The 56802-nt window shown below is 68.5% G+C and carries 46 protein-coding genes, 2 tRNA genes and 3 rRNA genes (2 of these 51 running past the window's edge); 30 read left to right on the top strand and 21 right to left on the bottom strand.

The features are described 5' to 3' along the window. From ATSB10_RS15250 to ilvA, 13 genes are all read left to right on the top strand, one after another. Positions 1-612 carry the 3' portion of a homoserine kinase gene (locus tag ATSB10_RS15250; protein ID WP_063673596.1) on the top strand. It extends 378 nt beyond the left edge of the window, so 612 of the gene's 990 nt are visible here — the last part of the coding sequence; its start codon lies beyond the left edge, outside the window; the stop codon is at positions 610-612. Continuing rightward, positions 609-1919, top strand: coding sequence for a threonine synthase (gene thrC, locus ATSB10_RS15245; RefSeq protein WP_205631062.1), 1311 nt, complete (start codon positions 609-611; stop codon positions 1917-1919). Before ATSB10_RS15250 ends, thrC begins: the two co-directional genes overlap by 4 nt. 252 nt (positions 1920-2171) lie before the next feature. Then, positions 2172-2312, top strand: coding sequence for a hypothetical protein (locus ATSB10_RS19450; protein WP_157469295.1), 141 nt, complete (start codon positions 2172-2174; stop codon positions 2310-2312). A 110-nt stretch (positions 2313-2422) separates the two neighbouring features. Continuing rightward, positions 2423-4003: a 2-isopropylmalate synthase gene (locus ATSB10_RS15240; RefSeq protein ID WP_063673595.1), complete on the top strand. Its 1581-nt coding sequence runs from the start codon at positions 2423-2425 to the stop codon at positions 4001-4003. Positions 4004-4043: 40 nt separating this feature from the next. Then, positions 4044-4985: a branched-chain amino acid transaminase gene (locus tag ATSB10_RS15235; RefSeq protein WP_063673594.1), complete on the top strand. Its 942-nt coding sequence runs from the start codon at positions 4044-4046 to the stop codon at positions 4983-4985. Next, complete coding sequence (gene leuC, locus ATSB10_RS15230) at positions 4982-6397, top strand: 3-isopropylmalate dehydratase large subunit (protein WP_063673593.1); 1416 nt, start codon at positions 4982-4984, stop codon at positions 6395-6397. Before ATSB10_RS15235 ends, leuC begins: the two co-directional genes overlap by 4 nt. Further along, positions 6394-6981 (top strand): 3-isopropylmalate dehydratase small subunit, encoded by a 588-nt coding sequence (gene leuD / locus ATSB10_RS15225; protein ID WP_063673592.1) that lies wholly within the window; start codon positions 6394-6396, stop codon positions 6979-6981. Before leuC ends, leuD begins: the two co-directional genes overlap by 4 nt. Next, on the top strand, positions 6978-8075 hold the full coding sequence (gene leuB, locus ATSB10_RS15220) for a 3-isopropylmalate dehydrogenase (RefSeq protein ID WP_063673591.1): 1098 nt from the start codon (positions 6978-6980) through the stop codon (positions 8073-8075). The genes leuD and leuB overlap by 4 nt, the downstream gene beginning before the upstream one ends. 135 nt (positions 8076-8210) lie before the next feature. Then, complete coding sequence (gene ilvD / locus ATSB10_RS15215) at positions 8211-9926, top strand: dihydroxy-acid dehydratase (RefSeq protein WP_063673590.1); 1716 nt, start codon at positions 8211-8213, stop codon at positions 9924-9926. Next, positions 9923-10939, top strand: a complete 1017-nt coding sequence (gene ilvC, locus ATSB10_RS15210) for a ketol-acid reductoisomerase (RefSeq protein WP_063673589.1) — start codon at positions 9923-9925, stop codon at positions 10937-10939. Before ilvD ends, ilvC begins: the two co-directional genes overlap by 4 nt. A 148-nt stretch (positions 10940-11087) precedes the next feature. Then, complete coding sequence (ilvB, locus tag ATSB10_RS15205; RefSeq protein WP_236886560.1) at positions 11088-12893, top strand: biosynthetic-type acetolactate synthase large subunit; 1806 nt, start codon at positions 11088-11090, stop codon at positions 12891-12893. 35 nt (positions 12894-12928) lie between these two features. Further along, positions 12929-13201 (top strand): acetolactate synthase small subunit, encoded by a 273-nt coding sequence (gene ilvN, locus ATSB10_RS15200; RefSeq protein WP_063673587.1) that lies wholly within the window; start codon positions 12929-12931, stop codon positions 13199-13201. Positions 13202-13206: 5 nt separating this feature from the next. Then, positions 13207-14778: a threonine ammonia-lyase, biosynthetic gene (gene ilvA / locus ATSB10_RS15195; RefSeq protein ID WP_157469293.1), complete on the top strand. Its 1572-nt coding sequence runs from the start codon at positions 13207-13209 to the stop codon at positions 14776-14778. A gap of 13 nt (positions 14779-14791) precedes the next feature. Here ilvA and ATSB10_RS15190 read toward each other — a convergent pair whose 3' ends face one another. Next, entirely contained in the window at positions 14792-15865 is a 1074-nt protein-coding gene (locus tag ATSB10_RS15190; RefSeq protein ID WP_083966247.1) for a GGDEF domain-containing protein, read from the bottom strand. Between the two features lie 290 nt (positions 15866-16155). Here ATSB10_RS15190 and ubiA point away from each other — a divergent pair, with 290 nt between their 5' ends. Next, complete coding sequence (ubiA, locus tag ATSB10_RS15185; RefSeq protein WP_063673585.1) at positions 16156-17049, top strand: 4-hydroxybenzoate octaprenyltransferase; 894 nt, start codon at positions 16156-16158, stop codon at positions 17047-17049. Here ubiA and ATSB10_RS15180 read toward each other — a convergent pair. The 3 genes from ATSB10_RS15180 to ATSB10_RS15170 form a co-directional block, all read right to left on the bottom strand. After that, positions 17041-18747 (bottom strand): methyl-accepting chemotaxis protein, encoded by a 1707-nt coding sequence (locus ATSB10_RS15180; protein ID WP_063673584.1) that lies wholly within the window; start codon positions 18745-18747, stop codon positions 17041-17043. The two genes, ubiA and ATSB10_RS15180, sit on opposite strands and share 9 nt — an antisense overlap. A gap of 86 nt (positions 18748-18833) precedes the next feature. Beyond that, positions 18834-19574 carry a ComF family protein gene (locus ATSB10_RS15175; RefSeq protein ID WP_063673583.1) on the bottom strand — a complete coding sequence of 247 codons (741 nt, stop codon included), beginning with the start codon at positions 19572-19574 and terminating at the stop codon, positions 18834-18836. 15 nt (positions 19575-19589) lie between these two features. Continuing rightward, entirely contained in the window at positions 19590-19796 is a 207-nt protein-coding gene (locus tag ATSB10_RS15170; protein ID WP_063673582.1) for a hypothetical protein, read from the bottom strand. A gap of 138 nt (positions 19797-19934) precedes the next feature. Between ATSB10_RS15170 and bioB the strand changes: the two genes are divergently transcribed. Both bioB and bioF read left to right on the top strand, forming a co-directional pair. After that, on the top strand, positions 19935-20972 hold the full coding sequence (gene bioB / locus ATSB10_RS15165) for a biotin synthase BioB (protein WP_063673581.1): 1038 nt from the start codon (positions 19935-19937) through the stop codon (positions 20970-20972). 10 nt (positions 20973-20982) lie between these two features. Then, on the top strand, positions 20983-22173 hold the full coding sequence (gene bioF / locus ATSB10_RS15160) for an 8-amino-7-oxononanoate synthase (protein ID WP_063673580.1): 1191 nt from the start codon (positions 20983-20985) through the stop codon (positions 22171-22173). On the opposite strand, the gene ATSB10_RS15155 is transcribed toward bioF, so the two are convergent. Beyond that, positions 22174-22668, bottom strand: coding sequence for a hypothetical protein (locus tag ATSB10_RS15155; protein ID WP_063673579.1), 495 nt, complete (start codon positions 22666-22668; stop codon positions 22174-22176). It abuts the gene before it with no gap. 111 nt (positions 22669-22779) lie between these two features. Here ATSB10_RS15155 and ATSB10_RS15150 point away from each other — a divergent pair, with 111 nt between their 5' ends. From ATSB10_RS15150 to bioC, 3 genes are read left to right on the top strand one after another with little or no spacing between them, the layout of a single operon-like run. Then, positions 22780-23532: a sulfurtransferase gene (locus ATSB10_RS15150; RefSeq protein WP_063673578.1), complete on the top strand. Its 753-nt coding sequence runs from the start codon at positions 22780-22782 to the stop codon at positions 23530-23532. Then, the gene (bioH, locus tag ATSB10_RS15145) at positions 23529-24299 is read left to right on the top strand and encodes a pimeloyl-ACP methyl ester esterase BioH (protein ID WP_063673577.1); all 771 of its coding nucleotides are present in this window, start codon (positions 23529-23531) and stop codon (positions 24297-24299) included. Before ATSB10_RS15150 ends, bioH begins: the two co-directional genes overlap by 4 nt. After that, positions 24296-25180 (top strand): malonyl-ACP O-methyltransferase BioC, encoded by an 885-nt coding sequence (gene bioC, locus ATSB10_RS15140; RefSeq protein ID WP_063673576.1) that lies wholly within the window; start codon positions 24296-24298, stop codon positions 25178-25180. The genes bioH and bioC overlap by 4 nt, the downstream gene beginning before the upstream one ends. A 15-nt stretch (positions 25181-25195) precedes the next feature. Here bioC and ATSB10_RS15135 read toward each other — a convergent pair whose 3' ends face one another. Together ATSB10_RS15135 and ATSB10_RS15130 are read right to left on the bottom strand one after the other, a co-directional pair. Then, entirely contained in the window at positions 25196-25558 is a 363-nt protein-coding gene (locus ATSB10_RS15135; RefSeq protein ID WP_063673575.1) for a DUF3617 domain-containing protein, read from the bottom strand. A 257-nt stretch (positions 25559-25815) separates the two neighbouring features. Further along, positions 25816-26697, bottom strand: a complete 882-nt coding sequence (locus tag ATSB10_RS15130; protein WP_157469291.1) for an EamA family transporter — start codon at positions 26695-26697, stop codon at positions 25816-25818. A 233-nt stretch (positions 26698-26930) separates the two neighbouring features. On the opposite strand from ATSB10_RS15130, the gene ATSB10_RS15125 reads away from it, so the two are divergent. Next, positions 26931-27698: an SDR family NAD(P)-dependent oxidoreductase gene (locus ATSB10_RS15125; protein ID WP_063673573.1), complete on the top strand. Its 768-nt coding sequence runs from the start codon at positions 26931-26933 to the stop codon at positions 27696-27698. Further along, the gene (gene treF, locus ATSB10_RS15120; protein ID WP_063673572.1) at positions 27695-29299 is read left to right on the top strand and encodes an alpha,alpha-trehalase TreF; all 1605 of its coding nucleotides are present in this window, start codon (positions 27695-27697) and stop codon (positions 29297-29299) included. The genes ATSB10_RS15125 and treF overlap by 4 nt, the downstream gene beginning before the upstream one ends. Here treF and ATSB10_RS15115 read toward each other — a convergent pair. After that, positions 29296-29859, bottom strand: coding sequence for a DNA-3-methyladenine glycosylase I (locus ATSB10_RS15115; protein ID WP_063673571.1), 564 nt, complete (start codon positions 29857-29859; stop codon positions 29296-29298). The two genes, treF and ATSB10_RS15115, sit on opposite strands and share 4 nt — an antisense overlap. 104 nt (positions 29860-29963) lie before the next feature. Here ATSB10_RS15115 and ATSB10_RS15110 point away from each other — a divergent pair, with 104 nt between their 5' ends. Then, on the top strand, positions 29964-31058 hold the full coding sequence (locus ATSB10_RS15110; RefSeq protein WP_063673570.1) for a sterol desaturase family protein: 1095 nt from the start codon (positions 29964-29966) through the stop codon (positions 31056-31058). Between the two features lie 6 nt (positions 31059-31064). On the opposite strand, the gene ATSB10_RS15105 is transcribed toward ATSB10_RS15110, so the two are convergent. After that, positions 31065-32018 (bottom strand): pyridoxal-phosphate dependent enzyme, encoded by a 954-nt coding sequence (locus tag ATSB10_RS15105; RefSeq protein ID WP_063673569.1) that lies wholly within the window; start codon positions 32016-32018, stop codon positions 31065-31067. Beyond that, the gene (locus tag ATSB10_RS15100) at positions 32015-33043 is read right to left on the bottom strand and encodes an aldose 1-epimerase (protein ID WP_063673568.1); all 1029 of its coding nucleotides are present in this window, start codon (positions 33041-33043) and stop codon (positions 32015-32017) included. The genes ATSB10_RS15105 and ATSB10_RS15100 overlap by 4 nt, the downstream gene beginning before the upstream one ends. A gap of 35 nt (positions 33044-33078) precedes the next feature. On the opposite strand from ATSB10_RS15100, the gene pepN reads away from it, so the two are divergent. Continuing rightward, positions 33079-35715 carry an aminopeptidase N gene (pepN, locus tag ATSB10_RS15095; protein WP_063673567.1) on the top strand — a complete coding sequence of 879 codons (2637 nt, stop codon included), beginning with the start codon at positions 33079-33081 and terminating at the stop codon, positions 35713-35715. Positions 35716-35805: 90 nt separating this feature from the next. Here pepN and ATSB10_RS15090 read toward each other — a convergent pair whose 3' ends face one another. Continuing rightward, on the bottom strand, positions 35806-35991 hold the full coding sequence (locus ATSB10_RS15090; RefSeq protein WP_017460697.1) for a hypothetical protein: 186 nt from the start codon (positions 35989-35991) through the stop codon (positions 35806-35808). Between the two features lie 587 nt (positions 35992-36578). Between ATSB10_RS15090 and mnmG the strand changes: the two genes are divergently transcribed. The 4 genes from mnmG to ATSB10_RS15070 all read left to right on the top strand — a co-directional run bounded on the left by mnmG (position 36579) and on the right by ATSB10_RS15070 (position 44271). After that, positions 36579-38453, top strand: coding sequence for a tRNA uridine-5-carboxymethylaminomethyl(34) synthesis enzyme MnmG (gene mnmG / locus ATSB10_RS15085; protein ID WP_063673566.1), 1875 nt, complete (start codon positions 36579-36581; stop codon positions 38451-38453). A gap of 66 nt (positions 38454-38519) precedes the next feature. Further along, positions 38520-39293, top strand: a complete 774-nt coding sequence (locus ATSB10_RS15080; RefSeq protein ID WP_063673565.1) for an RDD family protein — start codon at positions 38520-38522, stop codon at positions 39291-39293. Positions 39294-39434: 141 nt separating this feature from the next. After that, complete coding sequence (locus tag ATSB10_RS15075; protein ID WP_063673564.1) at positions 39435-41765, top strand: Tex family protein; 2331 nt, start codon at positions 39435-39437, stop codon at positions 41763-41765. 655 nt (positions 41766-42420) lie between these two features. Beyond that, positions 42421-44271, top strand: a complete 1851-nt coding sequence (locus tag ATSB10_RS15070) for an autotransporter domain-containing protein (protein WP_063673563.1) — start codon at positions 42421-42423, stop codon at positions 44269-44271. Positions 44272-44383: 112 nt separating this feature from the next. Here ATSB10_RS15070 and ATSB10_RS15065 read toward each other — a convergent pair whose 3' ends face one another. After that, positions 44384-45271, bottom strand: a complete 888-nt coding sequence (locus tag ATSB10_RS15065; RefSeq protein ID WP_063673562.1) for a YbaY family lipoprotein — start codon at positions 45269-45271, stop codon at positions 44384-44386. A 329-nt stretch (positions 45272-45600) separates the two neighbouring features. Here ATSB10_RS15065 and ATSB10_RS15060 point away from each other — a divergent pair, with 329 nt between their 5' ends. Next, the gene (locus ATSB10_RS15060) at positions 45601-46224 is read left to right on the top strand and encodes a helix-turn-helix domain-containing protein (RefSeq protein ID WP_083966245.1); all 624 of its coding nucleotides are present in this window, start codon (positions 45601-45603) and stop codon (positions 46222-46224) included. Between the two features lie 63 nt (positions 46225-46287). Here the strand turns inward: ATSB10_RS15060 and glyS are convergent, their stop codons facing one another. Continuing rightward, positions 46288-48432, bottom strand: a complete 2145-nt coding sequence (gene glyS / locus ATSB10_RS15055; protein WP_063673561.1) for a glycine--tRNA ligase subunit beta — start codon at positions 48430-48432, stop codon at positions 46288-46290. Next, on the bottom strand, positions 48429-49337 hold the full coding sequence (gene glyQ, locus ATSB10_RS15050; protein WP_063673560.1) for a glycine--tRNA ligase subunit alpha: 909 nt from the start codon (positions 49335-49337) through the stop codon (positions 48429-48431). The genes glyS and glyQ overlap by 4 nt, the downstream gene beginning before the upstream one ends. A gap of 97 nt (positions 49338-49434) precedes the next feature. Between glyQ and tfpB the strand changes: the two genes are divergently transcribed. After that, complete coding sequence (gene tfpB / locus ATSB10_RS15045; RefSeq protein ID WP_063673559.1) at positions 49435-51261, top strand: type IV pilus assembly ATPase TfpB; 1827 nt, start codon at positions 49435-49437, stop codon at positions 51259-51261. Then, positions 51258-51980 carry a glutamine amidotransferase gene (locus ATSB10_RS15040; RefSeq protein WP_063673558.1) on the top strand — a complete coding sequence of 241 codons (723 nt, stop codon included), beginning with the start codon at positions 51258-51260 and terminating at the stop codon, positions 51978-51980. Before tfpB ends, ATSB10_RS15040 begins: the two co-directional genes overlap by 4 nt. A 10-nt stretch (positions 51981-51990) precedes the next feature. Here the strand turns inward: ATSB10_RS15040 and ATSB10_RS15035 are convergent, their stop codons facing one another. From ATSB10_RS15035 to ATSB10_RS15005, 7 genes are all read right to left on the bottom strand, one after another. Then, a complete protein-coding gene (locus tag ATSB10_RS15035; protein ID WP_063673557.1) occupies positions 51991-52314 on the bottom strand; it encodes a DUF1820 family protein in 324 nt (107 codons plus the stop codon). Positions 52315-52325: 11 nt separating this feature from the next. Next, positions 52326-53009: a rhomboid family intramembrane serine protease gene (locus ATSB10_RS15030; protein WP_063673556.1), complete on the bottom strand. Its 684-nt coding sequence runs from the start codon at positions 53007-53009 to the stop codon at positions 52326-52328. Between the two features lie 146 nt (positions 53010-53155). Then, positions 53156-53268, bottom strand: a 5S ribosomal RNA gene (gene rrf, locus ATSB10_RS15025). A 117-nt stretch (positions 53269-53385) separates the two neighbouring features. After that, positions 53386-56264 (bottom strand): 23S ribosomal RNA (locus ATSB10_RS15020). 226 nt (positions 56265-56490) lie between these two features. Continuing rightward, positions 56491-56566: transfer RNA gene (locus ATSB10_RS15015), tRNA-Ala, on the bottom strand. A 10-nt stretch (positions 56567-56576) separates the two neighbouring features. Next, positions 56577-56653: transfer RNA gene (locus tag ATSB10_RS15010), tRNA-Ile, on the bottom strand. Between the two features lie 100 nt (positions 56654-56753). Further along, positions 56754-56802 (bottom strand): 16S ribosomal RNA (locus ATSB10_RS15005); it runs 1496 nt beyond the window's last position. The 16S, 23S and 5S rRNA genes sit together here with 2 tRNA genes alongside, the layout of an rRNA operon.

The following is a 56802-nucleotide window of genomic DNA, read 5'->3' as shown; positions in this document are numbered from 1 at the left end:
CTGCTGGAGCGGCCGCTGCCGCCCGAGTCGCTGTACGAGTTCGCGCTGGACGGCGAGGCCGTGGCCAGCGGCAGCCGCCACGGCGACAACATCGGTCCGATGCTGCTGGGTGGACTGGTGCTCGCCACCCACGACCGGCTGGTGCGCATCCCGGTGCCGGCCAACTGGCACTGCGCCCTGGTCCATCCGCACTTCGTGCTGGAAACGCGCAAGGCGCGCGCCGCGCTGGCCGGCGACTACCCGCTGGGCAGCTTCGTGCAGCAGAGCGCCAACCTCTCGCTGGTGCTGGCCGGCTGCTACCGCGGCGAGGCGGCGCTGGTGCGCGAAGGCCTGAAGGATGTGCTGGTCGAACCGCGCCGCGCACCGCTGGTGCCGAACTTTGCGCGGGTGAAGCAGGCGGCGATGGACCACCGCGCGATGGGTGCCAGCATTTCCGGCGCAGGTCCCAGCGTGTTCGGCTGGTACGAGCAGCGCGCCGATGCGGAAAAGGCAGCCGCTGCCATGCGCGGCGCCTTTGCCGAGGCGGGGCTGGACAGCGATGCCTTCGTCGCTCCCGTCGATGGCCCCGCCGCCTGCGTGCTCGACTCCCTCGACGCCGGGGTCGATGCATGAGCGAGGCGTTGCGTTATGTCAGCACGCGAGGTGGCTGTCCCGCCGTGGGACTGAGCGCGGCCATCGCCGCCGGACTGGCGCCGGACGGCGGCCTGTACGTACCGCAGACGATGCCCCGGCGGGACATCGCGGACTTCGATCCAGCCGGCACGCTGGCCGACACCGCCGCCACCCTGCTCGCTCCCTTCTTCGCCGGCGATCCGCTGGCCGACGCGCTGCCGGGGATCTGCGCCGAAGCACTGGATTTCCCGGTACCGCACCGCACGCTGCCGGCCGACGGCGCCCACGTGCTGGAGCTGTTCCATGGCCCCACCGCCGCATTCAAGGACATCGGCGCGCGCTTTCTCGCCGCCTGCCTGGTGCGCCTGCCGCGGGCCGACACGCGTCCGCTGACCATCCTCGTCGCCACCTCCGGCGACACCGGGGCGGCGGTCGGTGCCGCCTTCCACGGTCGCCCGGGCGTGCGCGTGGTGATCCTGTATCCGGACGGCAAGGTCTCGCCGCGGCAGGCGCACCAGCTCGGCTGCTTCGGCGACAACGTGACCGCCCTGCGCGTGGCTGGCCGATTCGACGACTGCCAGCGCATGGTCAAGGCGGCGCTCAATGACGCCTTGCTGCAGGCCGCGGTGCCGCTTTCCTCGGCCAACAGCATCAGCCTCGGCCGCCTGCTGCCGCAGATGAGCTACTACGCGCATGCCGCGCTGGGCTGGTGGCGGAAGCGCGAGCAGCCGCTCGACCTGATCGTGCCCACCGGCAACCTGGGCAATGCGCTGGCCGCGCTGTGGGTGCGCGCACTGGGCCTGCCGGTCGGCCGGGTGCGGCTGGCCTGCAACGCCAACGCGACGCTGCCCGAGTTCCTCGCCGGTGCCGACTACCGCCCGCGCGAGGCGGTGGCGACCATCGCCAACGCGATGGACGTGGGTGCGCCAAGCAACGTCGAGCGGCTGCGCTGGACCTTCGACGACGCGACCCTGCGCCGCGGGCTGCCGGCCACCAGCGTCGCCGATGCAGCGATCCGGGACACCATCGCCCGCCACGCCCGCGAGCATGGCGAGGTGTTCTGCCCACATACCGCCACGGCCATGCAGGTGCTCGACACGCTGCGGGCGGCAGACGACCGCGATGACTGGACCGTGGTCGCCACCGCCCATCCGGCCAAGTTCGAGAGCGTGGTGGAGCCGCTGGTGGGCCATCCGGTCGCAGTGCCGCCAGCCCTGGCGGCCATGCTGGCCCGCCCGTCGCGAGCCGATGCCCTGGTCGCCGACGACGGCGCGCTGAAGGCCTGGTTGGAGTCGGCGCCACGCTGATCCGTACCCGTGCGAACGGAACTGTGGCGATGCGTCACAACGCGTCGTTGCGACGCTCCGTGGCAACCGGGGGCCGTATCCATGGTACAGCGGGAAGAGAAACGCAGATCCATGCGGATTGCGCGGAATCCTTGTGCACCAAGGCCTGGATGGCATTCACGATTGGCCATCTGGACGTCCGAATGAAATTTTTCGCTTGGATTCACATGAAACTGTTGACGCGGCCTTTTCCGCTGCCCTAAGGTCGATCGCATGTCGCAGCGCAACAGCCATCACAGCCTCGCCCTGAGCCGTCGTCCCACGACGGTCGGCGACCCGCTGCTGGCCGGCGGCACCCTGCTTCTTATTGGCCTTGTACTCGTACTCCTCATTACCAGCGGAGGTGCGGGCTAGCGGCTGCGTCCCAGGCAAAAGGAAACACACCTGAGACCCCCCAAGACCCCGCACCGACAACGGAGCGGGGTTTTTTTTGTCCTGCGTTCCGCCCCCTCCCGGAGATCCCGATGAACCGCGACAACGACGTAGCCGTAGCCTCCCCCGACGATGCCGACCGCGTACGCATCTTCGACACCACCTTGCGCGACGGCGAGCAGGCGCCCGGCTTCTCGATGGACCGCCGCGCCAAGCTGCGCATGGCGCAGGCGCTGGAGGCGCTGGGCGTGGACATCCTCGAAGCCGGCTTCCCGCAGGCTTCGCCGGACGATTTCGCCGCCGTCGCGGAGATCGCCCGCACGCTGAAGTCCACCACCGTCTGCGGCCTGGCCCGTTGCCAGCCGGGCGACATCGACACCACCGGCCGCGCGCTGGAGAAGGCGCAGCGCTCGCGTATCCACGTGTTCCTGTCCACCAGCCCGCTGCACCGCGAGCACAAGCTGCGCATGAGCCGGAGCCAAGTGCTCGATGCCGCCGTCGCCGCCGTCGAGCGCGCACGCCAGCTCTGCCATGAAGTCGAGTTCTCCGCCGAAGACGCCCTTCGCACCGAGCCCGACTTCCTGGCCGAGGTGTTCAGTGCCGCCGTCGCCGCCGGTGCCACCACGCTCAACGCGCCGGATACCGTGGGCTACACCACGCCGGCGGAGATCGCCGAGCTGTTCGGCTACCTGCGCCAGCATGTGCGCGGCGCGGACCAGGTGGTGTTCTCCAGCCACTGCCACGACGACCTCGGCATGGCCGTGGCCAACTCGATGGCGGCGATCGGCGCCGGCGCACGCCAGGTGGAGTGCACCATCAACGGCATCGGCGAACGTGCCGGCAACGCCGCGCTGGAAGAGATCGTGATGGCGCTGAAGGTGCGCAAGCCCTACTTCGGCGTCGACACGCGCATCGACACCCGCAAGCTCTACCCGACCTCGCGCCTGCTGGCCCAGCTGACCGGCCAGCCGGTGCCGCGCAACAAGGCGATCGTCGGCGAGAACGCCTTCGCGCACGAGTCGGGCATCCACCAGCACGGCATGCTCAAGCACCGCGGCACCTACGAGATCATGCGCCCGCAGGACGTCGGCATCGGCGAGACCCGGCTGGTGCTGGGCAAGCACTCCGGCCGCGCCGCGCTGCGCCAGCGGCTGGAATCGCTGGGCCATACGCCCGACGAAGCGGCGATGGACGCGATCTTCGCCCGCTTCAAGACGCTGGCCGACAAGAAGCGCGAGGTGCACGACGAGGACCTGGAAGCCATCGCGCTGGGCCAGGATCCGGAGGCCACCGGTCCCTGGAACATCGTGCAGCTCAACAGCACCACCCACCTGGGCAGCGCGTCGGCCTCGGTGAAGTTGGCGCATGACGACGGCCACGAGGTCAGCGAGGCGGCGATCGGCGACGGCCCGGTCGATGCCGTGCTGCGCGCGATCGAGCGCGCCACCGGTCACGCCGTGGAACTGACCGACTTCAGCGTGCGCGCGGTGAGCGAGGGCGGCGACGCCCAGGGCCAGGCCCAGCTCACCGCCCGCCATGCCGACCGCGCCTGGCGCGGCCACGGCATCAGCACGGACATCGTCGAGGCCACCGCGCTCGCCGCGCTGGCCATCGTCAACCGCATCGAACGCCAGCAGCCGGTCCGCGAACCGGCCGCCGTCGCCCACCTGTGAACCCGCCCATGCCGCACCCAGCTACCGCACGGAGCCACCGATGAGTACGCCCTTCCTCTGGCACAACGGCCGCATCAAGCCCTGGGCCGACGCCACCGTCCATGTCACCACCCATGCGCTGCACTACGGCTCGTCGGTGTTCGAGGGCGAGCGCGTCTACGCCACGCCACAGGGACCGGCCTATTTCCGCCTGGCCGACCACACCCGCCGCCTGTTCGAGTCGGCGCGCGTGTACGACATCGACATCGGCTTCAGCGAGGAGGAGATCAACGCCGCCTGCCTGGAGGTGATCCGCGCCAACCGCATGCGCGCGGCCTACGTGCGGCCGATCGTGTTCCGCGGCGCGGGCGGTCTCGGCGTGCTGCCGAAGGACGGCTCGCCGGTGGACGTGGCGATCATGGCGATGGAATGGGGCGCCTACCTGGGCGATGCCCGCGAGAAAGGCGCCAACGTCTGCGTGTCCTCCTGGCACCGGCCGGCGCCGAACACCCTGCCGAGCTGGGCCAAGGCCGGCGGCAACTACCTGTCCAGCCAGCTGATCGCCGCCGAGGCGCGTCGCGGTGGCTACGACGAGGGCATCGCGCTGGGCCACAACGGCCTGCTCAGCGAAGGCGCCGGCGAGAACCTGTTCCTGGTCAGGAAAGGGAAGCTGCTCACCCCGCCATCCAGCGCCGGCATCCTCGCCGGCATCACCCGCGATTCGGTGATGACTCTGGCCGAAGACCTGGGCCTGACGGTGGAAGAGCGCGACCTGCCGCGCGAGGCGCTGTACTCGGCCGACGAAGTGTTCATGACCGGCACCGCCGCCGAGATCACCCCGGTGCGCTCGGTCGACCGCAAGCCGGTCGGCGCCGGCGAGCCCGGCCCGATCACCCGCGCGCTGCAGCAGCGCTTCTTCGGCCTGTTCGACGGCAGCACCGAGGATCGCTGGGGCTGGCTGGAAGTGGTGCCCGCATCGACGGCCGAGGAGATCGCCGCATGAGCGCGCGCACCCTGTTCGAGAAACTGTGGGATGCGCATCTGGTGGCGCCGGAATCGGCCGACACCCCGGCGATCCTCTACATCGACCTGCACCTGGTGCACGAGGTGACCTCGCCGCAGGCGTTCGACGAGCTGCGCGGCCGCGGCCTGCCGCTGCGCCGTCCCGACCGCACCCTGGCCACGCTGGACCACTCCACCCCGACCCTGCCACCCGGCGCCGACGGCGAGCGTCCCTACGCCAACGCCGAGGCGAAAGCGCAGGTCGCCAAGCTGGAAGCAAACTGCGCCGAGTTCGGCATCGAGCTGCACGGCTGGGACAGCCGCGACCGCGGCATCGTGCACGTGATCGGCCCGGAACTGGGCGCCACCCAGCCGGGCATGACCATCGTCTGCGGCGACAGCCACACCTCCACCCACGGCGCGTTCGGCGCGCTGGCGTTCGGCATCGGCACCACCGAGGTCGGCCACGTGATGGCCACCCAGTGCCTGCTGCAGCGCAAGCCGAAGACACTGGCGATCCACGTCGACGGCGCCCTGCCCAAGGGCGTGGGCGCGAAGGACCTGATCCTGCACATCATCGGCAAGATCGGCGTGGACGGCGGCACCGGCCACGTCATCGAGTACCGCGGTCCGGCGATCGAGGCGCTCTCGATGGAAGAGCGCATGACCGTCTGCAACATGTCGATCGAGGCGGGCGCGCGCGCCGGCCTGATCGCCCCGGACGAGACCACCTTCGCCTGGCTGAAGGGCCGCCCGCACGCGCCGCAGGGTGCGGCCTGGGACGCCGCCGTCGCCGCCTGGCGCCAACTGCCCAGCGACGCCGGCGCGCGTTACGACCGCGAAGTGCGCATCGACGCCAGCCAGATCCGTCCGACCGTCACCTACGGCACCCACCCGGGCATGGCGATCGCCATGGACACGCCGGTGCCGGCACCGCGCAATGCGGTCGAGCAGCGTGCGCTGGACTACATGCAGGCCCAGCCGGGCCACGCCATGCAGGGTACGCCGGTGGACGTGGTGTTCGTCGGCAGCTGTACCAACTCGCGCTTGTCCGACCTGCGCGAAGCGGCCGAGGTGCTGCGCGGTCGCCGCGTCGCCGACGGCGTGCGCATGCTGGTGGTGCCGGGTTCCGAAGCGGTGCGCCGCGACGCCGAGCGCGAAGGCCTGCATGAGGTGTTCCTCGACGCCGGCGCCGAGTGGCGGGTGCCGGGCTGCTCGATGTGCATCGCCATGAACGGCGACCTGGCACAGCCGGGCCAACTGGTCGTGAGCACTTCCAATCGCAACTTCGAAGGCCGCCAGGGCAAGGGCGCGCGCACGGTGCTGGCCAGCCCGGCCACCGCGGCCGCCTCGGCCGTGGCCGGGCACATCGCCGATCCGCGCGGCTACATGAACCAGGAGCAGGCCGCATGAAGCCCGTCACCCGCATCCACTCGCGCACCGCCGTGCTGGCGGACGAGAACATCGACACCGACCGCATCATCCCGGCGCGCTTCCTCACCACCACCACCCGCGAAGGGCTGGGCAAGCGCTGCTTCAACGACTGGCGCTACCAGGCCGACGGCAGCGACAACCCGGCGTTCCCGCTGAACCGGCCGGAAGCCCGTGGCTGCGCGATCCTGGTCGCCGGGCGCAACTTCGGCTGCGGCTCCTCGCGCGAGCACGCGCCATGGGCATTGCTCGACTACGGCATCCAGGCGGTGCTGTGCAGCGAGATCGCGGACATCTTCCGCAACAACGCGCTGAAGAACGGCCTGCTCGCCATCGTGGTGTCCGAAGCCGAGCACCGCTGGCTGCTCGAGCACCCCGGCGTGGAGCTGGCCATCGACGTGCGCGAGCAGCACATCAGCCTGCCCGACGGCGGCCGCATCCGCTTCCAGCTCGAACCTTTCGCCCGCCACTGCCTGCTGGAGGGGGTCGACCAGCTCGGCTTCCTGCTGCAGCGCGCCGAGGCCATCACCCGCTACGAACTCCAGCACGAGGAACACGCTGCATGAAGGCGCATATCGTCACCCTGCCCGGCGACGGCGTCGGCCCCGAGGTCACCGCCGCTGCCGTGGCCGTGCTGCAGGCCGTGGCCGAGCACTACGACCACCAGTTCACGTTTGAAGAGCACCTGATCGGCGGCTGCGCCATCGACGCCAGCGGCGAGCCACTGCCGGCCGCCTCGCTGGAGGCCTGCAAGAAGGCCGACGCGGTGCTGCTGGGCGCGGTCGGCGGGCCGAAATGGTCCGACCCGAACGCCAAGGTCCGCCCGGAACAGGGCCTGCTGGCGCTGCGCGCGGCACTCGGCGTCTACGCCAACCTGCGCCCGCTGCAGGTGCACCCGGCGCTGGCCAACCTGTCGCCGCTGAAGAACGAGAAGCTCAAGGACGTCGACGTGCTGTTCGTGCGCGAGCTCACCGGCGGCGCCTACTTCGGCGCCAAGACGCGCACCGCCGACGCCGCCACCGACGAGTGCAGGTACACCGAGGCCGAGATCGAACGCGTGGTGCGCCGCGCCTTCGCGCTGGCCCGCGAGCGCCGCCACCACCTGACCTCGGTCGACAAGGCCAATGTGCTGGAGACCTCGCGCCTGTGGCGCAACGTCGTGCAGCGGATCGCGCCGGAGTACCGCGACGTCAAGGTCGAGCACCAGCTGGTCGACTCGATGGCGATGCTGCTGCTGACCCAGCCGGGCCGCTACGACGTGGTGGTCACCGAGAACCTGTTCGGCGACATCCTCACCGACGAGGCCGCCGCGCTGGCCGGTTCGCTCGGCCTGCTGCCGTCCGCTTCGCTGGGTGACGGCAAGCGCGGCCTGTACGAGCCGATCCACGGCTCGGCGCCGGACATCGCCGGCCAGGGCGTGGCCAATCCCACCGGCGCGATGCTCTCCGCCGCGATGCTGCTGCGCCATTCGCTGGGCCTGGAGGAAGAGGCCCAGTGCGTGGAGGCGGCGGTGTCCCACGTGCTGGCCCACGGCCCGCGGACCCGCGACGTCGGTGGCCAGGGCAATACCGCCGCGGTGCGCGACGCCGTGCTGATGGCGGTGGAGGACCACGCCAGCACCCACCACGCCTTCTTCGCCGGCGGCCGCGCATGCGGTTGATCCCGGCTCACGCTTGCTTTCCCCGCGCGTCCGCGACCGGTCCCTGTCACGTGTGCGGCGACACCTCCCCGGCGCCCGCACTCGCCGGCCGGGAGGCGCGGGGAAGCTTTTCTATCCGTTCCACGGGAGCAACAGATGCGCAGTGACGTGATGAAAACCGGCCCCGATCGCGCACCGGCACGCGCGATGATGCGGGCCACGGGCCTGGACGACGAAGCGATCGCCAAGCCGCTGGTGGCGATCGTGCACACCTGGTCGAACGTCAGCCCGTGCAACCTCAACCTGCGCGAACTGGCCGACGCGGCCACCGCCGGCGTGCGCGCCGCGGGCGGCACGCCGATCGAGTTCAACACCATCGCGATCACCGACGGCATGGCGATGGGCACGCCCGGCATGCGCGCCTCGCTGGTCAGCCGCGAGGTGATCACCGACTCGATCGAGCTGGCCGTGGACGGCCATTCGCTCGACGCGATGGTGGTGCTGTGCGGCTGCGACAAGACCATCCCGGCCGCGGCGATGGCGCTGGCGCGGCTGAACATCCCCGGCGTGGCGCTGTACGGCGGCACCATCGCCCACGGCAACCACGACAACCATCCGATCACCATCCAGCAGGTATTCGAGGCGGTCGGCGCGCACGGCGCGGGAAAGATCGACGACGCGGAGCTGACCTCGGTCGAGCGCGATGCCTGCCCCGGTGCCGGCGCCTGTGGCGGCCAGTTCACCGCCAACACCATGGCGATGGTGCTGACCACGCTGGGCCTGTCGCCGATGGGCTTCAACGACATCCCGGCGACCCATCCGGCCAAGCAGCAGGCGGCCTACCGCTGCGGCGAGCTGGTGATGGAATGCCTGAAGGCCAACCGGCGTCCGTCCGACCTGCTCAGCCGTACCGCGTTCCAGAACGCCGCACGCATGGTCGCCGCCACCGCCGGCTCCACCAACGCGGTGCTGCACCTGCTGGCGATCGCCCGCGAGGCCGGCGTGGAGTGGAGCATCGAGGATTTCGAGCCGGCCTCGGTGCACACCCCGGTGATCGCCGACCTGCTGCCCGGCGGCCGCTACACCGCGGTGGAGATGTTCGGTGCCGGCGGCGCCGCTCGCGTGGCGCAGGAGCTGATCGCCGCCGGCATGCTCGCCGACACGCCGACCGTCACCGGCCGCTCGCTGTTCGCCGAGGCCGAGGCCGCCCCGCGCGCCGACGATCAGGATGTGATCCACCCGGTGAGCGCACCGCTGAAGCCGCGCGGCGGCTACTCGATCCTCTACGGCAACCTCGCCCCCGAGGGCTGCATCCTCAAGCTGGCCGGCAAGACCGGCACCCAGTTCGAGGGCCCGGCCCGCGTGTTCGAGAGCGAGGAGGCCGCGTTCGCCGCCGTGCAGTCCGGCGGCATCGCCAAGGGCGACGTCATCGTGATCCGCAACGAGGGTCCGGCCGGCGGCCCCGGCATGCGCGAGATGCTCGGCGTCACCGCCGCGCTGGTCGGTCGCGGCCTGGGCAACGACGTCGCGCTGATCACCGATGGCCGCTTCTCCGGCGCCACCCACGGTTTCATGGTCGGGCACATCGCGCCGGAAGCGGCCCGTGGCGGACCGATCGCGCTGCTCCGGGACGGCGACCGCATCGTCATCGACGGCGAGACACGCGAGCTGCGCACCACCGCCGACCTCGACGCCCGCCGCGCCGGCTGGACACCCGCACCCCCGAAGGTCACCCACGGCGCCCTGGCCAAGTACGCCCGGCTGGTCGGCTCCGCTTCCGACGGCGCGATCACCCGCGCCTATGCCCCATCCACCTCGGCCGTACCGGCGGCCAAAGCTTCCGAAGAACACACCCAAGGAGTCACCGCATGAGCACGAACAACGACAACCTCCTCGCCCAGGGCCGCATCGCCGTGCTCGGCTACGGCAGCCAGGGCCGCGCACATGCGCTGAACCTGCGCGACTCCGGCCTCGACGTGGTGGTCGGGCTGCGTCCGAACGGACCGACCTGGCACAAGGCCAAGGCCGAGGGCTTCACCGTGGTCGAGCCGGGCGAGGCGGTAAAGGGCGCCGACCTGGTCGCGGTGCTGACCCCGGACATGGTGCAGCCGACGCTGTACACCGAGTCGATCGAGCCGAACATCAAGCCCGGTGCCGCCCTGCTGTTCGCGCACGGCTTCAACGTGCACTTCGGCCAGATCACCCCGCGCAAGGACATCGACGTGATCCTGGTCGCGCCGAAGGGCCCCGGCGCGCTGGTGCGCACCGAGTACGAGCGCGGCCGCGGCGTGCCGAGCATCTGGGCGGTCTACCAGGACGTCAGCGGCCAGGCCGAGGCCAAGGCCCACGCCTACGCCGACGGCATCGGCGGCGGCCGCGCCCTGCTGATCAAGACCGACTTCAAGGAAGAGACCGAGACCGACCTGTTCGGCGAGCAGGCCGTGCTCTGCGGCGGCGCCAGCGAACTGGTGAAGGCCGGCTTCGAGACCCTGGTGGAAGCCGGTTACCAGCCGGAGATCGCCTACTACGAGGTGATGCACGAGCTGAAGCTGATCGTCGACCTGTTCTACGAAGGCGGCCTCACCAAGATGCTGCAGTTCATCTCCGAGACCGCCCAGTACGGCGACTACGTCAGCGGCCCGCGCGTCATCGACGCCGGCGTGAAGGCGCGCATGAAGGACGTGCTCACCGACATCCAGAACGGCACCTTCGCCAAGAACTGGACCGAGGAATACAAGGCCGGCCTGCCGAACTACAAGAAGCTCAAGCAGGCCGACCTCGACCATCCGATCGAGAAGGTCGGTGCCGCGCTGCGCGCCCGCATGCCCTGGCTGCAGACCGGCAACGCGCAGCCCGCCGCCGCACCGCTGAAGAAGGCCGGCTGAGGCCGGCGACCGACCGGTCGCGCGTGATCGCGCGTGACCGGACCGAACGCAACGCTCGAGGAACCGTCCCGTGAACCTGCAGACCGTGAAGTCCGATCCCGCGCCGATCCTGCCGCCGCCCGGCGTGCACCCGCTCGCCGGCACCCCGATGACCGGCGCCGAGATCGTGGTGCAGGTACTCGCCGACGAGGGCGCGGACGTGCTGTTCGGCTACTCCGGCGGCGCGATCCTGCCGGTGTACGACGCGGTGTTCCGCTACAACGCCGAGCACCCGCGCGAAGACGGCCGCGATGCAATGCCGCTGATCGTGCCGGCCAACGAGCAGGGCGCGGGCTTCATGGCCGCCGGCTACGCCCGCGCGTCGGGCAAGGTCGGCGTGGCCGTGGTCACCTCCGGCCCCGGCGCCACCAACACGGTGACGCCGGTGCGCGACTCGATGGCCGACTCGATCCCGATGGTGGTGATCTGCGGCCAGGTGCCCACCGCGGCGATCGGCAGCGATGCGTTCCAGGAGGCGCCGATCAGCAGCATCATGAGTGCCTGCGCCAAGCACGTGTTCCTGGTCACCGAGCCGGCGCGGCTGGAATCGACCCTGCGCACCGCCTTCGAGCTGGCCCGCAGCGGCCGCCCCGGCCCGGTGGTGGTGGACATCCCCAAGGACGTGCAGAACGCCGCGCTGACCTTCCAGGGCGAGGGTCAGCTGGCGATCCCCGGCTACCGGGCACGGATGCGCGCGGTGGAACAGGCCCACCTCACCGATGCCGACTGCGCCGCCTTCTTCGCCGCGCTGGGGCAGGCGAAGCGGCCGCTGATCTACGCCGGCGGCGGCATCATCGCCGCGGAAGCTGCCGAGGCATTGCGCGCCTTCGCCGAAGCCTTCGGCCTGCCGGTCACCACCACCCTGATGGGCATCGGCGCGGTCGACACCACCTCGCCGCTGGCCTTGCACATGTTGGGCATGCACGGCACCGCCTACGCCAACTACGCGGTAGAGGACTGCGACTTCGTGCTGGCGCTGGGCGCCCGCTTCGACGACCGTGTCGCGGGCGTGCCGGGCAAGTTCGCTCCCCGCGCGCGCTTCATCGCCCAGATCGACATCGATCCGGCCGAGATCGGCAAGGTGAAGGCGGTGCACTGGCATCACTGCGGTCCGCTGGTGCGCACGCTGGACCGGCTGCGCCGCTACGGCAAGGCGCAGGGGTTCCGGCCGCAGGCCGACGGCCGTTATGCGGCGTGGCACCGGCACGTGGCCGAGCTCAAGCGTGTGCATGCGATGAACTACGACCGCGCCAGCGCGATGATCCAGCCGTATGCGGTGATCGAGGCGATCAACCGCATCACCGACGGCCGCGCGATCATCGCCACCGGCGTCGGCCAGCACCAGATGTGGGCCGCGCAGTACTTCGACTTCCGCGGACCGCGGCAGTGGCTCACCTCCGGCTCGATGGGCACGATGGGCTTCGGCCTGCCGGCGGCGATCGGCGCGCAGTTCGCGCGGCCGGACGCGCTGGTGATCGACATCGACGGCGACGCCAGCATCCGCATGAACTTCGGCGAGCTGGAAACGGTGACCACCTATGGCCTGCCACTGAAGGTGGTGGTGTTCAACAACGCCGGCGACGGCATGGTGCGGCAGTGGCAGAAGCTGTTCTTCGAGAGCCGCTTCGCCTCATCCGACAAGACCCTGCACACCAAGGACTTCGTCAAGGCCGCGCAGGCCGACGGCTTCGCCTGGGCGCAGCGGCTGGACCAGCCGAGCGACATCGAGCACGTGGTCGCCGACTTCCTGGCCTTCGAGGGCCCGGCCTTCCTCGAGGTGATCATCGATCCGGATGCCGGCGTCTACCCGATGGTCGGCCCCGGCATGACCTACGCGCAGATGATCACCGGCGAACACATCGCCTCGCGCACGCCACCGAAGGCCGCCGACGGCTCGCCTGCGGACATGTTCTGACGCTGGCTCCACGCTGGCCCGACCCGATACCAAAGATGAAACACACGCTATCGATCCTGCTGCAGAACGAATCCGGCGCGCTGGTGCGCGTCGCCGGGCTGTTTTCGTCGCGCGGCTACAACATCGACTCGCTCAACGTGGCGCCGACCGCCGACATCGAGGTGTCGCGGCTGACCCTGGTCACCCACGGCGGCGGCGATTCGATCGACCAGATCCTCAAGCAGGCGCGCAAACTGGTGGACGTGATCGAGGCGGTGGAACTGCCCTCGCCGATGGCGGTTGCGTCCGATCCGGCCGCCGGCGCGTGAACGCGATGGGCGACGACGGCCTCGACCTGCTGCGCCGCGTGCTCACCGCGCGCGTGTACGAGGTCGCACGCGAGTCCGAGCTCGATCCGGCCCCGGCCCTGTCGCGGCGGCTCGGCAACCGCGTGCTGCTCAAGCGCGAGGACAACCAGCCGGTGTTCTCGTTCAAGCTGCGCGGCGCCTACAACAAGATGGTCCACCTCGACGCACTGGCGCGCGCGCGGGGCGTGATCGCCGCGTCCGCCGGCAACCATGCCCAGGGCGTCGCGCTGGCTGCGGCGCGGCTGGGCGTGCGCGCCACCATCGTGATGCCGCAGACCGCGCCGCAGGTGAAGGTGGATGCGGTGCGCGCGATCGGTGGCACGACGGTCGAGGTGGTGCTCGCCGGCGACTCCTACAGCGAGGCGCAGGCCGAGGCCGCCCGCCTGCAGGCCGAACATGGCTACACCCTGGTGCACCCGTTCGACGACCCGGACGTGATCGCCGGCCAGGGCACCGTGGGCATGGAGATCCTGCGCCAGCACGCCGGCCCGCTGCACGCGATCTTCGTGCCGGTCGGCGGCGGCGGCCTGCTCTCCGGCGTGGCGGCCTTCGTCAAGGCGGTGCGACCGGAGGTGAAGGTGATCGGCGTGCAGAGCACGGCGGCGAACGCGATGGCCCGGTCGCTGGCCGCCGACGAGCGGGTGCAACTGGACGAGGTCGGCCTGTTCGCCGACGGCACCGCGGTGAAGCAGGTCGGCGTGCTCACCTTCGCGATCTGCCGGCAATTCGTCGACGACATGATCTGCGTGGATACCGATGCGATCTGCGCGGCGATCAAGGACGTGTTCGCCGACACCCGCACCGTGCCCGAACCCTCCGGGGCGCTGGCCATCGCCGGCCTGAAACAGTACGTCGCCGCGCACGGCCTCAAGGACCAGACGCTGGTGGCGGTGTGCTCCGGCGCCAACATGAATTTCGACCGGCTCAGCTTCGTCGCCGAGCGTGCCGAGGTGGGCGAGCGGCGCGAGGCGCTGTTCGCAGTCACCATCCCGGAGGAACGCGGCAGCTTCCGCCGCTTCTGCGAAGTGCTGGGTGGGCACAGCCTGACCGAATTCAACTATCGCATCGGCGACACCCGCGAAGCACATCTGTTCGTCGGGGTGCGCACCGGCGGGCGCGAGGAGAGCGAGGCGCTGGCGCGCGCCTTCCGCGCGCAAGGCTTCGGTGTGCTGGACCTGAGCGACGACGAGCTGGCCAAGCTGCACCTCAGACACATGGTCGGCGGCCGCTCGCCGCTGGCGCAGGACGAGCGGCTGTACCGCTTCGACTTCCCCGAGCGCCCCGGCGCGCTGCTGCGCTTCCTGGCGCAGCTGCATCCGGACTGGAACGTCAGCCTGTTCCACTACCGCAACCAGGGCGCCGACCACGGCCAGATCCTGGTCGGCCTGCAGGTGCCGCCGGCCGAGCGCGCCCTGTTCGCACGCTTCCTCGCCACGCTCGGCTATCCGCACCGCGACGAGAGCGCCAACCCGGCCTACCGCCTGCTGCTGTGCGAGGCACCGGCAGGGACCCGGGCCGAGGCGTTGCGCGCGATCTGAGGCGTGTCGTGGCTCAGAACAGGTCGACGCTGCCGGCGGTCACGTCCCCGTCCAGCGCGCCACGGGCGCGCAGGTCCTCGTAGCTGAAGACCTGGTTGCGGCCGCTGTTCTTGGCGAAGTAGAGCGCCTTGTCGGCGCGGTCCAGCACGGTGGCCGGATAGTCGTGCGGGCCGATCACCGCGAAGCCCACGCTCACGGTCACCTGGCCGACCTGCGGAAACTCATGATCCTGCACCCGCGTGCGGAAACGCTGCAGGGCGGCAGTGGCCGCTTCCCGGTCGATCGCGGACATCAGCACCACGAACTCCTCGCCGCCGAAGCGGAACAGCGCGTCGCCGTGGCGGAAGCTGGCGCGCATCTGCTGGGCGATCATCAGGATCACCTCGTCACCGTAGAGGTGACCCCAGGTGTCGTTGATCCGCTTGAAGTGATCGATGTCGAGGATCGCCAGCCAGGTCTGTCCCGCCTGCTCGCCCTCGCGGGGGCGCGTGCCATGGAGCTGCCGCTGCAGGTGGCGATCGAAGCTGCGGCGGTTGTAAAGGCCGGTGAGCTTGTCGCGTTCGCTCTCGTCGAGCAGACCCACGTAGTTGGCGTAGATGCGGGCGAAGCCCTCCACCAGCGGCCGCAGCATTTCCAGCGGATGCTCGGACTCCAGCATCAGTGCGCCGATCATCCGGCCATCGTGGCGGATCGGCACCAGCATCCCGTAACCGCCGTCGCGCAGGCGCACGCAACCGCCGTCACGCTCGCCCTGTTGCAGCAGCAGATCGGTGGAGGCGTCCGCCGACCGCGGCACCAGATCGATGTTGAAGCGACCCAGCGCGTTGCGGGAACAGCGCACCAGGCTCTCCTGCGGTCCGCTGCGCTCGCCCGCGCGCTTGTACAGGGTCACCGTGCGCGCGTCGGCCAGCTCGGCCAGCGACAGTGTGAGACTGTGGTCCAGCGCCTCGGTGTCGCGCTGGTGGGTGAAATGCGCCACCGAGTCCACCAGGCGTGCCTGCGTGGCCTCGCCCCCGGACACCCAACCCGGCACCTCCACGGAACGTGACGGCACGGAATCGACGGTGGCGACTGGATCGATGGACACGAGACTCCCGGACTCGGACGGCGTTCGGGCACCCTCCCCGGGCACCCGGCATCGGGTGATGCCAGTGGGGTGGTTATCGACGCGATGCGCAACAACTTGAGGTGGCCACGCCGGTAACGCGACCTCGGACGAGGCGTCCCGCCGGCCCTGCGCGCTAGACTTCGCCGATGGCACCGACCTCGCGCAAACGCCCCCGCCGCCCCGCACCACCCTCGCCGGCCGCCCGGAACCGACCGGCGCCCACCCGCGCCACGCCGCGGCCGGCAGACGCGTCGAAACGCGCGACCCGGGTGCTGGATGTGCTGCTCGCCCTGCTGCCGCCCGGCGCACGCGCGAAGGCCCACGATTACCTGGTGCTGACCCGCATGGATCGCCCGATTGGCGCCCTGCTACTGCTGTGGCCGACCTGGTGGGCGCTGTGGCTGGCCGCGGACGATTTTCCGCCGTGGCCGACGCTGCTCATCTTCACCCTGGGCGTATTCGCCATGCGCGCAGCCGGTTGCGCCATCAACGACTACGCCGACCGCGAGCTGGACCCGCAGGTGGCGCGCACCGCTGGCCGGCCGATCGCCAGCGGCCGGGTCACCCCGCGCGAGGCCCTTCTGATGTTCGGCGTGCTGCTCGCGTTCGCCTTCGTGCTGGTGCTGTTCACCAACGCGCTGACCATCAAGCTGTCCTTCGCCGGCGCCGCGCTGGCGGCGCTGTACCCGTTCACCAAGCGCTACACCTACATGCCGCAGGTGGTGCTTGGGGCGGCGTTCGGCTGGTCGATCCCGATGGCCTTCGCCGCGGTGTCGAACACCGTGCCGCCGCTGGGCTGGCTGCTGTTCCTGGGCAACGTGGTGTGGTCGGTGGTGTACGACACCGAGTACGCGATGGTCGACCGCGAGGACGACATCAAGGCCGGCGCCCGGTCCACCGCGATCCTGTTCGGCGATGCGGACCTGCCGATCCTCGCCATCCTGATGGGCACCTTCGCGCTGGCGATGCTGTTCGTCGGCCAGCGCGCCCACCTGGGCTGGCCGTACTGGCTGGCACTGGTGGCCAGCCTCGGGCTGTTCGGGCATCAGCTCTGGCGTATCCGCACGCGCGGCCGCGAGGCCTGCCTGGCCGCGTTCCGCCACAACAACTGGCTCGGCCTGGTGCTGTGGGTGGGGATCGTGCTGGCGCTGGCGCTACGCTGATACCGGCTTGCGCGGACGCATACCGGGTGCGCCTGCGGGGATCGACCGCGGCGGCGTGCCGTCGTGTGCGCGGAAGCGCTCGCGCGGGCCGTCATGGTCGCGCCGGTCGTCGCCCTTGAAGTCGTCGCGTTCCTTTTCGCTCATGTGGAACACGCTCACCGCCTCGCCGAGCACCTGCGACTGGTAGCGCAGCGTGGCGGCGGAAGCCCGCGTCTCCGAAGCCATCGCCGCATTGCGCTGGGTCACCGAGTCGAGGTTGGCGATGGTGTCGTTGATCTGGCTGATCGCCGAGGCCTGTTCGTCGGCCGAGGCGTTGATCTCGCCCACCAGTGCCCGGGTGCGCGCCACCGCCTCGACGATCGCACCCACCCGCTGGTCCGCCGCCTCGACCGAGATCCGGCCTTGCTGGACGTGCTCGCCGGCCGTGCCGATCAGGCCGCGGATGTCCTTGGCCGCGCCAGCGCTGCGCTGGGCCAGCTGGCGCACCTCGCCGGCGACGACCGCGAAACCGCGGCCATGCTCGCCGGCGCGCGCCGCCTCCACCGCGGCGTTCAGCGCGAGCAGGTTGGTCTGGAACGCCAGTTCGTCGACCAGCGCGATGATCTCGTTGATGTCGTTGGAGGATTGCTGGATCGCGCTCATCGCCTCACGTACGTTGGCGATCGCTTCGCGGCCCTGCCCGGCCGTCTGGACGGCGCCATCGGTGGTATGCGCCGCCTCGCGGGAACGGTCGCGGTTCTGCTGCAGCGTGGCGGTGAACTCTTCCATCGTCGCCGCCGCCTCCTCGAGGCTGGCGGCCTGCGACTCGGTGCGCTCCGCCAGCTCGTTCACCGCGTCGGAGATGGTGTCTGCCGTACCACCGAAGCGGTGCACCTCTTCACGCACGTCACCGACCACGGCACGCAGGTTGACGCTGAGCTGGTTCAGCTCGCGCCCGGCGGAGCGGGCCAGAAAGCTGTCGCGGCTGAACAGCGGGCGCGACAGGTCGCCTGCGGCGACGTCGCGGGCGTTGCGGCTCAGGTCATCGAGCGCACGCATCACGCCGTAGCGGTACATGCACAGGGCCGTGAGCACTTCGGCCGCCACCGCCAGCGGGGCCACCAGGCCCTCGTGCCCCGCGACCCACGGGATGCGGGAAAGCGCGAATGGCAGTGCGGCACCGATCGCCACGCCGACGGCCACGCCCAGGCCGGTGGACTCGGAAATCCTGCGTAGCAGTGCGCGCAGGACCCCGGGGCGTTCGATGCGTCCCTCACGCAGGCGCAGCGGCAGCGGCTTCTCCGCCTTTTCGGCGGCCGCCATCTGCGCGTAGATCTGCTCGGTCGCGACGATCTCCTCCGGCGACACCCAGGTGCGCACCGACATGTAGCCGGTGATCTCGCCATCGGTCACCACCGGGGTGACGTTGGCACGCACCCAGTAGAAGTCGCCGTTCTTGCGGCGGTTCTTGACCAGGGCCGTCCAGGGGCGGCCGGTCTTGAGCGTGTCCCACATGTCGCGGAACGCCTCCCGCGGCATGTCCGGATGACGGATCAGGTTGTGCGCCTTGCCGATCAGTTCCTCGCGGGCGAAACCACTCACCGTGACAAACGGCGGATTGCAGTAGGTGATGACGCCGCGCAGGTCGGTCTTCGACACCAGGGCGTCGTTACGGCGAAGCTCGTATTTGCGCTGGGTCACAGGAAGGTTGATACGCATATCACGCTCGCAAGCCGGGCAAGGGCGGTATGCCGCCCGATCGTTCGGCTATCGGCGTTCCGGCGCACACCCTTGATTGACCGGGGTCAATTTGACGCACGACCGGCGGAGCGACCTCCGGCAGGGACCGGCGCGCGGGCGAGTGCCCAGACATCGATCCGTCCGACGCCGACCCGACGCAGGACGCGCGTGCACTCGGCGAGCGTCGAACCGGTGGTCATCACATCGTCGACGATCGCCACGTGGGCCGGAAGCGCAGCGCCCTGGCGCAAAGCGAACGCGCCGCGCACATTGCGGCGACGGGCGACGGCATCCAGCTCGCTCTGCGCCGAGGTGGCGCGCGGTCGCAGCAGCAGGTCGTGGCGAAGCGGCAGCCCCAGCGCGCGGGACAGCGGGTGCGCCAGCTCCAGCGCCTGGTTGTGGCCACGCTGGCGCAGTCGTCCACGGTGCAGGGGCACCGGGAGGATCAGGTCCGGCAGCGGCGTCGGAGCGGATTCGCGCAGCCACAGCGCAGCCAGCGAGCGTCCGGCGGCGAGATCGCGTCCGAACTTGAAGCGCGACTCCAGCCGGTCCAACGGCCAGCCGTAGCGGAACGGCGCCCATGCCGCGTCCCACGGCGGCGCGCGCCGCTGGCATCGTCCGCACAACGCCGCCGGCATGGCCAGCGGCAGGGCGCACAGGGCGCAGCATGATCGGTTGCGCGGCAGTTCGGCGGCGCAGTCGCGGCACAGGTCCAGGTCGTCGTGGCCGGCCGCGCCGCACAGCAGGCAGCGCGCCGGCAGCAACCAGCGGCACAGGTCGGCCAGTCGGGAACGGAGCGCCTCCATGCGCGGGCGGGCCGGTCAGTTCGACGGCTTGAACATCGCCGCGTCGAGGATCGACCACAGGTGGATGATCCAGCCCAGCCAGAAGATCCACAGCACGCCAGCCAGCACGAACATCACGATCGCCTTGAGCAGGCGCCCCTGCACCAGTTGGCCCAACCCCGGGATGAAGAAGCTGCACACCGCCGCGATCACATTGCCAGTGCTGCCCTGTCCTGCGCTCATGCACGGAATCTCCCTGAAGTGTCGGAAGGATGGTAACGGACCGCCGCGCGCGTCACCGTCAACCATTCGGACGCGCATCGAGTTGACACTCCAGGGGCAGCTTCCCACACTCGCGGCCTGCCCGACGGAGCCCCTCCCATGACCGCACCCGCCCTGCGCCACGACTGGACCCGCGACGAAGTCGCCGCGCTGTTCGCCCTGCCGTTCAACGAGCTGCTGCATCGCGCGCACTCGATCCACCGCGAGCACCACGATCCGAACGCGGTGCAGGTGTCGACCCTGCTGTCGATCAAGACCGGCGGCTGCCCGGAAGACTGCGCCTACTGCCCGCAGGCGGCGCGCTACGCCACCGGCGTGCAGGCGGAGAAGCTGATGAGCGTGGACGCCGTGGTCGCCCGGGCCCAGGCGGCCAAGGCCGCCGGCGCCAGCCGCTTCTGCATGGGCGCGGCCTGGCGCAGTCCGAAGGATCGCGACGTGGCCAAGGTGGCCGAGATCGTCTCGGCGGTGAAGGGCTTGGGCCTGGAGACCTGCGCTACGCTCGGCATGCTCAGCGGCGAGCAGGCTGCCACGCTGAAGCAGGCCGGGCTGGACTACTACAACCACAATCTCGACACCGCGCCGGAGTTCTACGGCGAGATCATCCACACCCGCGAGTACCAGGACCGCCTCGACACGCTCGAGCATGTGCGCGAGGTCGGCCTGAAGACCTGCTGCGGCGGCATCGTCGGCATGGGCGAAACGCGCGGCCAGCGCGCCGGCCTGCTGCAGACCCTGGCCAACCTGCCCGAGCATCCGCAGTCGGTGCCGATCAACCAGCTGGTGCAGGTGGAAGGCACGCCGCTGCACGGCACCGAGGCGCTGGACCCGTTCGAGTTCGTGCGCACCATCGCGGTGGCGCGCATCCTGATGCCGGCCTCGATGGTGCGGCTGTCGGCCGGGCGCCAGCAGATGGACGACGCGGTGCAGGCGCTGTGCTTCTTCGCCGGCGCCAACTCGATCTTCTACGGCGAGAAGCTGCTGACCACCGGCAACCCCGACGTGGAGGCCGATCGCGCGCTGTTCCGCCGGCTCGACCTGCACGCGCTGGAAGTGGTGGAGGAATCGGACACCGTGCACGCCGACATCCTGGAGACCGACACCGCCGGTTGCGGCCAGGGCTGCGGCTGCGCCGCCTGATCCCGCAGCGATGGCCCGCCCCGATCTGCTCGGCCGTCTGGCCATCCGGACGGCCGACCGCGAACGCGCCGCACTGCTGCGTCGCGCGCGCGCCGTCGAGCACGCCGATGGTCCCTGGCTCGAGGTCGACGGCCGCCGCCTGCTCGGCTTCTGCAGCAACGATTACCTGGGCCTGGCGCAGCACCCGCAGCTGATCGCCGCATTCAAGCGCGTGGCCGACGACGAAGGCGTGGGCAGCACCGCCGCGCACCTGGTCTGCGGCCACCGGCGCGAGCACGCCATGCTGGAAGAAGCGCTGGCCGAGTGGACCGGGCGCGAGCGTGCGCTGCTTTTCTCCACCGGCTATGCCGCCAACCTCGGCGTGCAGCAGGCCCTGCTCGGTAGTGTCGACGGCGCGGTGTGCGTGCAGGACAAGCTCAACCACGCCAGCCTGATCGACGGCTGCCGCCTCGCCGGCGCCGAGCTGAAGCGCTACCCGCATAGCGACGTGGGCGGCGCGGCGCGGCAGCTGGCCAGCCGTTCCGAGGCGCCGGCCCTGCTGGCCACCGACGGCGTGTTCAGCATGGACGGCGACGTCGCTCCACTGCGCGAACTGGCCGCGCTGGCCGCACGCGAGGGCGCCACGCTGATGGTCGACGACGCCCATGGGCTGGGCGTACTTGACGCCCAGGGAGCCGGCAGCGTGGCGGACGCGGGCCTGGGCGTGTCCGAGGTGCCGGTGTTGATGGCTACCCTGGGCAAGGCGCTGGGCTGTGCCGGCGCCTTCGTCGCCGGATCGGCCGCGCTGATCGAGGGGCTGACCCAGTTCGCCCGGCCGCAGGTCTATTCCACCGCACTGCCGCCGGCGCTGGCCGCCGCGGCGCTGGCGGCGGTGACGCTGGCGCGCCAGGAGGACTGGCGCCGCGAGAAGCTTTCCGGCCTGATCGCCCGCTTCCGGCGCGGTGCCTCCGAGCTGGGCCTGCCGCTGATGGCGTCGGCCACACCGATCCAGCCGCTGCTGCTGGGCAGTGCCGATACCGCGCTGGCCACCGCGCAGGCACTGGAAGCGCTGGGCCTGCTGGTCACCGCTATCCGCCCGCCGACCGTGCCGGCCGGCCAGGCGCGCCTGCGCATCACCTTGAGCGCGGCGCACGAGGAGGCCGACGTGGACCGCCTGCTGGCCGCGCTGGAACGCGTCCGGCCGACGATCATCGGCGCATGATCAGCCCTGTCGCGGCGGCGCCAGCGTCTGCTGGGCCAGTTGCAGGCGGACCAGCCGCCGGAACGGCTCGGAGGGAGTGTCAGGCGCCCCGCGGAACGCCGCCGCCAGGTTGCGCCCGACCTGTACCGGCGTCACCACCAGCCCCCACGGAAAGCCCCACCAGCCCAGCACCGCGGAATACAGCGCACTGGCGAGCTGGCTGCGACGCCCGCAACGGCGGCAGCTCACGCTCTGCCGGGTGTGCCACTGGGTCAGCAACACGAAGGAATGCACGCGATGGTGGCGATAGACGTCGATCGGACCGGGCCGGTTGCAGCGGGGACAGGCACTGCGATGCCAGTCCTCGACATGCTTCTGCAGCACGTGCTCGGGCACCTGCTCGGCACGCGCCAGCAGCGGATGCCGGCCGGCACAGGCGGCGCAGCAGTAGCGCGCGCCGTCGACCCTGCGTCCCCCGAACAGGATCGTCTTGCTGCAGTGATTGCATTCGGCCACGTTCCCCTCTCCCTGTCGTTGCCGCCAGGCAGTCTAACCGCTGGCCGCGCGGACGGAAGAGGAGAGATTCCTAGTCGACCTATAATGGGCAGTTGCCCGACCCCCATCCCCATGCCGATCGTCAATCTCTCCGCTTACCGTTTCGTGCCGCTGGACGACCTGCCCGCCCTGCGCGAGCGGGTGCGCGAACGCGCCGAGGCGCTGGCGCTGAAGGGCACCGTGCTGCTGGCGCCTGAGGGCATCAACCTGTTCCTGGCCGGCCCGCACGAGGCCACCGATGCCTTCATGGACTGGCTGCGCGAGGACCCGCGCTTCGCCGGGCTGGAGGCCAAGGCCTCGCCCTCCGACGACGCGCCGTTCGGTCGCCTGCGCGTGCGGCTGAAGAAGGAGATCATCACCCTGCGCCAACCGCAGCTGCGCCCGATTGAGGGGCGCGCGCCGGCGGTGGACGCGACCACGCTGGCGCGCTGGCTGGACCAGGGCCACGACGACGACGGCCGCGAGGTGGTGCTGCTGGATACCCGCAACGCCTACGAGACCGATGTCGGCAAGTTCCCGCAGGCGGTGGACTACCGCATCGCCAGCTTCACCGAATTTCCCGAGGCGCTGGCCGCCGACCGCGCGCGCTACGAAGGCAAGACCGTGGTGTCGTACTGCACCGGCGGCATCCGCTGCGAGAAGGCCGCGCTGTACATGCAGGCGCAGGGCATGGAGCGCGTGTTCCAGCTCGAGGGCGGCATCCTGAAGTATTTCGAGGAAACCGGCGGCGCGCACTGGCAGGGCGACTGCTTCGTGTTCGACGACCGCGGCGCGGTCGACCCCACGCTGGCCCCTGCCCCGCCGACGGACGCCGCCACGCCATGAGCCTGTTCATCGAGACCCGGGGCCGCGGCCCGGTGCCGCTGGTGCTGATCCACGGCTGGGCCATGCACGGCGGCGTGTTCGCGCCGCTGGCCGAGGCGCTGGAAGACACCTGCACGCTGTACGTGGTCGACCTGCCCGGCCACGGCCGCTCGCGCGATTGCGGCCTGCCGCTGGAACCGTTCGCGATCGCCCGCGCCATCGCCGACGCCGTGCCGCCCGCGATCTGGCTGGGCTGGTCGATGGGCGGGCTGGTGGCGCTGGCCGCCGCTCGCGAGGCCACCATCCCCGCCCGTGGCCTGGCCATGCTGTGCGCGACGCCGAAATTCGTGCGCGGCGAGGACTGGCCGCAGGGCAGCGACGGTGCCCTGGTGCACCAGCTGGCGCTGGATCTGGAAACCGACTACCACGCCACCCTGGAGCGCTTCCTCGCGCTGGAGGCGATGGGCAGCGCCGATCCGCGCGCCGAGCTGCGCCGCCTGCGCGACTCGGTGTTCGCCCATGGCGAGCCGGACCTGCGCGTGCTGCAGGAAGGCATCGCCCTGCTCGACTCGACCGACTGGCGCGGCGAACTCGCCACGCTGTGCCTGCCCAACACCTGGATCGCCGGCCGCCGCGACCGCCTGGTGCATCCGGACGCGATGCGCTGGTCGGCCACCCGCGCGCAGGGCGACTTCCACGAGATCGCACACGCCGGCCACGCGCCCTTCCTCGGCCACGTCGATGCCGTGGTGGACGCGCTGCGCCCGCTGCTGGAGCAGATCCGATGAGCGACTCCTTCCACCTCGACCGCGCACGCGTGCGCCGCAACTTCGCCCGCGCCGCGCGCAGCTACGAGCAGCACGACGCGCTCCAGCAGGAAGTGCAGAAGCTGCTGCTCGAGCGTCTCGGCTTCTATCTGGAAACGCCGCAGCGCGTGCTCGACGTGGGCGCCGGTACCGGTCGCGGCAGCGCCCTGCTGAAGGAGCGCTACGGCAAGGCCGAGGTGATCGCGGTGGACCTTGCGGTACCGATGCTGCAGGCGGCGAAGCAGCACAGCCGCTGGCTCAAGCCCTTCCAGCGCGTGTGCGCCGATGCCACCGCGCTGCCGTTCCCCGACCACAGCGTTGACGTGCTGCACTCCAACCTGTGCTTCCAGTGGATCGACGACCTCGGCGCGCTGTTCGGCGAGTGCGCGCGCGTGCTCAAGCCCGGCGGCCTGCTCGCCTTCTCCACCTTCGGTCCGGATACGCTGAAGGAGCTGCGCGCGGCCTGGGCCAGTGCCGACCAGCAGTCACACGTCAGCCGCTTCCTCGATATGCACGACGTCGGCGATGCGTTGATCAGCGCCGGCCTGCGCGACCCGGTGCTCGACGTCGACCGCTTCATCCTTACCTACAGCTCGCCGGCAATGCTGCTGAAGGAGCTCAAGGGGCTGGGCGCCACGCACGCCGACACCGCGCGCGAGCGCCACCTCACCGGCAAGGCACACTACCGCCGCATGCTGGAGGCCTACGAGGCCATGCGCGTGGACGGCCGCATCCCGGCCACCTGGGAAGTGGTCACCGCGCACGCCTGGGGCCCGCCGCCGGGACAGTCGCGCCGCGGCGCCGGCGGTGGCGAGATCGCCACCTTCTCGGTGGACAGCCTGCGCGGCTCGCGCCGGCGCTGAGCCCGCGCCCTGCCGTCAGTGCTTCGGCGGCGTGTAGGTGCAGTCGCCTACGTGCTGGCCGACGTAATGGGTATCGAGCGTGGCGTCGTGACCGGCGACCGCGGTCGTCGTGCGCATCTCGCCGTCGAAGCCACTGTCGGCGAGTTGGCGGAACGTACCGTCACTGCTGACCTTCTGCGGCCGGGTGCAGGCCACGTGGAAGGTGATGGTGCTGCTGCGCTGGCGGTAATCGCTGACCTTGCAATCCGAACCGCTACGGGAACTGACAAGCTGGCGCGGATCGAACCCTGCCGGCGCCGTGCAGACCTCGCGACTCATCACGCGCTGTGGCATCGCCATGCCCTGCATGTGCAGGGTGGTGGTCGTGGTCAGCTTCATCAGGCGGCCCTGACTGGCCGCCAGTACGCATGACGGAACGGACAGCACCAGCACTGCGCATGCGCAAAGGACGCGACGTGAACACATGGAGATCCCTACCCGGATGGCTTCCTGACGCTCGGACACTAACACGCCGCCAGGACCGTCCGCGGCGCTGGAGCGGCCTGCGGCTGGCGTCAGCCGCCGCGCATGTCGCCGGCATCCGGGATGCCGGATACACGTCGGCGGAGCGACGCGTGCCCCGGGTCGATGCTTCGTCAGTTCGCCAGCGGCTCGGTCACCGGCACGCGCGCCGTGTACGCAGTACCCGCCGAAGCGGCCACGATCGCCGCCACCGCCAGCCACTGCAACGGGCCCAGCCGTTCGCCCAGGAAGGCGCTGCCGGCCAGCGAGGCGATCACCGGCTCCAGGCTCAGCAGCACGCTGAAATGGCGGGCCGGCAGGCGGGTCAGCGCGATCATCTCCAGCGAATACGGCAGCACCGAACTGAGCACGGCCACCCCCAGCCCCAGCGGCAGCAGCGAAGGCGTCAGCAGCGCCGGACCGGCATGGGCCACGCCGGCCGGCACCGCGAGCAGGGCGCCGATCGCGATGCCCCAGGTCACCGCATCGTGGCCGTAGGCCGCGCCGGCCTTCTGTCCGAAAAGGATGTAAAGCGCCCAGCCGAGCCCGGCCGCCAGCGCGTAGCCGACGCCGACCGGATCGAGCGCATGATCCTGGCGGTGCAGCGGCAGCAACAGGGCCAGGCCGATCACGACCAGCAGCACCCAGGCCACATCCAGCGCGCGGCGCGAGCCGAACAGCGCGATCGCCAGCGGACCGGTGAATTCCAACGCCACCGCGATGCCCAGCGGGATCGTGCGCAGGGCCAGGTAGAACACCAGGTTCATCGCGCCCATCGACAGACCGTAGCCCCACAGCGCACGCCAGTCTGCCTCACGGCGCCAGCGACGCCATGGCCGGCGCCACAGCAGCAGGAGCAGGGCGCCCAGGCCGAGCCGGAACGCAGTGGCACCCTGCGCACCCACCTTCGGAAACAACTGCTCGGCGATGGCCGCGCCGCACTGGTACGAGCTCATCGCGACCAGCAACGCGGCGATCGCCACCCACAACGGTGTCTGGCAGTGGGACTCGGACATGCGGGGCATCGCGCGGGGACGGGAGCCGCATGGTGTCAGGTTGCGGGCACCTCGCCCACGCCCCGGCATGCAGGCTGCTGACGGCAGATGGCAGCAGTCGCCTCCGGGGCATCGGCGTCGCGGCCCCGCAAGATATTTCGCGCCGTCGCGCGGCCCCGCTGACGCTTCGCTGCCGTGGCCTTCACGGGCGTCCTGCCATCGTCGGGAACCGGTCATCCGGACGAGGAGCGGACATGCGATTGCAGGGCAAGGTGGCGCTGGTCACCGGCAGCGGCCAGGGTATCGGCCGTGCCATCGCGGTGCGGCTGGCCGAGGAGGGCGCACGTGTGGTGGTCGAGGATCGCAGCGACAACGCGGCCGCCGAGGAGACACTCGCCCGGATCCGCCAGGCCGGCACCGACGGTTGCGTGATCGGCGGTGACATCGGCGACGCGGGGGTGGATACCCGAGTGATCGAGCAGGCCGTGATCGCGATGGGCCGGGTCGACGTGCTGGTGAACAACGCAGGCATCGAGAAGCGGGCGGAGTTCCTGGACGTGACCGAGGCGGACTTCGACGCCGTGCTCGGCGTGAACCTGCGCGGCACGTTCTTCGCCACCCAGGCATTCGCCCGGCACGTGCAAGAGCGCGGCGGCGACGGTGCGGTGGTGAACATCAGCTCGGTGCACGAGGAGCTGCCGTTTCCCCATTTCGCCAGCTACGCGGCCAGCAAGGGTGCGGTGAAGATGCTGATGCGCAACCTGTCGATCGAACTGGCGCCGCTGGGCATCCGCGTCAACAACGTCGCGCCGGGCGCGGTGCAGACACCGATCAATGCCGCGCTGCTGTCGAACCAGCAGGAACTCAAGGCCCTGCTCGCCAACATTCCGCTGGGCCGCCTGGGCCACACGCAGGACGTGGCCAATGCCGTGCTGTTTCTGGCCAGCGACGAGGCAGCCTACGTCACCGGCACCACGCTGTTCGTCGACGGCGGCCTGCTGTGGAGCTACAGCGAACAATGAGCTCTGACGGAAGCCTTCCGCGCGACACCCTCGATCGTGTCGCCCATGTCCCGGTGGCCGACACACTGACCCCGGCCGACCGCTACCGTGAGCTGTTCGTCGCCGTGCAGCGCGGGCGCGTGTTCGAGGACAGCAAGAGCTTCGTCGACTGCGTGCCGCGACAGTCGCCCCAGCGCATCCTGGAGGCCTATCGCGCCGAGCACGGGCAACCGGGCTTCGAGCTGGCGGCCTTCGTGCACGCGCATTTCCAAGAGGAAAAGACGCCGCAGAACCACTACGCATCCGATCCCGGCCAGTCGCTGAAACAGCATATCGACGGCCTCTGGCCAGTGCTCACCCGCGAGCCGCGAGAGCACCCCGCCAACGGCTCGCTGCTGCCGCTGCCGCAGGCCTACGTGGTGCCGGGCGGCCGCTTCCGCGAGCTGTACTACTGGGATTCGTACTTCACCATGCTTGGCCTGGCCGAAAGCGGCCGGCATGACCTGCTGCGCACGATGGCGGACAACTTCGCCTGGCTGATCGAGCACTACGGCCACGTGCCCAACGGCAACCGCAGCTACTACCTCAGCCGCTCGCAACCCCCGGTATTCGCGCTGATGGTCGGCCTGTTCGAGGAACACCGGCTGTGCCAGGCCCTGCGCTACCTGCCGCACCTGCGGCGCGAGCATGACTGGTGGATGGACGGTGCCGACGCGCTGCGGCCCGGCGAGGCCCACCAGCACTGCGTGCGACTGGAGGACGGCAGCCTGCTCAACCGCTACTGGGACGATCGCGATACGCCGCGCGAGGAATCGTTCCGCGAGGACGAGGCCACCGCCGCGCAGAGCGATCGCCCGGCCAGCGAGGTCTATCGCGACCTGCGTGCGGCCGCGGCCTCGGGGTGGGACTTCAGCGCGCGCTGGTGCGACCACACCGATGCGCTGTCCAGCATCCGCACCACGGCGATGCTGCCGGTGGATCTCAACAGTCTGCTGTACAAGCTGGAGAGCGAGATCGCCCGACTGTCGGCGCTCGACGGTCGATCCGACCTCGCGGCCGATTTCGCGGCGCGCGCCCGCGAGCGACAGGTGGCGATGGACCGCTGGCTGTGGGATACGCAGCGGCAGCACTACGTCGACTACGACTGGCGGCAAGACCGGGCCAGCCCGCGGCTGACCGCTGCGACCACCGCCCCGCTGTTCGTCGGCGCCGCTGCGCCAGCGCAGGCCGCCGCGGTCGCCGCGACGGTACGCGACCGCCTGCTGGTGCAGGGCGGCGTGGCCACCAGCGAGGACGAGAGCGGCCAGCAGTGGGATCGCCCCAACGGCTGGGCGCCGCTGCAATGGCTGGCGATCCGCGGCTTCGCCCTGAATGGCAAGGAGGAGCTCGCCCGCGAGATCGCCTCGCGCTGGCTGCACACCGTCGGCAGCCTGTACCAGCGCGAGTGCAAGCTGGTGGAAAAGTACGTGCTGGTGCACGAAGCCGATGGCGCCCATGGCGGTGGCGGCGGCGAGTATCCGCTGCAGGACGGCTTCGGCTGGACCAACGGCGTGAGCCGGCGACTGCTGCACGAAGACCACGACCACCCGGCGCACCGCGCGCGCGCCGGGACGCGCGACTAGCGTGCGTCCACGCCGTGCCGGAAGCAGTCGACCAGGTGATCGTCGACCATGCCGGTGGCCTGCATGAAGGCATAGCAGATGGTGCTGCCGACGAAGCGGAAGCCGCGCTTCTTCAACGCCTTGCTCATGCGGTCGGACAGCGGCGTGGTGGCCGGGACTTCCGTCGGACTGCGCCAGGCGTTGCGGATCGGCCGACCGTCGACGAACGACCAGAAATACGTATCCAGGCTGCCGTGCTCGTCGATCGCCGCCAGCGCGGCCTTCGCGTTGTCGCGCACCGAAGACACCTTCAACCGGTTGCGGATGATGCCGGGGTCGGCCAGCAGCTTTTCGAGCTGGCGGTCGGTCATCGCCGCCGCGCGCTCGATCTCGAAGTCGTGGAAGACCTCGCGGTAGCGTTCGCGCTTGGCCAGCACCGTGCGCCACGACAAGCCGGCCTGCGCGCCCTCCAGGCAGAGGAACTCGAACAGCGCGCGGTCATCGTGCAGCGGCGTACCCCACTCGTGGTCGTGGTACTCGCACATCAGGGGATCGTCACCGGCCCACGGACAACGTTGCATGGCTTGCTCCGCAAGGAATCGGCGAGCACTGTAGCGCCTCGTCCGAAACCCGTGGGAAAGACTTTCGTGGCAGGCTACGTAGTCTCCTGCCGGAGCCACGCTCGATGTTTTCTCCCGCCCACGCCTGGACCGCCCTGGTCGACGCCTTCTCGCAGCACGGCGTGCTGCCGCTGCTGCAGTCGCTGCACATCGACAAGCTGGCCGGCGACCCGCGCGAGATCGCCGAATCGCTGATGATCGCGGTGGTGCAGGTGGCGATCATCGCCTGCCTGTTCCGCCCGCTGGAAACCTTCTGGCCGGCCGAGCGCTGGAGCGACCGCAAGCTGACCAAGGTCGACTTCCAGTACACGCTGTGGATGCTGATCGGGATCTTCCCGCTGTTCTCCTACCTGGTGCTGACGCCGATCGCCAACTACTTCGGCGGCGTATCGAGCGGGCCGGACACCTCCAGTCGCGACTCGATCCTCGGCATCACCCACTGGTTCCCCGTACTGGACCACCACCCGCTGGCGCTGTTCCTCGTCTACTACGTGATCTACGACCTGGTGTACTACACCATGCACCGCGTGCAGCACGCGCTGCCGTGGTGGTGGGCGCTGCACTCGATGCACCACAGCACGCGGCAGATGAGCTGCTGGACCAACGACCGCGGCAGCCTGGTGGATGGCTTCATCCAGTCGATGATCCTCGCCGTGGTCGGCCTGGCGATCGGCGTGGCACCGACCGACTTCGCCTGGCTGATGCTGCTGGGCGAACTGGTGCAGAACTTCTCGCACACCAACACGCGGCTGAACTTCGGCCCGCTGTTCGGGCGTATCTTCGTCGACCCCACCTTCCACCGCCTGCACCACATGCGGGTGGACCCGACCCGGCCGAACCTGCACAACTGCAACTACGGTCAGGTGTTCTCGATCTGGGACGTGCTGTTCGGCACCGCGCTTTACGGCGAGCCGATCCGTCCCACCGGCGTCGGCGACCCGGTGGTGGATGCGGACAACGACCACGGCCTGGTCGGCCTGCACTGGGCGGCCTTCAAGCGCTTCTGGGGCGCGGTGCGCACGTTGGACGGCTGGAAGCCGGGCGAGGTTTCGTTCGGTCCGGGCTACCGGCCGGTGCGGGTGGACCACGCCACCCACGCCGCCGCACCTGACAGTGACGGCCCCGCCCCGGTCGTCCCGGAGGCGGTCACCGCCGACTGAGCGGCCTCACCAGGGCAACGCGTCCAGGTCGACGTTGCCGCCGGTCAACACCAGGCCGAGCTGCCGGCCGGCAAATCGATCGCGTGCCTTGAGCACCGCGGCCAGCACGGTGGCACTGGAGACCTCCACCACGATGCGCAGCTCGCGCCACAGCAGCCGCATGGCGGCGATGGTCTCCTCGTCGCTGACCGTGACCACCTCGACAGTGTGATCGCGCAGGGCGGCGAGATTCGCCCGGCCGACCAAGGCACGCAGGCCGTCGCACACGGTGTCGGGGAGCACGCTCTCGACCCGCTCGCCGGCGGCCAGCGAGCGCGCCGCGTCATCGGCTCCCACCGGCTCCGCGCCATACAAGGTCAGGCCCGGGCGCAGCGCGTGCGCGGCGATCGCCACGCCGGAAGCGAGCCCACCGCCGCCGACCGGCGTGATCAGCGCATCCAGCGCCGGCACCTGCGCCAGCAGTTCCAGCGCGATCGTGCCCTGTCCGGCCATCACCCGGTCGTCGGCGTACGGATGCACCAGTTGCGCACCGGTGCGCCGCTGGACTTCGGCCGCCGTGGTCTCGCGGGCGGCCTGGTTCGGCGCGCAACGGTGCAGCACCGCGCCCGCACGTTCGATCAGCGCCAGCTTGGCCTGCACCGCGCCCTCCGGCACCACCACGTGCGCCGGGATGCCGCGCGTGGCAGCCGCCAGCGCCAGGGCCGTGCCGTGGTTGCCCGAGGAGTGGGTGACCACGCCGCCGCGCGCTTGCTCGTCGGTGAGCGACCACACCGCATTGCAGGCGCCGCGGAACTTGAAGGCGCCGCCACGCTGGAAGTTCTCGCATTTGAAATGCAGCGCGGCACCGGCCTGTGTATCGAGCGCATCGCTGCGCAGCACCGGCGTCACCACCGCGTGCGGCGCGATGCGTGCGGCAGCGGCGCGGATCTGGTCGAAGTCCGGCAGATGGTCGTGGCTCATGCGGTCTCGAACTCCACGCCACAGCGGAAACTGCGCTGCGCACCAGGCTCGAGGCGGATCGCGTCGGCACAATCGGGGCGGTTGAACGCGTCGGCCCAGCTTTCCATCGGCTCCACTGCCAGCGAGCGGCGCACGTCGCGGCTGACCGTATCGGCACTGAAGGCCAGCGTCACGCCGCGCTCCTGCCACAGCGCCAGTCCGAGCCCACTGGCCGGATCACGCAGGTGGCTGCGGACCCGCCCGTCGGCATCGGCGGCCAGGTCGACGTAGGCGTTGTCGAGCTTCAGCGGGCCGACCGCGCGCAGCGCACGGAAATCCAGTGCCGACCGGCCGTCGAGCGCCTGCCTGGCCGCAGCGCCGGCAAGCGGGATGTAGCGCTCGTCGGTCAGCACCGTGGTGGCCGCGGGAATCTGCAGTTCCCAGGTGTCCAGCGGGGTGTCGCCGAGACGAAAATACGGATGCCAGCCAAAGAAGCAGGGGGCCGGCTGTTCGCCCTCGTTGCGCATCGTCGCCTCCAGCGTCAGCCCGCGTTCGTCGAGCCGGTAGTGGATCGCCAGCCCGATCGCGAACGGATAACCCGGATGCGCGTCGGCGGCGATCCGCGTGGTGAAGCGCGCCTCGGCCATGTGCTCGTCGGCATGCAGCCGCGCCAGCTCGAAGTCGGTACCGCGCACGAAACCATGGCGGGCGGCGCGCTCGCCCTCGGGCACCCCCGGCTGCAGGTCGTGCTCGACCCCGTCGAAACGGTAGCGTGCGTCGGCGATGCGATTGGCGAACGGCGCCATGATCGCGAAGCGCGAGCTGGGGCGGGCGGCCAGTTCGGCTTCGTCGCGGTAGCCATCTGCCACATCGACGACACGGCCGGCATGCGTGACCTGCATCGACAGCACGGTGGCGCCATGGTGGGCGATCCGCACGGTGCGGCCGCGGAACGTGTCGCTCAACACCGCGAGCGGGTGTGCCCCGAGGGCGTCGGAACGGGCTTCGAAGCGCATTGCCTTGAACCGGTGGAAGTGGTCCGCCATGTTAGCCTGACCGGTCCCCAGACAGCCTCACCGCCATGTCCGCACGTCCTGAAACCTCTGCCGCAGCGATCCGCCTTGCCGACTACACCCCGCCCGCCTGGCGGGTGAGCGACGTCGTCCTGGAGTTCGATCTCGGCATCGACAGCAGCGAAGTCACCGCCCACCTCACCCTGCGCAGCGAGGTCGATGCGCCGCTGCGGCTGGATGGCGAGGGACTGGAGCTGCTGTCGATCGCGGTGGACGGCACGCCGCTGGACCCGGGCCGGTGGCGCCACACCGACCACGTGCTCGAGGTGAGCGGCATGCGCGACGGCAGCGTGCTGACCACCCGCGTGCGCGTGCAGCCGGCCGCCAATACCGCGCTGGAGGGCCTGTACCTGTCCGGCAGCCGCGAGGCCGGCTTCCTGCTGACCCAGTGCGAGGCCGAGGGTTTCCGTCACATCACCTTCTTCCCCGACCGCCCCGACGTGCTGGCTCGTTACACGGTGACCCTGCGCGCGGACAAGGCGCGCTTCCCGGTGCTGCTGGCCGGCGGCAATCCCGACGGCGCCGGCGAGCTGCCGGACGGCCGCCACTGGGCCCGCTTCGTCGATCCGCACCCGAAGCCCTGCTACCTGTTCGCGCTGGTCGCCGGGCGACTGGAGAAGATCGAGCGCGACTACGTCACCGCCGAAGGCCGCGCGGTGAAGCTGGTGATCTGGTCCGAGGCCAACGCGATCGACAGCTGCCACTACGCGATGGACGCGCTGGAGCATTCGATGCGTTGGGACGAGCAGGCCTACGGCCGCAGCTACGACCTGGACGTGTTCCACGTCGTTGCCACCCATGACTTCAACATGGGCGCGATGGAGAACAAGGGCCTGAACATCTTCAACGCGAAGTACCTTCTGGCAGACCCGGACACCACCACCGACGACGAGTACAAGGGGGTGGAAGCCGTGGTCGCGCACGAGTATTTCCACAACTGGAGCGGCAACCGTGTCACCTGCCGCGACTGGTTCCAGCTGTCGCTGAAGGAGGGCCTCACGGTGTTCCGCGAGCAGCAGTTCTCCGCCGACATGAACTCGCCCTCGCTCAAGCGCATCGAGGACGTCGCCCTGCTGCGCCGCGCGCAGTTCCCCGAGGATGCCGGCCCGCTGGCGCATCCGGTGCGCCCGGCCGAATACCGCGAGATCAACAACTTCTACACCGCTACCGTCTACGAGAAGGGCGCCGAGCTGGTGCGCATGCTCGCCGGCCGGCTAGGTACGGAGGGTTTCCGCCGCGGCATGGACCGCTACTTCGCGGACAACGATGGCCGCGCGGCGACACTGGAGGATTTCCTCGGCGCGCTCGGCGCGGCAAACGGCATCGACCTGATGCCCTACCTCGCCTGGTACGGCCAGTCCGGTACGCCGCGGCTGCGCGCGCGTGGCCGCTACGACGAGGGCGCGCAGCGCTACACGCTCACCCTGTCGCAGCACACGCCACCGTCCGCATCGCAGCCGGACAAGCACGCCGTGCCGATCCCGGTGAAGCTCGCCCTGTTCGATCGCGACGGCAACATGCTGCCGCTGCACCTGGACGGTGAAGCGTGCGGCACCGAGACCGTGGTGGTGCTCGACGCGTCCGAACGGAGCTTCACCTTCGAACGGATACCGCACGCACCGGTGCCGTCGCTGCTGCGCGGGTTCTCCGCACCGGTGCTGCTGGAATGCGGTTACGCGCCTGCCGAGCTGGCGCTGCTGCTCACCCACGATCCGGACGGGTTCAACCGCTGGGAGGCCGGTCAGCAACTGGCCGCGCGCGCATTCGATGATTGCCGCACGGGCGGCGCAGAGGCGTTGGACGCCTGGAGCAGCGCCCTGAGGCAGCTGTTCGTCGAGCCCGGACTCGACGCCGCACTGCTCGCCGACCTGCTGACCCCGCCGGGCGAGATCGAGCTGGCCGAACGGCAGGAGGCGGTGGATCCGGCACAGATCCATGAGCTTCGCCAGGTCATGCAACGCCGGCTCGGCCGGGTGATTGGGGCCGAGGCGCTGGAACGGCGCTATCGCGAACTGTATGCCCCCGGCCCGCCGGCGCTGGATGCCGCGGGCAAGGCTCGCCGCCGGCTCCAGCGACGGGTGCTGGAGCTGCTGGCCCTGGTCGCCGTCGACACCGCCCACGCCCTGGCCGACGCGCAGTACCGCTCGGCCAGCGGCATGACCGATCGGCTGGCCGCGCTGGGAGTGCTCGTCCGTGGCGGTGCCGCGGAAGCGACCGACGCCCTGGCCGACTTCCGCCGGCGCCACGCGGACAATCCGCTGGCGATGGACAAGTGGTTTGCCGTACAGGCGCAGATCCCCGGCGAACCCGCACTCGGCCGCGTGCAGGCGCTGGAGCAGGATCCGGCCTTCACACTGAAGAATCCCAACCGCGCCCGCGCACTGCTGGGCACGTTCGCCAGCGGCAACCCGAGCGGCTTCCACCGCGCCGATGGCGCCGGTTACCGGCTGCTGGCCGAGCGGCTGGCGACGCTGGACTCACTCAACCCGCAGATCGCCGCCCGCCTGGCAACCGCGTTCAACGGCTGGCAACGACTCGAACCGGTCCGGCGCGAGATGGCCCGGCAAGCCCTGTCCGACCTGGCCGGCCGGCCGGGGCTCTCGCGCAATCTTTCGGAGATCGTGGCCAGCGTGCTGTCGCGCTGAAACCAGTGGACGTGGCGCTTGGGCCCGTCCTGGACCATCGGCGGAGCGGAGTCGCAACTCGACGCCGGGCCGATGGCCGGGAGCGGTACCTCAGGCGCTGAGCTGCTGCAGCTGCTCGAGCAGACGATGGCGACGCGATTCCAGGCGCGGACGCAGCACGACCCGCTCCTGCTCGGTACGACGGGCCAGCTGCTCCATCGCCAGTTCGACGCGACCGATCTCCATCCACAGATCATGCTGCTGATAGACGGGTTCGAAGTTGAGGCTCAGTTCCATGACACTCCCCCTTGAGGTGTTGGTTGGCTTGTCGGGGTAAATGCATCGCGCGTGCCAACCACGTGACGTCGATCACACTTTTTTTGGTACCCGATCACGTGACTGACGCGCTACGTCACGAGCTGCCGTGACTCGGCCAAAAAAGCCGTTCCAGTCACATCGGGTTCACGCGTTCGAGGCCAACATCGGCCCACGCCTCCGGTAGTGCGGACTCGAAGATCGGTCCACGAATTTCCGGTTTCTGGCGTCCGGCAACACGGTCATCCTGGATTCCCCCTGTTCCTGAGACCGCCGGACGCCAGATCTCTAAACCCAAGCCCCGCGCCGCCCGGCGCGGGGCTTGGCGTTTTGGAGGGACAAAAAAAGACGGCGCCCGAAGGCGCCGCCGTCGCTTCCTTTTCCCGGCACGCAATGGAACCCCTGTCGTTCCATCTCGGCGCGCCTTGCGGCGCCGCGTCTGCCCGTGAAAAGTGCTGGGGCACGTTTTGCATGAAACATGCCAGTCGCTCGGATCGATACCCCGGATGCGGGGTCGCCGTACCATACCGCCCTATCGCGTCCACTTTTGGACCCAGCAGGTCAGTTCCATGCGTCACCCGACACCTTACGACGTCATCGTGGTCGGCGGCGGCCACGCCGGCACCGAGGCCGCCCTGGCCGCGGCCCGCACCGGCGCACGCACGCTGCTGCTCAGCCACAACATCGAGACGATCGGCCAGATGAGCTGCAACCCGGCCATCGGCGGCATCGGCAAGGGGCATCTGGTCAAGGAGGTGGACGCACTGGGTGGCGCGATGGCGCAGGCCGCCGACCGCGCCGGCATCCAGTGGCGCACGCTCAATGCCTCCAAGGGTCCGGCCGTACGCGCCACCCGGTGCCAGGCGGACCGCGCTCTATATAAAGCGGCGATCCGCCGGATCGTCGAGACCCAGCCGAATCTGGACTTGTTCCAGCAGGCGGTCGACGACCTGATCATCGAGGGCGGCCGGATCACCGGCGTGGTCACCCAGATGGGCGTGAGCTTCCACGCCCCGGCCGTGGTGCTCACCGCCGGCACGTTCCTGGCCGGCAAGATCCACATCGGCCCGGCCCAATATGCCGGGGGCCGCGCCGGCGACCCACCCGCCACCACCCTGGCGCAGCGCCTGCGCGAGCTGCCCGTGGCCGCCGATCGCCTGAAGACCGGCACGCCGCCCCGTATTGACCTGCGCAGCATCGATTTCAGCGAGCTGGAAGAGCAGCCCGGCGACGATCCGGCGCCGGTGTTCTCCTATCTGGGCTCGCGCGAGGAGCACCCGCGCCAGGTCAGCTGCTGGATCACCCACACCTCCGGACGCACGCACGAGCTGATCCGCGGCGCGCTGGACCGCTCGCCGCTCTACAGCGGCCAGATCGAAGGCACCGGCCCGCGCTACTGCCCGTCGATCGAGGACAAGGTGGTGCGCTTCGCCGACAAGGGCTCGCATCAGGTATTCATCGAGCCGGAAGGGCTCGATACTTTCGAGATCTATCCCAACGGCATCTCCACCTCGCTGCCGTTCGACGTGCAGCTGGAACTGGTGCGCTCGATCAAGGGCTTCGAGAACGCGCACATCACCCGCCCCGGCTACGCCATCGAATACGACTACTTCGATCCGCGCGGCCTGCAGCCGTGGCTGGAGACCAAAGCCATCGGCGGGCTGTACTTCGCCGGCCAGATCAACGGCACCACCGGCTACGAGGAAGCGGCCGCGCAGGGCGTGGTCGCCGGCCTGAACGCCGCGCTCGCCACGCAGGGCAAGGCGCCGTGGTATCCGCGCCGCGACGAGGCCTACATCGGCGTGCTGATCGACGACCTCACCACCAACGGCACCCTCGAGCCGTATCGGATGTTCACCTCGCGCGCCGAATACCGGCTGCATCTGCGCGAGGACAACGCGGATCTGCGCCTGTCCGAGACCGGCCATGCACTGGGCGTGGTGCCGGCCGTGCGCTTCGACGCGCTGCGCGCCAAGCGCGAGGCGGTAGAGCGCGAAACGCAGCGGCTCGGTGCGCTGTGGGCCGCGCCGAACAACGCGCTGGGCGCCGCGATCGAGCGGCATCTGGGCATCGCGGTCAGCCGCGAGACCAACGCGCTGGACCTCCTGCGCCGCCCCGAGCTGGATTACGCGAAACTGGCCTCGGTGCCCGAACTGGGTCCCGCCGTCGAGCACGAGCACGTGGCCGCCCAGGTCGAGGTACAGACCAAGTACGCCGGCTATCTCGAGCGCCAGCGCGAGGAGATCGAGCGCCAGCGCCGCCACGAGCACACGGCGATCCCGGACGGGTTCGACTACGACACGGTGCGCGGCCTGTCCGCCGAGGTGCTGCTCAAGCTCAAGCGCGCGCTGCCGGCGACGATCGGCCAGGCGGCGCGGATCAGCGGTGTCACGCCCGCCGCGATCTCGCTGCTGCTGGTGCACCTGAAGCGCCGGGCGGCCTAGTCGGCGCTGCATGACCCGGCTCCATGGCATCATGACGCGGTTCGAAACACCGCGAGGCATGCTCACATGGAAATCTGGATCGGCCGCAACGGCGAACGCCACGGCCCCTACAAGGAAGCCGACGTCCGTCAGTGGCTACGCAGCGGCCAGGTGGCCGGTGACGACCTGGGCTGGTACGACGGCCTGGCCGACTGGCAGCCGCTCGCCTCGCTGTTCCCCGACGAGCTGAACCAGGCAACGTCCGCCACGCCCCCGCCGTTTTCCGCCGCGCCGCTGCCGGAACAGGCCACCACGGTGGCGCTGGAAGACTACGCGGGGTTCTGGAAACGCTTCGCGGCCTACATCGTCGATTCGCTGGTGCTCTACATCCCCAACAAGCTGATCATGACGGCGATGGGGGCGGAGGCCGCGCAGGAGCAGTTGAGCAATGCGATCCAGGGTGCGACCGGCAACGCCGAGGCGATCCTGCACGCCTACAGCCAGTTCTACGGGGCGATCGGGCCGGCCAGCCTGGTCACCTTCGTCGTTGCGTGGCTCTACTTCGCACTGTGCGAAAGCTCGAGCTGGCAGGCGACGCTGGGCAAGATGGCGCTGAGCATCCGCGTCACCGATCTTCACGGCGCGCGCATCTCGCTGCCGCGGGCTCTCGGCCGTTATCCGGCCAAGATGCTCAGCGCGATCATCCTGTTTTTCGGCTTCATGATGGCCGGCTGGACGCAGCGCAAACAGGCGCTGCACGACATGATCGCCGGTACGCTGGTGCTCAACGGCCGCGCAGCCGCACAGCGCAGCGACCGCCATCGGGACCAGAGCCCCTCCGGCAGCCGTTTCGACGCCTGACGCCGGGCACCGCGACAAGCCACGCCGCGGCCTTGCCGCGGCGTTTTTCTGCTCGCACCGACCGCGCGAGCCCGCTTGTTATCATCGGCGGCCGCTTCGCGCCCACGCGGTGCACCGTTTGCAAGGAAACCCCGCTCGACCATGCTCAGCATCGAACATCGCATTGCCCAGGACATCGCCGCCAAACCCGACCAGGTCCGCGCGGCCGTGGATCTGCTCGACGGCGGCGCCACCGTGCCGTTCATCGCGCGCTACCGCAAGGAAGCCACCGGCGGCCTCGACGACACCCAGCTGCGCCTGCTGGAGGAGCGCCTGCGCTACCTGCGCGAACTCGAAGACCGCCGCGCCGCGATCCTCGCCAGCGTCGAGGAGCAGGGCAAGCTCACCGATGCATTGAAGAGCGAACTGCTGACGGCCGATACCAAGGCGCGCCTGGAAGACCTCTACCTGCCGTACAAGCCCAAGCGCCGCACCAAGGCACAGATCGCCCGCGAGGCCGGCCTGGAGCCGCTGGCGCTCGGCCTTCGCGAGGATCCGTCGCGTGATCCGGAGAGCTTCGCCGCCGACTTCGTCGATGCGGAGAAAGGCGTTGCCGACGTGCGTGCCGCACTCGACGGCGCACGCGCCATCCTGATGGAGTCGATCGCCGAAGACGCACACCTGGTCGGCGAGCTGCGCGACTGGCTGTGGGACAAGGGCCAGATCCGCGCCAAGGTGGTCGAAGGCAAGGAGAACGAGGGCGCCAAGTTCCGCGACTACTTCGACCACGTCGAACCGATCGGCAAGATCCCATCGCACCGCCTGCTGGCACTGATGCGCGCGCGCAACGAGGGCGTGATCGAACTGGAACTCTCCCCCGCGCTGGACGCCGACCAGGGTCACGCCGAGGGCGAGGGCCGCGTGGCCGCGCACGCCGGCATTCTCGATCGCGGCCGCGCCGCCGACGCCTGGCTGCGCGAGACGGTGCGCCTGACCTGGCGGGTGAAGCTGCACCTGCATCTCACCCTCGATCTTTTCGGCCGCGTGCGCGAGGGCGCCGAGGACGAGGCGATCCGCGTGTTCGGCGACAACCTCAAGGACCTGATGCTGGCCGCACCGGCCGGCGCCAAGACCGTGATGGGCCTGGACCCGGGCATCCGCACCGGCGTGAAGGTGGCGGTGGTCGACCCGACCGGCAAGCTGCTGGCCACCGACACCATCTACCCGCACGAGCCGCGGCGGCAGTGGAACGAGTCGCTGGCCGCGCTGGCCCGCCTGTGCCAGAAGCACGGCGTGGACCTGATCGCGATCGGCAACGGCACCGCCTCGCGCGAGACCGACAAGCTGGCCGGCGAGCTGATCAAGGGGCTGGCCAAGAGCCATCCGGAGCACAAGCTTTCCAAGGTGGTGGTGAGCGAGGCCGGCGCCTCGGTGTACTCGGCCTCCGAGACCGCCGCCAAGGAATTCCCCGATCTCGATGTGAGTCTGCGCGGCGCCGTCTCCATCGCGCGCCGCCTGCAGGATCCGCTGGCCGAGCTGGTGAAGATCGAGCCCAAGGCGATCGGCGTCGGCCAGTACCAGCACGACGTCAACCAGGTGAAGCTGGCGCGCGCGCTGGACGCCCGCGTCGAGGACTGTGTGAACGCGGTCGGGGTGGACGTGAACACCGCCTCGGCCGCCCTGCTCTCTCGCGTCGCCGGCCTGAGTCCGTCGGTCGCCGAAAACGTGGTCAAACACCGCGACGCCAACGGCCCGTTCCCCAACCGCAAGGCCCTCCTGAAGGTGCCGCGACTGGGCGACAAGGCGTTCGAGCAGTGCGCCGGCTTCCTGCGCGTGCCCAGCGGCGACAACCCGCTGGACGCCAGCGCGGTGCACCCGGAAGCCTATCCGGTGGTCGAGCGGATCATCGCCCAGTGTGGTCGGGAAGTACGCAACATCATCGGCGACACCGGCTTCCTGCGCGGCCTCAAGGCGGAGCAGTTCACCGACGAGCAGTTCGGCGTGCCGACCGTGCGCGACATCCTCAAGGAGCTGGAAAAGCCCGGTCGCGATCCGCGCCCCGAGTTCGTCGCGCCCAGCTTCGCCGAGGGCGTGGAGGACGTGAAGGACCTCAGGCCCGGGATGATCCTGGAAGGCCGCGTCACCAACGTCGCCGCGTTCGGTGCCTTCGTCGACATCGGCGTGCACCAGGACGGCCTGGTCCACGTCTCCGCGCTGTCGCACACCTTCGTCAAGGACCCGCGCGATGCGGTGAAGGCCGGCGACATCGTCAAGGTCAAGGTGATGGAGGTCGACCTGCCGCGCCAGCGCATCGGGCTCTCTATGCGGCTGGACGACGAGCCGGGCCAGAGCCGCGGCAAGCCGGGCAGTCAGGGTGGCGATGGCCGCCGCGACAACCGCGGCCCCCGCCCCGGTGGCGGCCAGCCGAAACCAGCCGCACCGCCGATCAACAGCGCGTTCGCCGACGCGCTGCTGCGCGCCAAGCAGCGCTGACAGAAAGGACGGCCCGCGCCGGATGTGCGGGCCGCATCCATCGGGAGCCGGATCGGCTGACCGCTGCACCCGCTGCGCAAGTGGGCGTGCGGTTGCCTGCGAAGCTCTGGGTGGAGTGCCAGGGCCTTCTGCGGCGGGCCGATCGGCAAGGCGACCCACGCCGCCTGCCGTGCGCCGGGGGCATCACGCTGGCGGAGGGGCTTGCCTCCCGACCTCGTCCTCCCGGCATGAGGCGATTGCATGTTCGGGGCAACTAGGCATTGGCGGGACAGCCGCGCTATCCGCGCATGCGCCGCGACCGCGCTGGCGCAGCCACGGCTTGCAAGTTCGTGGAGATCGCCGGCGGCCACCGGGGAGCGATCCCGGTCAGCCGGGTCGTGCCCGTGCCGGCCGCAGTGCCGCCCCCGGCCACATCCTCATCTGCCACCGATCCTGACCCGGCCAGGCAGCCAACGGGGGCGCTGCAGGTCCCGCTAGCGGATCTTTCCAGCGTGCTCACCAACGGCGGCGCGGTCGAACACCTGTTCGACTGATGACGGCGTATCCGCCAACATGCTCGTCCCGGCGCGATGCAACGCAGCATGCGCTCCGGTATGGAAGGGATTAACGTAACCCGGTCATAACAAAACCAACCCGGCTTCAGGAGCTTCAACACATGCCCCGTACCCGTCTTCTCGTCGGCGCCGTCGTCGCCGGTCTGCTGGCCAGCCAGGCTGCCAGTGCCACCCAGTTCAGCCAGGTCGTCATCATCGGCGACAGCCTCAGCGACGGTGGCAACCTGTCGCTCGCCCTCGGCGCGCCGTCGCCCACACGCTTCACCACCAACCCGGGCGAGACCGCTGCCGAGCTGGTCGCCGATGGCTTGGGTCATCCCACCACCGCCTCGCTGCTGGGCGGCACCAACTTCGCCTTCGGCGGTGCCGGCCTGGTCAACAACTCCTCGGCCGGTCCGATCCCGACCCTGCCGCAGCAGCTGGGCATGTACCTGACCGCGACCGGTGGCCAGGCCGACCCCAATGCGCTGTACCAGGTGTGGGGCGGCGCCAACGACATCTTCTACCTGACCGCGACCACCACCGACACCACGGCACTGGTCACCGGCACCGCCACCGCGGCGCAGACCGAGCTCGGCCTGCTCGGCCAGCTGCAGGCGGCCGGCGGCCGCTACGTGGTGGTGTACAACCTGCCGGACATCGGCAAGACCCCGTCGGCGATGGCCGGCGGTGCCGCGGCATCGGCCGGCGCGACCCAGCTCTCGGTGATCTACAACAGCACGCTGAGCAGCGGCCTGTCGCAGCTCAGCGCCGGCGGCCTGAACGTCATCCCGGTGAACACCTACGGGCTGATCAACGAGGTGATCGCCAACCCCGGTGCGTACGGCTTCAGCAACGTCACCGACGCTGCCTGCGGCCTGACTTCGAGTTCCGTGCAGTGCGGTCCGCAAGGCTCCGGCCTGCCCTACAGCTATGCGGCCGGCACCGACCAGACCTACCTGTTCGCTGACGGCGTGCATCCGACCACCGCCGCCCACCGCCTGCTCTCCCAGGTGGTACTGGCCGAAATCGCCGCTCCCGGCCAGGTGTCGATGCTGGGTGAGGCTCCGCTGGCGTCGACCGCTGCGCAGTACCGGGCGATCCGCAACGAGATGCTGGCCGACGGCCAGGGCAGCGGCACGCGCATGTTCGCCGCACTCGACTACGGTCACCAGCGCTTCGACGCGACCGACGCCTCGCCCAAGACCACCAGCAACAACGCCAACCTGACCGTCGGCGCGGACGTGCGTACCGGCGACCACACCACCGTGGGCGTCTCGCTGGGCCTAGGCCAGAACAAGGCCGACTTCCGGGGCAATACCGGTGGTTACAAGCTGCAGGACATCTCCGGCCAGCTGTTCGCCACGTACTCCAACGGCGGCGGCTACGTCGGCGGCTTTGCCAGCTTCGGTCAGTCGAACTTCAAGGACATCGAGCGGCGCATCCAGATCGGTCCCGCCCTCCGCGTCGAGAGCGGCAAGGCCGACGGTTCGCACCTGGGCGGCGGCGTCGAGGGTGGCTGGTGGTTCAACGTCGGCCAGTCGCTGAAGACCGGTCCATTCGCCCACGTCGAATGGCAGACCATCAAGGTCAACGGCTACAGCGAGAACGGCAGCGACTCGACCGCGATGTACTTCGGCCGTCAGCAGCGCGACGCGCTGATCAGCTCGCTGGGCTGGCGCCTGATGGGTTCGTGGAAGGTCAACGACCTGCAGATGGCTCCATTCGTCGAGCTGGCCTGGAACCACGACAGCAAAGCCGACCCGCGCACCGTGATGGCCGGCCTGAACACCATGGGCGGTACCTTCGCGCTGTCTGGCTTCGTGCCCGACAAGACCTGGGGCAGCGCCGATATCGGCCTGTCCGCCCAGCTGACCCCGAGCGTGAGCAGCTGGATTTCGGTCAATAGCCGCTTCAGCGACAGCACCCAGAAGAACACCGGCGTGAACCTGGGGTTCAAGGTCGCGTTCTGACCCGGCCTTCCGGCCAACAAAAAAGCCGTCCGCAGTGCGGACGGCTTTTTCATTTCCGGCCATTCCGAGCACGCCGGAAATCGTGGCCCGGAAGGCGGATGTCGAGGCAGGCTTACTTGCCGGCGAGCTTGAGGATGTTCTCGGCCTGGCTCTTGAGGCTTGCGGCCTCGCTGTCGGACAGATCGCTGGTCTTGCCGCCGCTCAGCACCTGATGCAGTACCGGCTTGCCATCGACGTCCCAGCTCACCTGCTCGGTGCTGCCCGTCTTGGCGTCCTTGCTGGACTTCTTCTGCTGCACCGCCACCCACGGCTTGCCCGCCTTGTAGGCGTAGTCGGTGTCGGTGAAGCCCTTGTCACCGTAGTCGACCTGCTCGCGGATGAACTGCACCTGCCCGTCGCGGCGGAACACCTGCCAGCCGCGCGAAGCATCCTTCTCCAGCTTGGTGCCGGACTTGATCTTCATGCCGCCGATCTGCTTCTTCAGGTCCTCGAACGCGGCGAGGTCCTTTTCGGCCGGGGTCTGCTGGGCGACCAGCTGGATCGAAACCTGATTGCTGGCGCCCTTGGTCAGCACCGGCGCCTGCAGCGGCATCTCGTAGTTGCGGTCGCCGTCCACCATGTGCGCCTTGACCACGTACAGGTTGTTCGGATTGATCTTGGCCGGATCGAAGTCCAGCTCGAAGCTGACCGGGAACGACCCGACCGGCGAGATCGTCTTGGTGACGATCGGCGCGTTGGGAACCGCGGCGGTCGCATCGCCGTTGGCGTCGGTCGGCGCCGCCGACACGTCGACCAGGCTCACCTCGAGCTTGGCCTGCGGCGAGAGCTGTGCCGGTTCACGCAGGGTGATCTGGCCGGTCACCTTGTTGTTCGCCTGCGGAGCCGCAGCCGAAGCGGCGTCGGCGGGGCCACCGTTCGCCTGAGGCGATTGGGTGGAGCTGTTGCAGCCGGCCAGTGCCAGCGCCGTCACCGAAACCAGCGACCAAATTACCTTGCGCATCGTGGAACCTCATCGAACGGTTTGAAACGGGCACGAGCCCTGTCAGGCGCGCTCGCGCCGCGCAAGGCACCGCGGGGGAAGTGGGCAAGCTTAGCCCAAAAAAGCTCGACGGGAAAAGTCAAGATGCCGTGCTGCACGGATGTGACTGCCCGGGACCGACGGTGAAAGGGAGCGGAAAGCCGCAAGATGTTGTCTGTAGAGGGCTGCATGGCAGCGGCTCGTCCTTCTCGAAGGAACGATCTGGCTTGAAAAGCTGTCCAGATTCAGCTGGCGTGCCGGGACTCGGTTCCGGCGCCTTCCCCTAGCGGTCACCAACCCCTGGCACGATCATGAACACTCGCCGCGCATCGCTTCTTCCCCCTTCGCTCTCCGAGAGCCCCCGCCTCGAACCGGTTCCGAATCCCAGCAACAGCTTCGCCGAGCGCATCCGCCTGCTCATCCAGCGCGTCGGCAGCGCCACCGAAATCGCACGAATGTGCGGCTTCTCCGAGGGCGTGGTGCGGAGTTGGCGCGACGGCAACAGCGACCCCTCGCGTGCCCGCTGCGTCACGCTTGCCAAGACCCTTGGCATCTCCTTGGTGTGGCTGGTCGCCGGCGAAGGCGCAATCCAGCCGGACGCCGTGAGCAAGGCCTCGGAGGAGCAGTCGACGACTGAAGTGAGCGGACCGACCCGCAATCGGGAACCGTCGCTCGCACAGGGCTTCGGTGCCAGCCACCAGCAGGCGAGTGACGGACACGGTGACGATCGGCGCCTGGCCGCCGCCCGGCGACTGCTGCAATCGAACCTGGCGCTGGCCGGTACGCAACCGAGCCCGACCGAGCAGGAGCGGATGCTCGCGGCGCTCTACGAGATCGTCGGGCCGGAAGGCACCCGCATCGATGCCGATGCGCTGTTGGCGTTTCAACAGGCACTGGCCGAACGGAACCGGCAGGATCTCCCCGCGCTGGCTTGAGGCGCTCCATCCCAGCCGGAAGGAAGGGCAGCGCCAGACGGCGCTGCCCTTCTGCTGTCCGGCCTATAGCAGCGCGATGTCGGCCACGGCGCTGAACTGCGATTTCAGATGGGCGAGCAGGGCCAGGCGATTGGCGCGCACGGCCGGGTCTTCGGCATTCACCAGCACGGCGTCGAAGAACGCGTCCACCGGACCCTGCAGCAGGGCGAGACGCTCCAGCACACGACCGTAGTCGCGCGCGTCCCACGCCTCCCGGGTGTCCCGGTCGGCCGCTTCCAGCGCATCGGCGAGTGCGCGCTCGGCGGGCAGCTCGAAGCGCGCCGGATCCACGGCCCGGGCCACGGCCGCGCCGGACTCCTCAGCCTGCTTGCGCAACAGATTGGCCACGCGCTTGTTGGCAGCGGCCAGGCTGCCCGCCTCGGGGCGACGAGAAAAATCGGCCAGCGCACGCAGGCGACGGTCGAAGTCGGCCAGGCTCGCCGGCGCAACGGCCAGCACGGCCTCGAACGACTGTCCGTCGAAGCCTCGCTCGGCGTAGTAGCCGCGCAGGCGGTCGAGCACGAACTCATGCAGTTCGCGGCGCAGCTCGGCGCGGCGCTGTCCGGCGTCGAGCTGCCGCTGGCTGCCGTCCCTGGCGGGCTTGATGCCTGCCTGCAGGGCAGCGTCCGGCAGCAGCTCCAGGGCTTCGGCAAACGCGGCATCCAGATCGATCTCCAGGCCGGCTTCGACCAGGGTGCGCGCCAGACCCAGCGCAGCGCGGCGCAGCGCGAACGGATCCTTGCTTCCGCTGGGTTTCAGGCCGACCGCGAAAATGCCTGCCAGGGTGTCCAGACGCTCGGCCACCGCGATCACCCGGCCCACGGCGTCCGCAGCGATGGCATCGCCGGCGAAGCGCGGCTGGTAAAAGCTGTCCAGCGCCAGAGCCACGGCCTCGGGCTCACCCTGCCGGCTGGCGTAGTAACGGCCCATCACCCCCTGCAGCTCGGGAAACTCGCCCACCATGCGGGTCAGCAGATCGCACTTGGCGAGGCTGGCGGCACGGGTGGTGGCACCGGCATCGACACCGACCCGACTGGCGATGACGCGGGCCAGCTCGGCCACGCGTACGGTCTTGTCCCACAGGCTGCCCAGCGACTGCTGGTAGGTGACGTTCTTCAGCGCCTCCTGGTAGCTGGCCAGCGGCGTTTTCAGGTCTTCGTCCCAGAAGAACTTGGCGTCGGCGAAGCGCGGGCGGATCACCCGCTCGTAGCCCTTGCGGATCTCCGCCGGATCCCGGCTGTCGACGTTGGCGATGCCGATGAAGTGCTCCGTGAGCTGCCCCTCGGCGTCGAACACCGGGACGAATTTCTGGTTCGCCTCCATCGTGGTGACCAGCGCCTCCGGCGGCACGGCGAGGAATTCCGGCTCGAAGGTGCAGGCGATCGCCACCGGCCACTCGGTGAGGTTGGCGATCTCGTCCAGCAGCGCGTCGTCCAGGCGCGGCACGCCGCCAGTCTGCGCGGCAACGCGGGCCACTTCATCGCGGATACGGGCACGACGGACGGCCGGGTCGGCGATCACCTTGGCGGCGAGCAGCGCGTCCTCCCAGCTGTCCGCGTCGACCACGTGGATCGGCTGCGGATGCATGAAGCGATGGCCGCGCGACTTGCGCCCGCTCTTCAGGCCGAGCACCTCGCCGTCGATGATGGTGGTTCCGTGCAGCATCACCAGCCAGTGCACCGGACGGACGAAGCTGTAGTCATGGTCGGACCAGCGCATCGGCTTGGGGATCGGCAGCGCCTTCAGCGCCTCGGCGACGATCTCCGGCACCAGGTCGGCGACCAGCTGGCCGGGCTTCACGCTGCGGTAGACGAACCACGCGCCCTTGTCGGTCTCGAGCTTTTCCAGCGCGTCCACGCCCACGCCGCAGGACTGGGCGAAGCCCAGCAGCGCCTTGGCCGGCTGGCCGTCCGCGCCGATACCTGCAGACACCGCAGGGCCGCGACGCTCGATCACCTGCTCTGGCTGGGCGAACGCCACATCCGGTACATAGACCGCCAGACGGCGCGGTGTGGCATAGACCCGGGCGGCATCCAGGCCGGCCTCGATGCCACGTCGGGCCAGTCCATCGCAGACGCCGCGGGCGAACGCGGCGGCCAGTTCGTCCAGCGCCTTCGGCGGCAGTTCCTCGGTGCCCAGTTCGATCAGCAACGGCTTGGCGGCGCTCATGCAGCCTGCTCCTTGGTGTTCTTCAGGCCCGGGAATCCGAGCTTCTCGCGCTGTGCCACATACGCTTCGGCCACCGCGCGGGCCAGCGTGCGCACACGCAGGATGTAGCGCTGGCGCTCGGTCACGCTGATCGCGCGACGGGCGTCGAGCAGATTGAAGGTGTGACTGGCCTTCATCACCTGCTCGTAGGCCGGCAGCGGCAGGCCGGCGTCGATCAGCTGGTTGGCGGTGGACTCGCAGACGTCGAACCAGCGCAGCAACTCGGGCACGTTGGCATGCTCGAAGTTGTAGGTGCTCTGCTCCACCTCGTTCTGGTGGAACACGTCGCCGTAGGTGACCACGCCGCGCGGGCCGTCGGTCCAGACCAGGTCGTAGACGTTGTCCACGTTCTGCAGGTACATCGCCAGGCGCTCGAGGCCATAGGTGATCTCGCCGGTGACCGGCCGGCACTCCAGACCGCCGGCCTGCTGGAAGTAGGTGAACTGGGTCACTTCCATGCCGTTCAACCATACCTCCCAACCGAGGCCCCAGGCGCCGAGCGTCGGCGACTCCCAGTTGTCCTCGACGAAGCGCAGATCGTGCACCAGCGGATCGAGGCCCAGTTCCTTCAGCGAGCCGATGTAGAGATCCAGGATGTTCTCCGGATTCGGCTTCATCACGACCTGGTACTGGTAGTAGTGCTGCAGGCGGTTGGGGTTCTCGCCGTAACGGCCATCGGTGGGGCGGCGGGACGGCTGCACATAGGCGGCGGCCCAGGGCTCCGGCCCCAGTGCGCGCAGGAAGGTGGCAGGATGGAACGTGCCGGCGCCGACCTCGGTGTCGAGGGGCTGCAACAACACGCAACCCTGCGCCGCCCAGTAGCGGTTGAGGGTCTGGATGACGTCCTGGAAGGTACGCGCGGACATGGCTTTCCGTGACCTGGGATAAAGCGCGTTAGTATAGCCGGGACCGCATCGCGGCCAGCTTTTCGGCACCCAGGACAGCAGGAGTTCCCTTCCCTTCATGGCCACCTCCCCGCAAGGTGCTCCGCTGCTCGGCCGGCGTCATCGCCTCGAGCTGGACGAAGTGCTCGCCGCCCTGGTGGTGGATGGCTATCTCGCTGCCGACGACGCCCGACAGGTACGCATGGGCCATCGCGCAGGACGCAGCACGGTGGAGCTGCATCCGCTGGTCGTAGTCTCGCAGGCCAAGTTGCCCAACCGCCGGGAGCCGGGGCGACCACTGGGGTTGGAGACGCTGACCGAGTGGGTAGCCCGACAGGCCGACCTACCCTACCTGAAGATCGACCCGATGCGCATCAATGTGGCGGCGGTGACCCAGACGGTCAGCCTTGCCTATGCGCAGCGTCATCGCATCCTGCCGGTCGCCGCATCGCCGGAGGCCATCACGTTCGCGACTTGCGAGCCGTTCGACGCCGGCTGGGCGCGCGATCTGGCGCACATGCTCCGGCGCGACGTGCTGCGCGTGGTGTCCAATCCACTGGACATCCACCGGTACCTGCAGGAATTCTACGGCGTCCAGCGCTCGATCCAGCTGGCGCAGGACGCCAAGGGCGCGGGTGGCTACGACGCCTCGGCCGTGCTCAATTTCGAGCAGTTGGTCGAACTGGGCAAGACCGGGGAGGTCGGTGCCGACGACCGCCATGTCGTGCACATCGTCGACTGGTTGCTGCAGTACGCATTCGAACAACGCGCCTCGGACATCCATCTCGAACCGCGGCGCGAAGCCGGCAATCTGCGCTTCCGTATCGACGGCGTGATGCACAAGGTGTTCGAGCTGCCGCCACCGGTGATGACCGCGGTGACCTCGCGTATCAAGATCCTCGGTCGCATGGACGTATCGGAAAAGCGCCGACCCCAGGATGGACGCATCAAGACCCGCTCCGCCGCCGGCCGTGAAGTGGAGCTGCGCCTGTCCACCATGCCGACCGCCTTCGGCGAGAAGGTGGTGATGCGCATCTTCGATCCGGACATCGTGTCGAAGAGTTTCGAGCAGCTCGGCTTTTCGGAACAGGAGGGATCGACCTGGCGGTCGATGGTGGAGCGGCCCCACGGTATCGTGCTGGTGACCGGCCCCACCGGTTCGGGCAAGACCACCACGCTGTACTCCACGCTCAAGCACCTGGCGACGCCGGAGCTGAACGTGTGCACGGTCGAGGATCCGATCGAAATGGTCAGCCCCGAGCTGAACCAGATGCAGGTGCAGGCATCGATCGACCTGGACTTCGCCGCCGGCGTGCGGACCCTGCTGCGGCAGGACCCGGACATCATCATGATCGGCGAGATCCGCGATCTACCCACGGCGCAGATGGCGGTGCAGGCATCGCTGACCGGTCACCTGGTGCTGTCCACCCTGCACACCAACGACGCCCCCAGCGCGATCACCCGCCTGCTCGACCTGGGTGTTCCGCACTACCTCATCCAGTCCACACTCACCGGCGTGGTGGCGCAGCGGCTGGTGCGCACGCTCTGCGCCTACTGCAAGGAACCGGCCGCGCAGGATCCGGACGAATGGATCGCCCTCACTCACGGCTGGACCGTGCCTCTGCCGGAGACGGTCTACCGTCCGGTCGGCTGCCTGGAGTGCCGCAACACCGGCTTCATGGGGCGTACCGGCATCTACGAGATGCTGTCGCTGGGTCGGTCGCTGCGCGCCCTGGTTTCGCCGCAGCTCGATCTGGCCAGTCTCAGCCGCGCGGCGCTGGCCGAGGGCATGCGTCCATTGCGTATCTCCGCCGCCGACCAGGTGGCGCTGGGCCTGACCACGGTGAAGGAAGTACTCACCGTGCTCCCGCCGATCGACCCGTCGGACACCTCGTCTGCCGCATGAAGGCCCCGGTACTTGTCATCCGGACCGGGTCCGCGCCCACCCCGATACGTGCGCGGCACGGCGATTTTCCGCAGTGGTTCCGGGTGGCCACGGGCCTGGCGCGCGAACGTGTGCGGGAGATCGACGTGGTGTCCGGAGAGGCGCTCCCCGATCCCGGCGAGGTGGCTGGCGCGTTCATCACCGGCTCGGCGTGCATGGTGACCGACCGCGCGGCATGGAGTGAGCGGACCGCCGGGTGGATCCGGTCCGCGATGGATCGTGGACTGCCGCTGTTCGGAGTCTGCTACGGCCATCAGTTGCTGGCGCATGCCCTCGGTGGTCGCGTCGGTTACCTGCCTGGGGGACGCGAGATCGGCACCTTGCCCATCGAGCGGCTGGCCGAAGCAGTCGATGACCCCGTGGCCGGTGCACTGCCGGATCGCTTCCACGCTCATACCACCCACGAACAGAGCGTACTCGAACTCCCCGCCGGCGCCCGTGTACTGGCCCGCTCCGCCCGGGATCCTCATCATCTGCTGCGATACGGCCCGAACGCGCTGAGCGTACAGTTCCATCCCGAATTCAACGCCGAGATCATGCGCGCGTACATTCATCGCAAGCGGCATGACATGCGCCGGGAAGGCAGCGATGAACGGCAGATCTATGCGTCGGTCAATCCGACTCCTTACGCTCGCAGGCTGCTGCGCGGCTTCGTCCGACACCACGCGCTGGATCGCTGAGGCGGAGCGGTCAACGCGGCTTCGGCGGCAAGGGGAACGGCGTGACCTTCTGACCGTCCGCAGCATCGCGGATGCTCATGCTTCCCTTGCGCTCGACCTCTTCGATGCGGAGCAACGCCTGCATCGGCAGGTGCAATACGCGGGTATCCCCGAACTCCTCGCGCAGGCGTTCCTCGGTCGGATCGACAAGGAGTCCCTCCCCAGCAGGCTCGAACACCAGCTCACCAACTTCGATGAACCCCCACAGCGAACTCGTGGCCACATGCCGCGCATACAACTCGTACGACTTGCCCAGATGCAGGAAAGTGATCTTGTAGAGCTTCTTGTTGCGCATGGGATTCCGACTCAGTGGCGCATACGGCGCACGATCGCGTCACGCGAAAACAGGGCAAACAGCAAACCGAACAGAAACCCGGCGATGTGGGTCCACCACACTACCGCGCCATAGCTCGGGCCGGCATAGCTGAACAGCAGTTGCAGCAGCACCCAGATGCCGATCAACAGGAATGCCGGCACGCGCACGAATTCCAGGTAAAGACCCAGCGGAAGCACCAGCCCCAGCCTGGCCCGGGGAAACAGCGCGACGTAGGCACCCAGCACCGCCGACACCGCTCCGCTGCAGCCGATGATCGGCCGCAGGACGCCTGCCAGCGAGAGCGCCCCGACGAGGTTCGAGGCCATACCGCCGACAACGAAAAGGGTCAGGAAGCGCAGCGAGCCCATCGACCGCTCGGCCGGCAGCCCGAAGATGGCAAGGAACAGCAGGTTTCCGAGCAGATGCGTCCACTCGACATGGATGAACAACGCGGTGAACAGCCGCAGCAGTGCAGGATCGGTCAGCTGGGGAAGGAAGGGCTGCTTGATGTCGAAGATGTTCGCCGGGATGGTTCCCCAGTCGAGCAGCCACGAGACGCGCTCGGGCGGACGCATCAGGGCCAGGCTTACGAAACAGACGACACAGACGCTTACCAGCAGCAGCGTCGCCCAGTGCAGGCGGGTGCGACGACGATTATCGACGTGGACGAACATGAGATGTCCGAAAGGTGGACAGAATCGGGAGTATTCCACGCCTCGCGTCGCAGGTGCCGGGCACCATGGCCCAAAAGCGCATTGCTGGTCGGAAGGGGCGTAAATAAAAAGCCCCCTCCTGACGGAGGGGGCTTTTTGAAAAAGGTCCCTGGCAGTGACCTACTCTTGCATGCGGATGCACACTACCATCGGCGCGGCTGCGTTTCACTTCCGAGTTCGGGATGGGATCGGGTGGGGCCACAGCGCTATAGCCGCCAGGGAAGGGGTGCGGTCAGCGCTTGGAGCGCCGGACCGGCTAAAGGGGTAAACGAGTGACAAGCGATTTGGAACCGATCGAGATGTTTCGCTGAAGAGAAGCGAAGCGTCTTGGGGTTATATGGTCAAGCCGCACGGCTCATTAGTACGCGTAAGCTCAATGCATTGCTGCACTTCCACACCGCGCCTATCAACCACCTAGTCTAGATGGGGCCTTAAGGAGAGTCGAGCTCTCGGGAGATCTCATCTTGGGGCGCGCTTCCCGCTTAGATGCTTTCAGCGGTTATCGCTTCCGTTCATAGCTACCGGGCAATGCCATTGGCATGACAACCCGAACACCAGCGGAACGTCCACTCCGGTCCTCTCGTACTAGGAGCAGCCCCCCTCAAATCTCCAACGCCCACGACAGATAGGGACCGAACTGTCTCACGACGTTCTGAACCCAGCTCGCGTACCACTTTAAATGGCGAACAGCCATACCCTTGGGACCGACTACAGCCCCAGGATGTGATGAGCCGACATCGAGGTGCCAAACACCGCCGTCGATATGAACTCTTGGGCGGTATCAGCCTGTTATCCCCGGAGTACCTTTTATCCGTTGAGCGATGGCCCTTCCATACAGAACCACCGGATCACTAAGACCTACTTTCGTACCTGCTTGATCCGTCGATCTCGCAGTCAAGCACGCTTATGCCTTTGCACACAGTGCGCGATGTCCGACCGCGCTGAGCGTACCTTCGTGCTCCTCCGTTACTCTTTGGGAGGAGACCGCCCCAGTCAAACTACCCACCATACACGGTCCCTGACCCGGATTACGGGCCTAGGTTAGAACGTCAAGCACTTCAGGGTGGTATTTCAAGGATGGCTCCACCAAGACTGGCGTCCTGGTTTCATAGCCTCCCACCTATCCTACACAGAAGAACTCAACGTTCAGTGTAAAGCTATAGTAAAGGTTCACGGGGTCTTTCCGTCTTGCCGCGGGAACGCTGCATCTTCACAGCGATTTCAATTTCACTGAGTCTCGGGTGGAGACAGCGCCGCTGTCGTTACGCCATTCGTGCAGGTCGGAACTTACCCGACAAGGAATTTCGCTACCTTAGGACCGTTATAGTTACGGCCGCCGTTTACTGGGGCTTCGATCAAGAGCTTCGCCTTGCGGCTGACCCCATCAATTAACCTTCCAGCACCGGGCAGGCGTCACACCCTATACGTCCACTTTCGTGTTTGCAGAGTGCTGTGTTTTTGATAAACAGTCGCAGCGGCCAGGTTACTGCGACCCTCTAGTGCTCAGTCACGCACGTGACCACACCGGAGGGCGCACCTTCTCCCGAAGTTACGGTGCCATTTTGCCTAGTTCCTTCACCCGAGTTCTCTCAAGCGCCTTGGGATTCTCACCCTGCCTACCAGTGTCGGTTTACGGTACGGTTTTTCTTAAGCTGAAGCTTAGTGGCTTTTCCTGGAAGCGTAGTATCAGTCACTTCGTCCAATAGGACTCGTCTCGGTGCTCGGCATAAAGGATCCCGGATTTGCCTAAGATCCATGCCTACCGCCTTTCCCCGGGACAACCAACGCCCGGTAGACCTAACTTTCTCCGTCCCCACATCGCACTTAAGAAAAGTGCTGGAATATTAACCAGCTTCCCATCGACTACGCATTTCTGCCTCGCCTTAGGGGCCGACTCACCCTGCGCCGATGAACGTTGCGCGAGGAAACCTTGGGCTTTCGGCGTGCGGGCTTTTCACCCGCATTATCGTTACTCATGTCAGCATTCGCACTTCCGATACCTCCAGCAAGCTTCTCAACTCACCTTCACAGGCTTACGGAACGCTCCTCTACCGCGCATCTTGCGATGCACCCCGAGCTTCGGTGTAGTGCTTAGCCCCGTTAAATCTTCCGCGCAGACCGACTCGACCAGTGAGCTATTACGCTTTCTTTAAAGGGTGGCTGCTTCTAAGCCAACCTCCTGGCTGTCTATGCCTTTCCACATCGTTTTCCACTTAGCACTAACTTTGGGACCTTAGCTGCGGGTCTGGGTTGTTTCCCTTTTCACGACGGACGTTAGCACCCGCCGTGTGTCTCCCGGATAGTCTGTCCTGGTATTCGGAGTTTGCCATGGTTTGCTAAGTCGCGATGACCCGCTAGCCATAACAGTGCTCTACCCCCAGGAAGATTCGTCCGAGGCGCTACCTAAATAGCTTTCGAGGAGAACCAGCTATCTCCGAGTTTGTTTAGCCTTTCACTCCTATCCTCAGCTCATCCCCATCTATTGCAACAGATGTGGGTTCGGTCCTCCAGTGCGTGTTACCGCACCTTCAACCTGGCCAAGGATAGATCACTCGGTTTCGGGTCTACTGCCAGAGACTATGCGCCCTATTCAGACTCGGTTTCCCTTCGCCTCCCCTATACGGTTAAGCTCGCCACTGACAGTAAGTCGCTGACCCATTATACAAAAGGTACGCAGTCACCCTTGCGGGCTTCCACTGCTTGTACGTATACGGTTTCAGGGTCTATTTCACTCCCCTCTCCGGGGTTCTTTTCGCCTTTCCCTCACGGTACTAGTTCGCTATCGGTCAGTCAGGAGTATTTAGCCTTGGAGGATGGTCCCCCCATGTTCAGACAGGGTTTCTCGTGCCCCGCCTTACTCAATTTCACGCACGGTGCCCTTTCGTCTACCGGGCTATCACCGTCTACGGCAGGCCTTTCCAGACCTTTCGACTAAAACACTGTGCGCTTTTGGGCTGCTCCCCGTTCGCTCGTCGCTACTGAGGGAATCTCGGTTGATTTCTTTTCCTCCGGGTACTTAGATATTTCAGTTCCCCGGGTTCGCCCTGCATGGCTATGTATTCACCATGCAGTACTCCTTGCGGAGTGGGTTTCCCCATTCGGACATTGCCGGATCAAAGCTTGTTGCCAGCTCCCCGACACTTTTCGCAGGCTGCCACGTCCTTCATCGCCTCTGACTGCCAAGGCATCCACCGTATACGCTTAGTTCGCTTGACCATATAACCCCAAGTCGCCTCGGGGCATACTCCCTTTCCTCCTCAGGAACGGGATTCCGCCAAACAACACGTCGCTACATTTGCCTCAACGACACATCTCGGTTCGGTTTGAACCAAAACGCTTGTCACTCGTTTACATTTTCAAAGAACACCGTGCCGGCCTCAACGCCGGTCGGTTTCAAATCTTTTGTGTGCGCTACACATCCGTCAGAAGCTCGTTTCAAAACTGGTGGAGCCAGTCGGGATCGAACCGACGACCCCCTGCTTGCAAAGCAGGTGCTCTCCCAGCTGAGCTATGGCCCCAGGTGCTTGGTGGTGGGTCTGGGAGGACTCGAACCACCGGCCTCACCCTTATCAGGGGTGCGCTCTAACCACCTGAGCTACAGACCCATAAAGCTTCCGGTCGAAATGACCATGCACGCCCTGTGGCGTGCGGATGTGCAGGTGTCTTGTGTGGACGTCTTGCAGCAGATAAGTGCTGCCTTTCTCGAAAGGAGGTGATCCAGCCGCACCTTCCGATACGGCTACCTTGTTACGAC

This window comes from Dyella thiooxydans (assembly GCF_001641285.1).
Taxonomy (GTDB): Bacteria; Pseudomonadota; Gammaproteobacteria; order Xanthomonadales; family Rhodanobacteraceae; genus Dyella_A; species Dyella_A thiooxydans.
Note: the sequence above shows the minus strand (reverse complement) of the source record. Positions and strands in the feature narration are given on the sequence as shown.

What these genes read in the sequence shown, in the direction of transcription:
- thrC (WP_205631062.1), top strand. Translation starts at nt 609, where the DNA reads ATGAGCGAGGCGTTGCGTTATGTCAGCACGCGAGGTGGCTGTCCCGCC.
- ATSB10_RS19450 (WP_157469295.1), top strand. Translation starts at nt 2,172, where the DNA reads ATGTCGCAGCGCAACAGCCATCACAGCCTCGCCCTGAGCCGTCGTCCC.
- ATSB10_RS15240 (WP_063673595.1), top strand. Translation starts at nt 2,423, where the DNA reads ATGAACCGCGACAACGACGTAGCCGTAGCCTCCCCCGACGATGCCGAC.
- ATSB10_RS15235 (WP_063673594.1), top strand. Translation starts at nt 4,044, where the DNA reads ATGAGTACGCCCTTCCTCTGGCACAACGGCCGCATCAAGCCCTGGGCC.
- leuC (WP_063673593.1), top strand. Translation starts at nt 4,982, where the DNA reads ATGAGCGCGCGCACCCTGTTCGAGAAACTGTGGGATGCGCATCTGGTG.
- leuD (WP_063673592.1), top strand. Translation starts at nt 6,394, where the DNA reads ATGAAGCCCGTCACCCGCATCCACTCGCGCACCGCCGTGCTGGCGGAC.
- leuB (WP_063673591.1), top strand. Translation starts at nt 6,978, where the DNA reads ATGAAGGCGCATATCGTCACCCTGCCCGGCGACGGCGTCGGCCCCGAG.
- ilvD (WP_063673590.1), top strand. Translation starts at nt 8,211, where the DNA reads ATGCGCAGTGACGTGATGAAAACCGGCCCCGATCGCGCACCGGCACGC.
- ilvC (WP_063673589.1), top strand. Translation starts at nt 9,923, where the DNA reads ATGAGCACGAACAACGACAACCTCCTCGCCCAGGGCCGCATCGCCGTG.
- ilvB (WP_236886560.1), top strand. Translation starts at nt 11,088, where the DNA reads ATGACCGGCGCCGAGATCGTGGTGCAGGTACTCGCCGACGAGGGCGCG.
- ilvN (WP_063673587.1), top strand. Translation starts at nt 12,929, where the DNA reads ATGAAACACACGCTATCGATCCTGCTGCAGAACGAATCCGGCGCGCTG.
- ilvA (WP_157469293.1), top strand. Translation starts at nt 13,207, where the DNA reads ATGGGCGACGACGGCCTCGACCTGCTGCGCCGCGTGCTCACCGCGCGC.
- ATSB10_RS15180 (WP_063673584.1), bottom strand. Translation starts at nt 18,747, where the DNA reads ATGCGTATCAACCTTCCTGTGACCCAGCGCAAATACGAGCTTCGCCGT.
- ATSB10_RS15175 (WP_063673583.1), bottom strand. Translation starts at nt 19,574, where the DNA reads ATGGAGGCGCTCCGTTCCCGACTGGCCGACCTGTGCCGCTGGTTGCTG.
- ATSB10_RS15170 (WP_063673582.1), bottom strand. Translation starts at nt 19,796, where the DNA reads ATGAGCGCAGGACAGGGCAGCACTGGCAATGTGATCGCGGCGGTGTGC.
- bioB (WP_063673581.1), top strand. Translation starts at nt 19,935, where the DNA reads ATGACCGCACCCGCCCTGCGCCACGACTGGACCCGCGACGAAGTCGCC.
- bioF (WP_063673580.1), top strand. Translation starts at nt 20,983, where the DNA reads ATGGCCCGCCCCGATCTGCTCGGCCGTCTGGCCATCCGGACGGCCGAC.
- ATSB10_RS15150 (WP_063673578.1), top strand. Translation starts at nt 22,780, where the DNA reads ATGCCGATCGTCAATCTCTCCGCTTACCGTTTCGTGCCGCTGGACGAC.
- bioH (WP_063673577.1), top strand. Translation starts at nt 23,529, where the DNA reads ATGAGCCTGTTCATCGAGACCCGGGGCCGCGGCCCGGTGCCGCTGGTG.
- bioC (WP_063673576.1), top strand. Translation starts at nt 24,296, where the DNA reads ATGAGCGACTCCTTCCACCTCGACCGCGCACGCGTGCGCCGCAACTTC.
- ATSB10_RS15135 (WP_063673575.1), bottom strand. Translation starts at nt 25,558, where the DNA reads ATGAAGCTGACCACGACCACCACCCTGCACATGCAGGGCATGGCGATG.
- ATSB10_RS15130 (WP_157469291.1), bottom strand. Translation starts at nt 26,697, where the DNA reads ATGTCCGAGTCCCACTGCCAGACACCGTTGTGGGTGGCGATCGCCGCG.
- ATSB10_RS15125 (WP_063673573.1), top strand. Translation starts at nt 26,931, where the DNA reads ATGCGATTGCAGGGCAAGGTGGCGCTGGTCACCGGCAGCGGCCAGGGT.
- treF (WP_063673572.1), top strand. Translation starts at nt 27,695, where the DNA reads ATGAGCTCTGACGGAAGCCTTCCGCGCGACACCCTCGATCGTGTCGCC.
- ATSB10_RS15115 (WP_063673571.1), bottom strand. Translation starts at nt 29,859, where the DNA reads ATGCAACGTTGTCCGTGGGCCGGTGACGATCCCCTGATGTGCGAGTAC.
- ATSB10_RS15110 (WP_063673570.1), top strand. Translation starts at nt 29,964, where the DNA reads ATGTTTTCTCCCGCCCACGCCTGGACCGCCCTGGTCGACGCCTTCTCG.
- ATSB10_RS15105 (WP_063673569.1), bottom strand. Translation starts at nt 32,018, where the DNA reads ATGAGCCACGACCATCTGCCGGACTTCGACCAGATCCGCGCCGCTGCC.
- ATSB10_RS15100 (WP_063673568.1), bottom strand. Translation starts at nt 33,043, where the DNA reads ATGGCGGACCACTTCCACCGGTTCAAGGCAATGCGCTTCGAAGCCCGT.
- pepN (WP_063673567.1), top strand. Translation starts at nt 33,079, where the DNA reads ATGTCCGCACGTCCTGAAACCTCTGCCGCAGCGATCCGCCTTGCCGAC.
- ATSB10_RS15090 (WP_017460697.1), bottom strand. Translation starts at nt 35,991, where the DNA reads ATGGAACTGAGCCTCAACTTCGAACCCGTCTATCAGCAGCATGATCTG.
- mnmG (WP_063673566.1), top strand. Translation starts at nt 36,579, where the DNA reads ATGCGTCACCCGACACCTTACGACGTCATCGTGGTCGGCGGCGGCCAC.
- ATSB10_RS15080 (WP_063673565.1), top strand. Translation starts at nt 38,520, where the DNA reads ATGGAAATCTGGATCGGCCGCAACGGCGAACGCCACGGCCCCTACAAG.
- ATSB10_RS15075 (WP_063673564.1), top strand. Translation starts at nt 39,435, where the DNA reads ATGCTCAGCATCGAACATCGCATTGCCCAGGACATCGCCGCCAAACCC.
- ATSB10_RS15070 (WP_063673563.1), top strand. Translation starts at nt 42,421, where the DNA reads ATGCCCCGTACCCGTCTTCTCGTCGGCGCCGTCGTCGCCGGTCTGCTG.
- ATSB10_RS15065 (WP_063673562.1), bottom strand. Translation starts at nt 45,271, where the DNA reads ATGCGCAAGGTAATTTGGTCGCTGGTTTCGGTGACGGCGCTGGCACTG.
- ATSB10_RS15060 (WP_083966245.1), top strand. Translation starts at nt 45,601, where the DNA reads ATGAACACTCGCCGCGCATCGCTTCTTCCCCCTTCGCTCTCCGAGAGC.
- glyS (WP_063673561.1), bottom strand. Translation starts at nt 48,432, where the DNA reads ATGAGCGCCGCCAAGCCGTTGCTGATCGAACTGGGCACCGAGGAACTG.
- glyQ (WP_063673560.1), bottom strand. Translation starts at nt 49,337, where the DNA reads ATGTCCGCGCGTACCTTCCAGGACGTCATCCAGACCCTCAACCGCTAC.
- tfpB (WP_063673559.1), top strand. Translation starts at nt 49,435, where the DNA reads ATGGCCACCTCCCCGCAAGGTGCTCCGCTGCTCGGCCGGCGTCATCGC.
- ATSB10_RS15040 (WP_063673558.1), top strand. Translation starts at nt 51,258, where the DNA reads ATGAAGGCCCCGGTACTTGTCATCCGGACCGGGTCCGCGCCCACCCCG.
- ATSB10_RS15035 (WP_063673557.1), bottom strand. Translation starts at nt 52,314, where the DNA reads ATGCGCAACAAGAAGCTCTACAAGATCACTTTCCTGCATCTGGGCAAG.
- ATSB10_RS15030 (WP_063673556.1), bottom strand. Translation starts at nt 53,009, where the DNA reads ATGTTCGTCCACGTCGATAATCGTCGTCGCACCCGCCTGCACTGGGCG.